The sequence below is a fragment of the Alteromonas sp. OM2203 genome (genome assembly GCF_048517045.1).
In the GTDB taxonomy this organism is placed as follows: Bacteria; Pseudomonadota; Gammaproteobacteria; order Enterobacterales; family Alteromonadaceae; genus Alteromonas; species Alteromonas gracilis.
This window is the reverse complement of the sequence record NZ_CP183209.1, coordinates 3,169,963-3,227,633: the sequence shown is the minus strand read 5'-3', so window position 1 is coordinate 3,227,633 and position 57,671 is coordinate 3,169,963. Positions and strand designations below refer to the sequence as shown.

Annotated in this window: 50 protein-coding genes (2 of these 50 only partly in view); 28 read left to right on the top strand and 22 right to left on the bottom strand. The window is 43.3% G+C overall.

Annotation, left to right across the window (positions count from 1 at the left end):
• Both ACM0P2_RS14345 and ACM0P2_RS14340 read right to left on the bottom strand, forming a co-directional pair.
• Positions 1–1,667, bottom strand: the 5' portion of a protein-coding gene (locus ACM0P2_RS14345) for a class I adenylate cyclase (protein ID WP_419226727.1). 319 nt of this gene lie to the left of the window's left edge; the window shows 1,667 of its 1,986 coding nt (coding positions 1–1,667); its start codon is at positions 1,665–1,667; the stop codon falls past the left edge of the window.
• 213 nt (positions 1,668–1,880) lie between these two features.
• Positions 1,881–2,471, bottom strand: a complete 591-nt coding sequence (locus ACM0P2_RS14340; protein WP_419226726.1) for a DUF4136 domain-containing protein — start codon at positions 2,469–2,471, stop codon at positions 1,881–1,883.
• A gap of 423 nt (positions 2,472–2,894) precedes the next feature.
• On the opposite strand from ACM0P2_RS14340, the gene ACM0P2_RS14335 reads away from it, so the two are divergent.
• Both ACM0P2_RS14335 and ACM0P2_RS14330 read left to right on the top strand, forming a co-directional pair.
• On the top strand, positions 2,895–3,956 hold the full coding sequence (locus ACM0P2_RS14335; protein WP_159120135.1) for an L-dopachrome tautomerase-related protein: 1,062 nt from the start codon (positions 2,895–2,897) through the stop codon (positions 3,954–3,956).
• Positions 3,957–3,984: 28 nt separating this feature from the next.
• Positions 3,985–4,536: a DsrE family protein gene (locus ACM0P2_RS14330; RefSeq protein ID WP_419226725.1), complete on the top strand. Its 552-nt coding sequence runs from the start codon at positions 3,985–3,987 to the stop codon at positions 4,534–4,536.
• A gap of 146 nt (positions 4,537–4,682) precedes the next feature.
• Here ACM0P2_RS14330 and ACM0P2_RS14325 read toward each other — a convergent pair whose 3' ends face one another.
• The 3 genes from ACM0P2_RS14325 to ACM0P2_RS14315 all read right to left on the bottom strand — a co-directional run bounded on the left by ACM0P2_RS14325 (position 4,683) and on the right by ACM0P2_RS14315 (position 7,161).
• Complete coding sequence (locus ACM0P2_RS14325; protein WP_159120133.1) at positions 4,683–4,979, bottom strand: type II toxin-antitoxin system RelE/ParE family toxin; 297 nt, start codon at positions 4,977–4,979, stop codon at positions 4,683–4,685.
• The gene (locus ACM0P2_RS14320) at positions 4,976–5,206 is read right to left on the bottom strand and encodes a type II toxin-antitoxin system ParD family antitoxin (protein WP_159120132.1); all 231 of its coding nucleotides are present in this window, start codon (positions 5,204–5,206) and stop codon (positions 4,976–4,978) included. The genes ACM0P2_RS14325 and ACM0P2_RS14320 overlap by 4 nt, the downstream gene beginning before the upstream one ends.
• A gap of 278 nt (positions 5,207–5,484) precedes the next feature.
• Positions 5,485–7,161, bottom strand: a complete 1,677-nt coding sequence (locus tag ACM0P2_RS14315; RefSeq protein WP_419226724.1) for an acyl-CoA dehydrogenase family protein — start codon at positions 7,159–7,161, stop codon at positions 5,485–5,487.
• A 235-nt stretch (positions 7,162–7,396) separates the two neighbouring features.
• On the opposite strand from ACM0P2_RS14315, the gene ACM0P2_RS14310 reads away from it, so the two are divergent.
• From ACM0P2_RS14310 to ACM0P2_RS14300, 3 genes are all read left to right on the top strand, one after another.
• On the top strand, positions 7,397–8,197 hold the full coding sequence (locus ACM0P2_RS14310; protein ID WP_419226723.1) for a PaaX family transcriptional regulator: 801 nt from the start codon (positions 7,397–7,399) through the stop codon (positions 8,195–8,197).
• Between the two features lie 48 nt (positions 8,198–8,245).
• A complete protein-coding gene (locus ACM0P2_RS14305; RefSeq protein ID WP_159120129.1) occupies positions 8,246–9,358 on the top strand; it encodes a hypothetical protein in 1,113 nt (370 codons plus the stop codon).
• Between the two features lie 319 nt (positions 9,359–9,677).
• Complete coding sequence (locus tag ACM0P2_RS14300; RefSeq protein ID WP_159120128.1) at positions 9,678–10,145, top strand: DUF3718 domain-containing protein; 468 nt, start codon at positions 9,678–9,680, stop codon at positions 10,143–10,145.
• Between the two features lie 204 nt (positions 10,146–10,349).
• Here ACM0P2_RS14300 and ACM0P2_RS14295 read toward each other — a convergent pair whose 3' ends face one another.
• Positions 10,350–11,681 carry a M24 family metallopeptidase gene (locus ACM0P2_RS14295; RefSeq protein WP_419226722.1) on the bottom strand — a complete coding sequence of 444 codons (1,332 nt, stop codon included), beginning with the start codon at positions 11,679–11,681 and terminating at the stop codon, positions 10,350–10,352.
• Between the two features lie 107 nt (positions 11,682–11,788).
• Here ACM0P2_RS14295 and ACM0P2_RS14290 point away from each other — a divergent pair, with 107 nt between their 5' ends.
• The gene (locus ACM0P2_RS14290) at positions 11,789–12,502 is read left to right on the top strand and encodes a substrate-binding periplasmic protein (protein WP_159120126.1); all 714 of its coding nucleotides are present in this window, start codon (positions 11,789–11,791) and stop codon (positions 12,500–12,502) included.
• A gap of 33 nt (positions 12,503–12,535) precedes the next feature.
• Here the strand turns inward: ACM0P2_RS14290 and ACM0P2_RS14285 are convergent, their stop codons facing one another.
• Positions 12,536–12,916 carry a VOC family protein gene (locus ACM0P2_RS14285; protein ID WP_419226721.1) on the bottom strand — a complete coding sequence of 127 codons (381 nt, stop codon included), beginning with the start codon at positions 12,914–12,916 and terminating at the stop codon, positions 12,536–12,538.
• A 117-nt stretch (positions 12,917–13,033) separates the two neighbouring features.
• Here ACM0P2_RS14285 and soxR point away from each other — a divergent pair, with 117 nt between their 5' ends.
• The 3 genes from soxR (at position 13,034) to ACM0P2_RS14270 (ending at position 17,660) form a co-directional block, all read left to right on the top strand.
• Positions 13,034–13,510 (top strand): redox-sensitive transcriptional activator SoxR, encoded by a 477-nt coding sequence (gene soxR / locus ACM0P2_RS14280; protein ID WP_159120124.1) that lies wholly within the window; start codon positions 13,034–13,036, stop codon positions 13,508–13,510.
• Between the two features lie 6 nt (positions 13,511–13,516).
• Positions 13,517–14,482: a 23S rRNA (adenine(1618)-N(6))-methyltransferase RlmF gene (gene rlmF / locus ACM0P2_RS14275; RefSeq protein ID WP_419226720.1), complete on the top strand. Its 966-nt coding sequence runs from the start codon at positions 13,517–13,519 to the stop codon at positions 14,480–14,482.
• A 232-nt stretch (positions 14,483–14,714) separates the two neighbouring features.
• The gene (locus tag ACM0P2_RS14270; RefSeq protein ID WP_419226719.1) at positions 14,715–17,660 is read left to right on the top strand and encodes a diguanylate cyclase; all 2,946 of its coding nucleotides are present in this window, start codon (positions 14,715–14,717) and stop codon (positions 17,658–17,660) included.
• 25 nt (positions 17,661–17,685) lie between these two features.
• Here ACM0P2_RS14270 and ACM0P2_RS14265 read toward each other — a convergent pair whose 3' ends face one another.
• The 5 genes from ACM0P2_RS14265 to ACM0P2_RS14245 all read right to left on the bottom strand — a co-directional run bounded on the left by ACM0P2_RS14265 (position 17,686) and on the right by ACM0P2_RS14245 (position 24,580).
• Positions 17,686–18,408: a TorF family putative porin gene (locus ACM0P2_RS14265; protein ID WP_159120121.1), complete on the bottom strand. Its 723-nt coding sequence runs from the start codon at positions 18,406–18,408 to the stop codon at positions 17,686–17,688.
• Between the two features lie 193 nt (positions 18,409–18,601).
• Positions 18,602–19,819, bottom strand: coding sequence for a choline transporter (locus ACM0P2_RS14260; protein ID WP_105931547.1), 1,218 nt, complete (start codon positions 19,817–19,819; stop codon positions 18,602–18,604).
• A 158-nt stretch (positions 19,820–19,977) separates the two neighbouring features.
• Entirely contained in the window at positions 19,978–21,630 is a 1,653-nt protein-coding gene (gene betA, locus ACM0P2_RS14255; RefSeq protein ID WP_159120120.1) for a choline dehydrogenase, read from the bottom strand.
• 21 nt (positions 21,631–21,651) lie between these two features.
• Positions 21,652–23,118 carry a betaine-aldehyde dehydrogenase gene (gene betB / locus ACM0P2_RS14250; protein ID WP_419226718.1) on the bottom strand — a complete coding sequence of 489 codons (1,467 nt, stop codon included), beginning with the start codon at positions 23,116–23,118 and terminating at the stop codon, positions 21,652–21,654.
• A gap of 640 nt (positions 23,119–23,758) precedes the next feature.
• Positions 23,759–24,580 (bottom strand): META domain-containing protein, encoded by an 822-nt coding sequence (locus ACM0P2_RS14245; protein ID WP_419226717.1) that lies wholly within the window; start codon positions 24,578–24,580, stop codon positions 23,759–23,761.
• 97 nt (positions 24,581–24,677) lie between these two features.
• On the opposite strand from ACM0P2_RS14245, the gene ACM0P2_RS14240 reads away from it, so the two are divergent.
• Entirely contained in the window at positions 24,678–24,842 is a 165-nt protein-coding gene (locus tag ACM0P2_RS14240) for a hypothetical protein (RefSeq protein WP_373996026.1), read from the top strand.
• A gap of 72 nt (positions 24,843–24,914) precedes the next feature.
• Here ACM0P2_RS14240 and ACM0P2_RS14235 read toward each other — a convergent pair whose 3' ends face one another.
• The 3 genes from ACM0P2_RS14235 to ACM0P2_RS14225 form a co-directional block, all read right to left on the bottom strand.
• A complete protein-coding gene (locus ACM0P2_RS14235) occupies positions 24,915–25,571 on the bottom strand; it encodes a crotonase/enoyl-CoA hydratase family protein (protein WP_159120117.1) in 657 nt (218 codons plus the stop codon).
• Positions 25,572–25,677: 106 nt separating this feature from the next.
• Positions 25,678–25,884: a hypothetical protein gene (locus ACM0P2_RS14230; protein ID WP_120961544.1), complete on the bottom strand. Its 207-nt coding sequence runs from the start codon at positions 25,882–25,884 to the stop codon at positions 25,678–25,680.
• A gap of 1 nt (position 25,885) precedes the next feature.
• Positions 25,886–26,227, bottom strand: a complete 342-nt coding sequence (locus ACM0P2_RS14225; RefSeq protein WP_159120116.1) for a hypothetical protein — start codon at positions 26,225–26,227, stop codon at positions 25,886–25,888.
• A 195-nt stretch (positions 26,228–26,422) separates the two neighbouring features.
• Between ACM0P2_RS14225 and ACM0P2_RS14220 the strand changes: the two genes are divergently transcribed.
• The 9 genes from ACM0P2_RS14220 to ACM0P2_RS14180 all read left to right on the top strand — a co-directional run bounded on the left by ACM0P2_RS14220 (position 26,423) and on the right by ACM0P2_RS14180 (position 35,790).
• The gene (locus ACM0P2_RS14220; protein WP_159120115.1) at positions 26,423–28,456 is read left to right on the top strand and encodes an aminotransferase class I/II-fold pyridoxal phosphate-dependent enzyme; all 2,034 of its coding nucleotides are present in this window, start codon (positions 26,423–26,425) and stop codon (positions 28,454–28,456) included.
• Between the two features lie 143 nt (positions 28,457–28,599).
• The gene (locus tag ACM0P2_RS14215) at positions 28,600–28,881 is read left to right on the top strand and encodes a hypothetical protein (protein ID WP_159120114.1); all 282 of its coding nucleotides are present in this window, start codon (positions 28,600–28,602) and stop codon (positions 28,879–28,881) included.
• Positions 28,874–29,191, top strand: coding sequence for a hypothetical protein (locus ACM0P2_RS14210; protein WP_236547207.1), 318 nt, complete (start codon positions 28,874–28,876; stop codon positions 29,189–29,191). The genes ACM0P2_RS14215 and ACM0P2_RS14210 overlap by 8 nt, the downstream gene beginning before the upstream one ends.
• 173 nt (positions 29,192–29,364) lie before the next feature.
• Complete coding sequence (locus ACM0P2_RS14205; protein ID WP_159120113.1) at positions 29,365–30,153, top strand: TrmH family RNA methyltransferase; 789 nt, start codon at positions 29,365–29,367, stop codon at positions 30,151–30,153.
• A 32-nt stretch (positions 30,154–30,185) separates the two neighbouring features.
• Positions 30,186–31,193, top strand: a complete 1,008-nt coding sequence (gene ylqF, locus ACM0P2_RS14200; RefSeq protein WP_159120112.1) for a ribosome biogenesis GTPase YlqF — start codon at positions 30,186–30,188, stop codon at positions 31,191–31,193.
• Between the two features lie 145 nt (positions 31,194–31,338).
• Positions 31,339–33,612, top strand: coding sequence for a galactose oxidase early set domain-containing protein (locus tag ACM0P2_RS14195; RefSeq protein ID WP_159120111.1), 2,274 nt, complete (start codon positions 31,339–31,341; stop codon positions 33,610–33,612).
• A gap of 11 nt (positions 33,613–33,623) precedes the next feature.
• Positions 33,624–34,529, top strand: a complete 906-nt coding sequence (locus ACM0P2_RS14190) for a hypothetical protein (protein ID WP_159120110.1) — start codon at positions 33,624–33,626, stop codon at positions 34,527–34,529.
• A gap of 109 nt (positions 34,530–34,638) precedes the next feature.
• The gene (locus ACM0P2_RS14185; protein ID WP_419226716.1) at positions 34,639–35,184 is read left to right on the top strand and encodes a WbuC family cupin fold metalloprotein; all 546 of its coding nucleotides are present in this window, start codon (positions 34,639–34,641) and stop codon (positions 35,182–35,184) included.
• A 384-nt stretch (positions 35,185–35,568) separates the two neighbouring features.
• Complete coding sequence (locus ACM0P2_RS14180; RefSeq protein WP_159120109.1) at positions 35,569–35,790, top strand: XRE family transcriptional regulator; 222 nt, start codon at positions 35,569–35,571, stop codon at positions 35,788–35,790.
• A gap of 82 nt (positions 35,791–35,872) precedes the next feature.
• Here the strand turns inward: ACM0P2_RS14180 and ACM0P2_RS14175 are convergent, their stop codons facing one another.
• A complete protein-coding gene (locus ACM0P2_RS14175) occupies positions 35,873–37,156 on the bottom strand; it encodes a pectin acetylesterase-family hydrolase (protein WP_159120108.1) in 1,284 nt (427 codons plus the stop codon).
• A gap of 347 nt (positions 37,157–37,503) precedes the next feature.
• On the opposite strand from ACM0P2_RS14175, the gene upp reads away from it, so the two are divergent.
• Together upp and ACM0P2_RS14165 are read left to right on the top strand one after the other, a co-directional pair.
• Positions 37,504–38,133 carry a uracil phosphoribosyltransferase gene (gene upp / locus ACM0P2_RS14170; RefSeq protein ID WP_105931563.1) on the top strand — a complete coding sequence of 210 codons (630 nt, stop codon included), beginning with the start codon at positions 37,504–37,506 and terminating at the stop codon, positions 38,131–38,133.
• Positions 38,134–38,318: 185 nt separating this feature from the next.
• The gene (locus ACM0P2_RS14165; RefSeq protein WP_159120107.1) at positions 38,319–39,344 is read left to right on the top strand and encodes a LacI family DNA-binding transcriptional regulator; all 1,026 of its coding nucleotides are present in this window, start codon (positions 38,319–38,321) and stop codon (positions 39,342–39,344) included.
• Positions 39,345–39,748: 404 nt separating this feature from the next.
• On the opposite strand, the gene ACM0P2_RS14160 is transcribed toward ACM0P2_RS14165, so the two are convergent.
• Positions 39,749–40,336, bottom strand: coding sequence for a thymidine kinase (locus ACM0P2_RS14160; RefSeq protein WP_105931565.1), 588 nt, complete (start codon positions 40,334–40,336; stop codon positions 39,749–39,751).
• 5 nt (positions 40,337–40,341) lie between these two features.
• Positions 40,342–42,360: a putative bifunctional diguanylate cyclase/phosphodiesterase gene (locus ACM0P2_RS14155; protein ID WP_159120106.1), complete on the bottom strand. Its 2,019-nt coding sequence runs from the start codon at positions 42,358–42,360 to the stop codon at positions 40,342–40,344.
• 458 nt (positions 42,361–42,818) lie between these two features.
• On the opposite strand from ACM0P2_RS14155, the gene ACM0P2_RS14150 reads away from it, so the two are divergent.
• Positions 42,819–45,329, top strand: a complete 2,511-nt coding sequence (locus ACM0P2_RS14150; protein WP_419226715.1) for a TonB-dependent receptor — start codon at positions 42,819–42,821, stop codon at positions 45,327–45,329.
• Between the two features lie 78 nt (positions 45,330–45,407).
• Here ACM0P2_RS14150 and ACM0P2_RS14145 read toward each other — a convergent pair whose 3' ends face one another.
• The gene (locus ACM0P2_RS14145; protein ID WP_236547206.1) at positions 45,408–46,136 is read right to left on the bottom strand and encodes a hypothetical protein; all 729 of its coding nucleotides are present in this window, start codon (positions 46,134–46,136) and stop codon (positions 45,408–45,410) included.
• A gap of 137 nt (positions 46,137–46,273) precedes the next feature.
• Entirely contained in the window at positions 46,274–48,523 is a 2,250-nt protein-coding gene (locus ACM0P2_RS14140) for an acyl-CoA dehydrogenase (RefSeq protein WP_159120104.1), read from the bottom strand.
• A gap of 315 nt (positions 48,524–48,838) precedes the next feature.
• On the opposite strand from ACM0P2_RS14140, the gene ACM0P2_RS14135 reads away from it, so the two are divergent.
• From ACM0P2_RS14135 to ACM0P2_RS14120, 4 genes are all read left to right on the top strand, one after another.
• Positions 48,839–49,399 (top strand): outer membrane beta-barrel protein, encoded by a 561-nt coding sequence (locus ACM0P2_RS14135; protein WP_159120103.1) that lies wholly within the window; start codon positions 48,839–48,841, stop codon positions 49,397–49,399.
• A gap of 220 nt (positions 49,400–49,619) precedes the next feature.
• Entirely contained in the window at positions 49,620–49,877 is a 258-nt protein-coding gene (locus ACM0P2_RS14130) for a DUF3081 family protein (RefSeq protein ID WP_105931572.1), read from the top strand.
• Between the two features lie 161 nt (positions 49,878–50,038).
• Positions 50,039–50,974 (top strand): LpxL/LpxP family Kdo(2)-lipid IV(A) lauroyl/palmitoleoyl acyltransferase, encoded by a 936-nt coding sequence (gene lpxL / locus ACM0P2_RS14125; RefSeq protein WP_159120102.1) that lies wholly within the window; start codon positions 50,039–50,041, stop codon positions 50,972–50,974.
• A gap of 183 nt (positions 50,975–51,157) precedes the next feature.
• Entirely contained in the window at positions 51,158–51,775 is a 618-nt protein-coding gene (locus ACM0P2_RS14120; RefSeq protein ID WP_105931574.1) for a TcpQ domain-containing protein, read from the top strand.
• 184 nt (positions 51,776–51,959) lie between these two features.
• Here the strand turns inward: ACM0P2_RS14120 and glnE are convergent, their stop codons facing one another.
• Positions 51,960–54,983 (bottom strand): bifunctional [glutamate--ammonia ligase]-adenylyl-L-tyrosine phosphorylase/[glutamate--ammonia-ligase] adenylyltransferase, encoded by a 3,024-nt coding sequence (gene glnE / locus ACM0P2_RS14115; protein WP_419226714.1) that lies wholly within the window; start codon positions 54,981–54,983, stop codon positions 51,960–51,962.
• A 287-nt stretch (positions 54,984–55,270) separates the two neighbouring features.
• Here glnE and ACM0P2_RS14110 point away from each other — a divergent pair, with 287 nt between their 5' ends.
• The gene (locus tag ACM0P2_RS14110; protein WP_159120100.1) at positions 55,271–56,176 is read left to right on the top strand and encodes a DUF350 domain-containing protein; all 906 of its coding nucleotides are present in this window, start codon (positions 55,271–55,273) and stop codon (positions 56,174–56,176) included.
• An 88-nt stretch (positions 56,177–56,264) separates the two neighbouring features.
• Here the strand turns inward: ACM0P2_RS14110 and ACM0P2_RS14105 are convergent, their stop codons facing one another.
• Positions 56,265–56,612, bottom strand: a complete 348-nt coding sequence (locus ACM0P2_RS14105; protein ID WP_105931577.1) for a GIY-YIG nuclease family protein — start codon at positions 56,610–56,612, stop codon at positions 56,265–56,267.
• Positions 56,613–56,643: 31 nt separating this feature from the next.
• Here ACM0P2_RS14105 and hldE point away from each other — a divergent pair, with 31 nt between their 5' ends.
• A protein-coding gene (hldE, locus tag ACM0P2_RS14100; RefSeq protein WP_159120099.1) for a bifunctional D-glycero-beta-D-manno-heptose-7-phosphate kinase/D-glycero-beta-D-manno-heptose 1-phosphate adenylyltransferase HldE crosses the window boundary here: on the top strand, positions 56,644–57,671 show its 5' portion. It continues 403 nt past the right edge of the window; the window shows 1,028 of its 1,431 coding nt (coding positions 1–1,028); its start codon is at positions 56,644–56,646; the stop codon falls past the right edge of the window.

Here is a 57,671-nt window from a genome sequence, read left to right as displayed (position 1 = left end):
AAGTACTTACACAAATGTTTAAGTAGGTCGTTTAAATCTAGCTCACTGACTTCGCCATAATTATAGTCGAGCAACACCTTCGTATTTGTGTCGATAATCTTACTTGAAACGCACCACACCATTAGCGCGATAGCGCTGGGCGCTTGAGAAATTTTCTGCGACTCGTCGATAATGCCTGATTTGCTAAGAAGGTCTCCTGCATAGGCCGACCACACCTCGTCACCGTTTTTGAGCTGACGCATGGCAATCGTCACGGTATCGCAATACAAACTTTCGTCAAAAGCTCGCCTTAAAAACTCAATTTTGTCGGGCTTTTTAGCGTAGTATGTGCTCAGCCGTCTACCCAAAACCGTCATGTCTTTTTCGTCCATGACCTGCTGATAGTGGCCTAATTCTTTTGAAATACGGCGATAACACTTCAACAAAAACCGATGAATTCGTCGGCTTAGCTGTACCCGTTCACTAAAATTCCACGTTTGCTGATTATCAAAATGTGCAAGATCCTTGCGACTCCAGCCCCACTGCCTGGCGTAAGACGCCATAATTTTGCGCTTAAAATTAGGTTTTTCGTCTTCAAAAAGCGGCTCGCTCAGTGCACAGCCACACTTTAAGTATAAACACTGCTGTAAAACGGCAACGTCTTCGGCTTGCCCATGAGCTTTATAGTGAGCGATGAGCTCGTCAAACATCAATGAGTAGGGATCAATTTCAGAGACATGCCCTGGTGCTTCACTAGCCCTGTGAACGTGCCTTTTTAGGATGTTGCATAAGGGCTGACCTTCGTTAATATTGGCCAGATAAACCTCAAGCTTCGCCATTTTGAGAACGGATTTAAAAGGGGAGTCCATGGCTTTTCCAAGCTGCCAAATCGCAGCACCGAATAGCTCGCTGGCGTCTAACTTTTCTACGTTACCTAAATCCATAAACCAGTCTAGGTCGGGCGAACCCCCTTTTTCTAAACTGCTATAGATCGCTCTATACTGCTTGCCAGACGTTTTATCAGGGGTTAGCCACCAGAAAGGCGCTCGACCAGCTACCACAATGTTTGTGCTGTAAAACTCAGACTTTAATAATAATGCTTGGGCTGAACCGGCACTTTCACCCTCTGCAATTCCAAAATCATTTTCTTTTACTTTATCAATGTCAGACAAAAAGAAGTGTACTTCGATACCGAAGCGTTCATCTGCCCATTCTTCAATTGCGGTAAGTTTTTGCTGTAATAACGAGAGTTCCGTTGCCGTGAATTGCTTACCATCAATGCAGACCCAAAAGTCAAAGTCTGAGTCGTCGGTTTGTGCAATGGTTCCCACACTGCCCATCAATACCAGTGCATCGATAGCGCGTTGCCGTGGCCAAATCTGTTTAACTTCTGTAAACAAGTGGCTTTGTGCGGGAAAACAACGTAATAAAGCTTTTTCTATATCATTTCGGAACGAGTAATTATTTATCCCGAAAGGAACACTCTCACCTGATGGTAGCGGCGCTACATAGCCAGGAAGTGCTTCGTGATTAACGTGCACTAGAAAAGGTAAAACGTGAAAAAGTGGCTTGTGCTTTTCAGGCATAAGGGTAAGTGCACGTTCGATACGCGACTTATTATACCTGAGAACTCGCAACAACCGTATTGTAAGGTTTTGCTTAACTGAGAGCGTCTGTGGCGCTGCCATTATGTCAATCTACACTTCATCATGGTGCCAAGCATAACGCTATTTTGCTCCAACTTCCTCAAATTTTCATCGCAAAGTGAGCATCTTTCCCAACAGCGAGTGAAAAGGGAAATACAGGCAAAAGTAATCGGTTTTGAAGACGTTCGAGAGACATCACCATAACGTTTAAATATTTTACGTGTGGCACTATTTTCAATTGTAAAATAACGCGATTTATTTTTTCGGCGGATACTGCTCAAGTAATCTAATTACAAGCTCATCCAATTTATTTTGAATGCTTAGACTGTCTTTTGATTCAAGTTCTACCGCACCAGATGCGCTGTATATGAATTTGCCGTCTTTAACCATATCAATCTGAAGGCCTTGCTGTAATGTGGTTTGCTCTCCAACGGGAATACTGAAAATACTGCCGAGAGAGATACCACCCGAGCGCCCGAAGCTCCCGGTTCCCAACCCAAGATTTAACGTGGTGCCATCTTCTTTTGTCGAGTTAGATGGTAAGTATACTACCGTAATATCAGCGTTATCCTCTGAGGCAGGTGCCAGCCCTTTCGCTATTAAATGCTGTGTAATGGTAGAGGATAGATGATTGGCCAGCGTTGCATTTATTGGTTTAACCGGGGCGGGAATGTGAAAGGTTTTGATATCAGCAAAATTCTGTGTCTCATCGACACTTACCTGCGGCTTATTGCTACTGCAGGCACTTAAAACAAGCACACACATTGCTACTAATAAAACCGCCTTTATTTTATTCACTGAAAGTGCTGTCTCATTGATAAAACCTGTTAAGGTACCGCTATACATAACCTACTCACTGTAAAGTATTGCTTTTTTAAAGACATCTGCTGTAAAGCAAAGTTCGACTATAAATATCTTAAACGTCGCTATTACTTACTTTGGATCGCATAAAACAGACTGTTTTAGCAAAACTTGGCAAAATCGTTGCTGTCTCTAATGTTCAAGAAAAAGACGTTCTGTCTTTACTCGCTGTATAATCCTACAAGTTTGAGAGCTCGGCATTATCATAGACTTATCGTTTTTTTGGCCATAAACCTTGGTTGACTTTTTCACTTGCTAGCCAGTCAACTTAAGTTCATTGCAGCTAGGTGCTCCACATAGAACGATGAGCCGTATGCAGTAACTTATAACTCGTTTCTATATAATCTTTTACGTCTGTATTTTTACTCAGACTGAAAGATTGCGGCAATCAATCAAGGAAAAGTGAACATGAAACCAACGTTACTAAAACACGGTGCACTAGCAGCGGTAGTGGCCTCATTTTTTTCATTCAGCGCAACTGCACACAGTTCAGAAGAGGCCCAAGTTGAGCTAGTTGGTAAAATTAAAGGGACTCAGATAACTGGTGTTACCGTTAGTAATAACGGGCGAGTATTTGTCAGCGCGCCAAATTGGCGTGATGGCGTGCCTTTCTCGGTTGCGCTAGTTTCCGACAATGGGGATTTCACTGCTTACCCTAATGCAGCGACAAACGCGTGCGTGGCGCAAAGTAAAGTGCGTAAAGATTGTTTTTTAGCCGTGCAGTCGGTAGTTGCACACAAAGACAAACTTTACGTATTGGATACCCGAAATCCAAAGTTTCAGGGTGTGATAGATGCTCCTCGTGTGTTTGTTGTTAATTTGGCGACAAACAAAGTAGAGGGCGCATTAATTCTCAGTGAAGAAGCCTATCACCCTGACTCATATATCAATGACTTGCGCCTAGACGAGAAAATGAATCGTATCTACATGACAGACTCAGCACATGCTGGATTAGTCGTGTATAACCTTGAAGATGATAGCAGCTACCGTATTTTAGATAATCATGAAACTACAAAAGCTGAGGTTGACGCCTTAAGTATTCAGGGTAAACCTTTCAAAATGACGGTTCAGTCAGACGGTTTAGCGCTAGATACGCTTAATGACACCGTATATTTTCATGCATTATCTGGCTATTCGTTATATGCCGTTAATACCGCTGATATCAAGAGGGCTTCAAGTGATGTACTGGCTAAAAAAGTGCGAAAAGTCGCAACAACAGGTGCGCCAGATGGCATGATTTATCATCAAGGTAACGTTTATTTAGCTGATTTAGAAAAGCAAGAAGTGCAATACCTTACGCCAAGTCTAGACCTTCGTACCCTCGTGAAAGGCGATGTGGTTAACTGGGCCGACACTTTTAGCATTTATAACGGTTCGCTTTACTATACGAACAGCAAAATACAAGATGCGGGTAGTGATGTAAGCAATATGACGTTTGAAGTGTACAAAACAGCGCTACCTGCCCGTTAAAGTTCGGGTAATAGTTAAGGAACAGAACATGAGCATGATTAAAAAAAGAGGTAAGGCATCACTCGGTTTGTCGGCTTTACTCTTCTTCGCAGGGCCGGCCTCAGCAAAATCAGATTTTGAATATGGCCCAGTGTTTAGCACTTTTGGGAAACATGCGTCAGTCGAGGGCGTAAGCTTTCCTGAAAATCAAACATTCAAGATTGCATTTGATGTTGCCAAAGCGGCAAACCCCGGTGAGGTTAACCGCAAGTTTGAGTCGCTGGCGCGGTTTATTAACATGCACGTAGCTAACGGCGTAAAACAGGAAAACCTCTCGCTCGCGCTTGTGGTGCACGGCTCTGCTACCGAAGAAATGCTCAAGACGGCAAACTTCAAACAGCGCAAAGGCCAGCCTAATGGCAATGAAACACTGCTTTCAGCACTTATGGAACAAGGTGTTGAAGTAATAGTATGCGGACAGTCTGCTGTTGCCCATGGCGTTGAAAAAAGTGCATTGATAGACGGAGTGAAAATGGACTTGTCAGCCATGACAGCGCATGCGCGCTTAGCGCAAAAAGGGTATTCGGTGAATCCTTTTTAGGTTGGTTGAAATGTACGAGGTTCGTGCTGTGAAGTGTATATGTACTTATGCGGACACCTAAGACAAAAAGCAGACATTTAATGAGTAGTTTGTTTCTCTATTTGACTTGGCACTTTCGCCACATTACTGGATCTTTCCTGTGTGTTTCAATCCGATAGATGCATAGCGTATTTCATTTGTTGATGAAGCACCCTAATGACGAAAATGCCGTCATCGACTTTTTTATAGAAGACCATGTGTCTATGAACTGGGAATTGTAGGTAATTCTTTCTAATGTCCTCCGCTGAAGTACCTACATTAGGGGTTTCCGCCAGAATAACTAGAGCTTCGTGTAGGGCAACAAGATAGGCTTCAGCTTGAGTTACGCCATGAATATTGGCTGAATAATCGTAAATCCCGGAGATATCTTCCTCTGCTTTATTAGAGAGGGTGTATTTATTCATTTTAAGGCTCGAACTTTCTTAGCTTGAATAATATCCAAAACATTCTTTTCACTTTTTCCACTCAATTCACCTTCTATGAGAGCTAAGCTAATTGCCTCTCGCTCACTCTGATTGCGACGTACTAAATCGCGAATATAATCACTAGCATTAGCAAATTTGCCAGTTTTTACTTGTTCATCAATCCACGAACGCATTTCGTCAGGAAGTGATACATTTAAAGTTGCCATTGTCTAATTCCGAATGTCCACCATTCGCAAATTATGGCAAATATTGACAAAGATTGCCAATTGAGTGATGGATGTTTGGTTTAACTGATAGTCCCGGAGCACTGTGTTAAACGTCCAGTTTAGCGTCACTCGAAACACTGCGCTTAATCAAAATTCGACCTTTTGCTTTAAGTAAACAGAAGACCTACGAGTCCATAGGCACCTTAAGGTACATAGCTGCAGCTTTAAGTTAATTCCCCCTAGTGCACAGAGCCTTTGGCGTAATTTCCTAAAATCGACTAGCTAGTTGAAACCTGCCCAAGCGAAACAATCTTCTCAAATGGTGTGGTGTCGGGCAACGTACCTAAGGCAAAACCACTAGCGTTGCCAAGCCTAGATTCACAAAAAGTATGAGCAATATCGATAATGGCATCATTGTTGTCGAGTGCCGTAGCAAGTAAAGTACAAGCCTGAAGCGCTAGCGCCATCTGCTCTGTTAAATAGCGGCTTCGCATTTCCATGTTCTGCGTATTTGATAGCTCTTCAAATAGCTTACTAAGATGAATATCGTAGTGCTTATTTTTGCCAGTTTGGGTCTTAAGCTCGGAAAATAAGGCCTCTTTCACATTGGGCTCTTTGGCAAGTGCGCGCAGCACATCTAAGCATTGCACGTTTCCACTGCCTTCCCAAATAGAGTTAAGTGGGGCCTGACGGTAGTAACGGGGCATGGGGTTTTCTTCAACGTAACCAATGCCGCCTAAACATTCTTGGGCTTCGTTAACAAACATAGGCGTGCGTTTACAAATCCAGTATTTTCCAATTGCCGTGGCAAGCCTTGCTAATGCGGCTTCATGGTTGTTACTCGATGCACTATCAACTGCTTTTGCTACTCGCATAGTTAGTGCGGTGGCGGCTGCGCATTCAATGGTAAGGTCTGCCAGAACGTTTTGCATTAGGGGCTGATTGACTAACGTTTTGCCGAAGGCGTCGCGATGACTCACGTGATGTAATGCGTGAACCAGTGACTGCCGCATAAGAGCAGATGATCCAATCATGCAGTCTAATCGGGTAAGCGAAACCATATCTATGATAACTGGCACGCCGCGGCCTTCTTCGCCAATCAAATATGCGGTGGCTTCCTGGAATTCAACTTCAGATGACGCATTGCTCCAGTCGCCTAACTTGTCTTTCAAACGCTGAATGCGCACGTTATTAAGTTCACCGTTTTCAAGCATTCTTGGTAGTAAAAAACAGCTTAGTCCGCCTTCTGCCTGTGCAAGTATAAGATGAGCGTCGCACATGGGGGCTGAGAAAAAGAATTTATGCCCTACAATATGGTAACTGCCATCAGCCTGTTTCACTGCTGTCGTGGTGTTTCGCCTAACGTCCGACCCGCCTTGTTTCTCGGTCATACCCATGCCTATGGTGAGCCCGTGTTTCTGACTAGCGGGAAGAGAACGAGGGTCGTATACGCCGTTAATGGTTTTATCCAGGTAGTAGGGCGGTAAATTTGCTCCATAACGCATTGCTGGGATTGCAGCGTGGGTCATGGTTAGCGGGCAAGATGTACCAGACTCAGCTTGATAATGCATATACATCAGCGCTGCGCGAACAGTATGGGCTCCTTTAACTCCCTCGTGTGTCCACGAATAGTTGTGAACATTGTGCTGCATCGCACTTTCCATTAGTGCGTGATAGCTCGGGTGAAACTCTACATTATCTGTGCGGCGGCCATAACGATCGAATGTATGAAGCGTTGGCTTGTTCTTATTAGCAAGCTCCCCGTGACCCATAAGTGTATCACCCGCAAGTTGGCCATATTGATCTAATAAACCTTCGTCGTGCTGGTGTGATGAAGGTAAATGGTGGTTTACCAATAGACGTAACAACGCATCATTGCGCCACAAATTGTAGGGGGGGGGTATGGTGGGCTGGTTTTCTACAACGTGCGTTACAAATCGATTTGATAAGGTCATGGCATTTCCACTTATAAATAGAAAGGGTGCATCTTTTTTGTGCTTTTACTTTAGAGCGCAATCTTAAAACACTCCGCCAAAACATTACATTAATATTTACGAAATAACAATTAATGTAATGTTTGTGCCTGACGCATGTTTGTATGATGATGAATGAATATGTATTTGGCCTGATGCCACCTGAGATTTTGCGAAAAAACCTTGTCCCTATCTGAGATAAAGAAGTAATAAGAATTTGATAGTAGAAAATGAGAGAAAGCCCGTAGCACGAAAGCTTTTGCTAAAGCTATTGGGATCCCGTGACAATATTCAGATGAATGCCAGTGCAGCGGTTCGCGTGGGGGCGCTGTTTGGGATTTCTGAAAACAACATTCGCGTTACGCTCACGCGTTTACAGTCTGCGCAGCTCATCACCTTGGTTGAGCGAGGCTATTACAGACTGGGCGACAAAGGCATTCGTTTTGCTAGAGAAATACATCAGTGGCGAGAAGATGAGAACGGCCTGGTACCTTGGCAAAACGATTGGGTTGTTGCTCAAACCAGCCCCCTTCCTAAAAGTGATAAAAAGCAGTACAGAAATAATGAACGTGCACTCAAGCTTTTGGGAATGAAAAAGCTGGCAAACGACGTTTATCTTAGACCGAACAACTTTTCAGGCGGCGTTGGCGAAGTTCGAGAAAGGCTTCACACGCTTGGCTTGTCGGGTAAAGCGCTAGTGTTTAGGGCCAGCGACTTTGACAATAAAACACAAACTAAGGCGATGGGACTATGGCGCCAACTAAACCTAGCGTCGCTGTATAAAGACGGATGCCGTGAAATAGAGGAATCTCTTGCTCGATTACCGTCTTTATCCCTTGAAGATGCAACCAAAGAATCCTATGTGATAGGAGATAGAGCGTTATATCACTTGGTGTTTGACCCTCTATTGCCTGCGCCGCTAGTTGATGTGACGATGCGCGAGCGTTATCGTAATTTGGTAAAGCATTATGATGATATGGGCGCAGAGATATGGCATCGCTTTTTGAACCTAAAATAGGTTAGTAGCCTTGGAATTAAAACGGAAGTAGCCGAAATGGAAGTAAATATGACCGCATCGAGACCTTTGTTTAAGCATATACGCAATCACACCGCGCTTTTCAGTGAGTTGTCTCAATACCGAAACGCCGCGGTGAGCACCTTAGGGTTCGCAGGTTATGAGTTTCACAAAACACCTAAGTTCGTAACCGAAGATGGAAGCAGGCTCACTATAGAGCCAGAGAGAAGTATTGTTCTACCCAGAGTTAATGCGTTATCGGGCTTGAAAAATAAGCTGACACAGGCTATTCCCACGTTACACATGGTTGAGCATAGTGAAATAGGCTATCGCTACCCAACGGCAGCGTTGGCTGGTCTAGACGCGCCATTCATAAAGCGAATGCGTTCTGAATATTTTCACAAAATAGATGAAGACAGAAGTATTTGCCGCCCTGTGAATTTGTCCTACGGCATCAAAAGTCGTGGTAAAGCCGATAACAGACAAGAATACGAAGTGTGGATGCCTGATGAAGCGCCAGATCAAAATCCGTTACCTCTTCTTATCAATGCCTATGGCGAGGATTTGCCTAATGATGTAAGGCACTTTGTTGAACAACCATCTAAAGTTCACGGTTGGATGGGTGTTAAGCGAGCGGCATTTGAAGCCCTTTACACAAACAAACAACATTGTGGTGATTTGATTATTTGCGTTGCTATGAGCGTAGATGCCTACAATATTGGGGCGAAACCCGACTTAGCCTATTCTCCTGAAGCGGAAAGTTCTATTGCTGTTAGCAATGCTGAATTTGAATGGGAGATTGAAGGGTACTATGCACCTAGAGGATGGGCGTTTGATCACGACGAGGTGTGGGCAGCAATAAATCACACGTTAGAAGCTATAAACGAGCCGCTTGATAATTTATACGGCAACGAGATTATTCCTATTGCTGAAAGCAAAACCGAACGAATTCTGTCAACGCTGCAGTCACTGGGCGTTAGGCAAGAAGAAGTAGACGACCTCAATCTTCAGCCATGGGAATTCATGCTTACCGAGAGTGAGCATAGGGTTAAAGCGCACGATCCAAGTCGCTCGGTTAACTTGTTGGGTAGGCTAAATCGACTCTTCTACCAGCCAGAACAGCAGTTGCCATCACTTAACTGGATGCACGATCTCATTTTATAGGTCGAGACTGTAAAGGTTACGCTGGAAACGGCTATTCCCCGTTGTGATTTTTTGAACCAAGCGCGCTGAGAGCAATTTCATGCGCGCTTTTTTATATTCCTTCTGAAGTCATTCTGTAACTAAAAAGACTTATATGTAAAATTTTATATAAAATATGTTGGTTTTTGTAAATAACTTTCATTTTTATCGTGATCTGTCTGTTTATTTTGTTATTTCTGTAATTAAATTACGAAAAATGCTTTATTTTTTGAAAGTATTGTTCATAATGTATTCATCACTCAGGTGATATCTAATTTAGTTACAAAATAGGAATTCAAAAATGAAACTGTCTACTTTCGCTATTGCTCTAACATTATCTGTTGCTGCCACTCAATCTTTCGCAAAAGATGTCGTACTAAAGCCAATTAACGACAACATCGAAACACAAGCATGTTTAACTGCTGCTGAAGATGGTTTTGGTCCTGCATTGCGTCTTATCCGTTCAAAAGGTTTTAATGCAGAAGAGTTCAGTGCATCTGTACGTTGCAACGGCGAATCACTTCGCACTTTTGCTTACATGTACAAAAACAACAAGGCGACTGAGAACGCGAAAACTGTAGCACTTGTTGCTAAGAACCAAGATGTTGCGTCACAGGCTTGTCTAGAAGCGCTTTCAGTAGGTAAAGAAGCGGCACTAGCGAAGTTTGGTTTGGAAGGTGAGAACATTATTTGTAACAACAAAACAATGTCTGATTTTGTTCGCGAATACAGTGTAGAGAACGTAGTTGTTCGCACTGCTGCTGAATAAGACTGCGTTTTAGGATAGCAACCTACTGCTTATATTTAGTACAGTTTCATGGCCTTTCGCTTGAATGGGCGAAAGGCCTGACACTTTACGCTTCGCTTGATTTAATTCTACGTAAGTCTTCTCGCATCGGCCAACCTTTAGCCGCACCGTTCAGTTTTTTCATTAAGTTTAGGCCTTAAAATAGGCGTAGCGCTCCACCTATAGTTATTGGTTTTTGTCTGAATGAATCAAATGAAACTCAGTTTGCCTACCATCTAAATAGGTTACTGTCTGACCGTCAAAAAATGCATCTTCTTCCAGCATAATTCTAATTTCTTTGTTCCACTCTTTAATAAAGCTTGCTGCATTGAGTTCTATCGAATAAGCCGTCTGTGCAAACACTGGATAGTCACCTTGAACTGGTACTCCTTCCTGTGCATCCCACATTCCTATCGTTGGACCAGCCGCGTGCCCATGAAAACCAAGCGGGTGGGTGTAAATAGCGGGCGTAATGCCTTGTTCGATAGCCTGCTGTCGCGACATACTCAAAATAGTGTTACCTGTTCTGCCTACTTTAAAATTACCGGTCAGAATGTCCTGCAACTGGTTTCCAGATTTAAGTGCTTCCTTAAGTGAAGCTGGCGCGTCTTTTTCACCAGGCTTTAACACGTAAGCATGCTGCTGTTGATCAGTATTAAGTCGAAGGTAAGTAATGCCGAAATCGACATGAATGAGATCACCCGGTCGAATTATATTTTCGCCAGGGCGTTTGCTAAATGCGCTGATTTGATCGAACACTTCATTGTCTTGGCGTTGAATTGAGACAGTAGGATGAAACCAGTTGGTCAGCCCTAAAGCGCGCGTTTGATCTCGCAGCCACCACACCACATCGTCTGTAGTTGTCACGTTAGGGGTTATAACTTCATTTGAAAATGCCGTTGCTATCAGTGAATGACCAATTTGAGTAAGTACCGGATAATATTGCATTTCAAGGTCACTGCGCGTTTCCAGCCAACCGATTGAGAGTCTTTCTCCACTTACGACGCGGCTTTTCAGCGCTTCAGGAAGTACGGCCATAAATTTGTCGTGTTCGGTAGAGGTCATGCCATCAGCGAGTGCAAATGAATCAGATGTATTAATTGCAATTTTTGAAGGGTTTCGCGCTTCGATAATGTGCTTCAATTCTTCCCACTGGTCGGGTTGCGCTTCCTTATCCCACGCTTTTTTAAATAGCGATCCTACCGCATACCTTGCAACAGCCAAACGTTCAAGCGGTTGGCCATTTCCGGGATTGTAAATAACTAACATGGTGTGACGTCGTGCGGAAATCCAAGTAGAAGGTAACATGGTTTTTAAAACGGGATCTTCGTTGTACTCGCGAGACATTAACACCCACATATCGATGCCCTCGCGTTCCATAATGTGGGGCAGTACATCACTAAAGCGCTGTTCAAGAATATTATCAATTAAGACACTTCTTTCTTTCATCGACAGCACCGAACTGGCTTGTACACTGAAACCAACAAGGGTGAGTAGAAGAAATAACGTTTTTTTCATATGCATTCCGTTGTTTTGGCAGTTATTTTTGTATTATTGGCTACTCTTTATACCGTTAACATGTAAATTACGGTTTGTACATATATATCAGCTTAAAGGATATCTTGATGAAATTTTCTTTTTGTTCTTGTTTGCTATTTTTTGCGTGCATAAGTTTTCACTCGGTTGCGCAAACGTCGATTAAGTGGGGCACTGACTATTGGCAGGACTATACAAACTATGACGGAAGCGGCTTTTATAACGAGCTAATACACAAAATTTTTTCAGAGCCAGAGTACATAGTAGAGGTTCACTATTATCCCTGGAAGCGTAGTGTAAAGAACGTGTTGCAAGGTAGTATTGATATGACAGGCGCTATGCACAAGACCGAAAGGCTTTACCATTCTGAGCGGCCTGTGCTTATTGACACCGTAGTTATGGTAAGCCGCGTAGACGATGCTTTAACGCTAGATTCTCTTGATAATAAACTCGGCGCTTACCGTTCAGGTTATGAAGATATGGTGTTTTATCCCTATTTAAAAGAAGCGACGATGGGAATGGAAGTTGAAGATTCATATAAGGGGTTAACTTTGTTGGCAATGAACAAAATCGACTTTTACGTTGGAGCTGAGAGTTTGGTGCGGCTCGCTTTAAATGAGCGAGACGATCGCTCAGAATATGAGATCTCGAAATTAGGCAGTTTTAAATTATATTGGTCTTTCGCTCTCAATAAACATGGTTTGGCGCTCAAAACCGCATTTGATGAACGATTGGACACTTTGCGCGAGCAAGGTGTGCTCGCGGCGCTTTATCGAAAATATGGTCTGATCATGCCTTTCTGACTAGCCCACTGAGGGGTAAATTAGCCTCATCAATTAGCTGTATGAAACGACCTCAACTTCTATATTTTGCTGAGCCATGAAATAGAAGCGCCTACCTGGCTCATAATCACCATGGCTGTAGGTTTTAAAATTTAGTGCCAGAACTCGTTGTTCTGTTTCGTCTAAATTCTGCACTACAATACCAATATGATTGATATTGGCCAGCGTTTTATAATCGTTTTCTATCTCATTGATAGTTTTTGGTCTGTACAGCGCTAGATAGTCCTTATCGTTTCCTACGTGCACGGTGTAGCCATCATTTTTCGCGCCGCCGCTCCATCGTACTTTCCAATCAAATAGTGTACAAAGCAAGTTAGCTAATTTATCTGGGTCTTGAACGGTGATATTCGCGTGTTCTAAGTATGCGGTAGTCATGTGTTTTTCCTTGAGTAGATTATCAACGAAAAACAGCTTAATATCTAAAGCTAACTTTAGATCAAGCATTTTTTGATTGGTGCTTTGTAATTAGTTTTTGTCAAAAAAGAGGGCGCTATGGCAACAGAACCCATGGTGAGCATTGGATTTATTGCGAAGCGCACTGGCAATGCCGTTTCATTGATCCGCTACTATGCTAATGAAGAGTTAATTCCTTCTGTTCGCACTAGTGGAGGAAATAGAGTATTCCCTCGTTCTGTCATTCGCAGGGTGTCTTTTATTTTAATTGCGCAAAACCTGGGGTACTCCCTTGCTCAAATAAAGAACCTGTTGTCTACACTTCCTGACAACAGGACGCCGACCCAATCTGATTGGGCGCAATTAAGCAGGGTGTTTAATCAGCATATTGAGGAAAAAATTACAGCACTGAACAGTCTGAAAACGTCATTAGAAGGATGTATTGGATGTGGGTGTTTGTCATTAGAACGCTGTAGGCTTTACAATACCGACGATAAAGTGGCAGCCCAAGGTAGTGGCGCCCAGTTGCTCGATGAAAACGTGCAATCTCAGTTTTTAGTTTCTCATAAAAAGTAGCGCGTCATGCACCCAAAAAACCTTCATAAGAACGGCTATCCTATGGATGCGCTGTGCCATTCATATCCGGCGCTTAAGCCGTTTCTCGTGCGTGCCAAAAGCGGCAATATAAGTATCGATTTTACTAACCCCGAAGCGGTGAAAAAGCTCAATGCTGCCTTGCTTCACCACTATTACAATCTAGAATATTGGGATATCCCCGATGGTTACTTGTGTCCGCCTGTACCTGGCAGAGCAGATTACATCCACGGCATTGCAGACTTACTAAAAACATCAGGCAGAGACCAACAACCGGTTTTTGGATTGGATATTGGCGTTGGAGCTAATGCTATCTATCCAATTATTGGTGCCTCATCTTATAATTGGTCGTTCGTAGGAAGTGACGTGGACGATGCCGCAATCAAAAGTGCGAAAGCCATTGCCGGTAAAAATAGTGTGTTAGCCAGTAAATTCAGCGTTCGCCAACAAACTAACAGTGCGCATATTTTTAAGGGCGTGATCGAAGAATCTGATCGCTTTACCTTTACCATGTGTAACCCGCCGTTTCATAAATCCCCGCAAGAGGCGCTGTCTGGCACCCGTCGAAAAACATCTAATTTGAGCCGAAATAAAGAAAAGCGAAGCGGAGCCAAGTTTGCTGGTAGTCAGGCGCAAAGTGTTGAACGTCGCTTGTCATCAGCAGAACTCAAGAATAATGCTGCCAGAGGACAGGCCGTTAACTTAAATTTTGCGGGTCAGGCCAATGAATTGTGGTGCGAAGGTGGAGAGCTTGCCTTCATTCAGCGAATGGTGCAAGAAAGCGTTTCGGTAAAAGCTAATGTGGAGTGGTTCACTTGTTTAGTGTCTAAAAGTGCACACGTAAAGCCAATTAGAACGAGTATAAATTACTATGGCGCCACTTCGTGTGAGGTTATAGAAATGGAGCAGGGTAGTAAAATTAGTAGGTTTATAGCCTGTTCGTATTCTAACTAAGGTTATACTATTGTATGTTTGACAGATAAGTATGAATGGTCAAAGCTTTATAATATTTTAAATACTTACTTACCGGTGTTCATGAATTCTGTTGTTGTATTCTTAATTCTACGCTTCGTTTTATACCTTCAGAATAAAAGGCACTAGGAAATTGTCTTTTTATTTTATTCGATTCGCTTTTTGCCTCTGTGTTTTTTTTGCATCTACTGTTTCGGCCAGTGAAAGTTATCGGGTGGAGCAATGGTCTGTGTCTGGCGCGCCAACTTATGATATTGGGCAACGTGTTAGCGCCAAAGGTTTGCCGCAAATTTCTGTTAAAACCATCGTCCGTGATAGCCAGAATTTCATATGGATTGGGACCGAAAATGGTCTGGCGCGTTTTGATGGGCGAAATTTTGAATTTTTTAATACGGTTAACACGCCTGAGCTTGGCTCAAATTGGATAGAGGGTCTTTTCCTTGACGATATAGGTGATGTTTGGATCGCTACCCGCATTGGACTTGTCCGTTACTCTAACGGCGAATTTTCCGCTATTGCTAGTGATTTGAATGGCGAGCCTGTTCAGCTAATTGTTTCAAGCAAGAAAGACAGAGCGTGGGCGATAACGACATCTTTGTGGAAAATACAAAAAAACACACTTCAGAAAACTAAAGCTATTGCAGAGCAAATCTATCATCCTGTTTATCATAATCGACATCTTTGGTTTATTGATGAAGCAAATAATTTGTTACAAGCGTCAGTCGGCGCGTCAATAGATATTGATTGCCGATATCAACTCGGGCTGACAACACCCGTTGATGGACTTATCGTAAAACAGAATGCAGCATTTATTTTAAGTAAAACGTCGCTACACCGTTTTGAAGTTTCATCAGCAAACTGCGGTATCGAAAAAATCGAGCGTTTAGATGACTTAGAAATCGCAAGTATTCATAACAGTCACTCGGATGGCATCGTTGCTGTTACCAACAAGGGTGAATTGTTTGACGTAGATACAAGTGGCAGCGGCGTTCGCAAAGCATTGACGGATTATTTAGATAAAGCAGCGCTGATGGATGACGGCGTACTTTTTGATGATAATGGAACGTGGTTTTTAGGAAGCAAAACAAAAGGTCTTCACCTGTATTGGCCTACCAGTGTAAAGCGGGTGGGCCAAAGCCAAGACATATCTCAATCTCGTGTGTGGTCTTTTTTCGCAACTGAAGGCAATTTATATGCGGCTACAGATAGTGGCGTTTTCGTCACTAATGACGGAGAACAGTGGCGTTTATTGATTTCAGCAGATGAGTTAGAGGGAAACAGTGCATATAGTTTCTTTACTGATAGTAATGATTACTGGGTTGGTACTCGAAATGGCCTTTATATAAGGTCAACGGAGGATGCCTTTTCTCGTTCAGATGTTCAGCTGGAAGGGTTGCAGATTAATACGCTCTATGCGGATGAAAACGTAGTTTATGTCGCTACAACGAAGGGGCTTTTTTCTTTTGATGGCATGGATGTAAGTTCGATACCAACGTTTGAAAGTCAATCTGTGCGCAGTATTCTTAAAACTAAAAACGAGGTTTTATGGGTAGGCACAGAAGCGGGGTTATTTAAAAAAGAGAATGGCGTTTGGGCAGAAGTTGATGTTCTAAATAGCGGAAATATCTTCGTGTCGTCACTGCTTGAATATGGCGATGGGCAGCTGTTAGTCGCCACCTATGGCAAAGGATTATTTTTGCTTGATAATAATAGTTGGCAGGCATTTAACGTTAAAAACGGTCTGCCTTTTCAAGACCTCTTTGCTATACAAATACGCGATAACAAACTGTGGCTTAGCGGCGCGAGCGGTATTGCTTCTATACCGCTTAGTGAACTTGGCAACAAGCAATTGACTAGCGATGTAATCTTGCGTGATGACGGGACATTTAGCGCCCGTTCGGATCTCCGGTGCTGCAATGGAGCAGGAAACCACAGAACAATCGTATTTAAAGATAAGTTATATTTACCTACCCTCGAAGGCGTTCTTTCAGTGGGGGATACAATAGCCCCTATGCACAACGGTCAAACGACCATCACTGGTGTTTATGTCGAGGGCGTGAGGCTTAATCAAAAATATGAAAAACTCAATCTAGGAAGAAAGCAAAACGCTGAGGTTGATTTCTCTGTAGCGACATTTTCAAGCGAGACAATCCCAGAATACCGATACAGATTAGATAGCAGCGATTGGGTCTATGCTGGGCATCGAGAAGAGGCTTTTTTAGCAAAACTACCCGCGGGTGAGACGCGCTTCGAAGTGTCATCAAAAATTAGCGGGGCAGAATGGTCAACACCAGACAGCGTTATTTTTTACGTAGAGCCTCATTGGTGGGAATCGTCGTTGGCAAAAGCGCTTGGTTTGCTTGCTACTGTTGCAATGTTGTATGCGTTATATCTTCACAGAATAGCCAGATTTAGGCGCCGAAACGAATTGTTGGAAGCCCGGGTAAAAGAGCGAACCCTTGCTTTCGAGCGAGTCAATAGTGAACTGAAGATAAAAAATAAAGCGCTTGAAGAAGCGGCGTTAACTGATCCACTCACTGGTTTATACAACCGTAGAGCGGTCAATAGCTTCTTGCCAAACCTTTTAAGCATAGTCAATGAAAGGGCCGAACAGCATGCTCACACTAACGAAAATAGTGAAACCTGCGCCATTTTTCTCATCGACCTAGATAATTTTAAACAGCTTAATGATACTTTTGGTCACGATAAAGGAGACGCGGTTCTATACAACGTGTCTAAAGCATTACAACTGGTGTGCCGAAGCAGTGATAAGCTCGTTAGGTGGGGCGGTGAAGAGTTCTTATTGGTAGTCCCATCAATAAATAAAGGTGATATAAGCAAATTCAATAAGCGTTTGCATGAGTCAATTGAAAACCTTCATATTGCGCTCGAATTACCGACTTCAATTACTATGTCGATAGGGGTAACAACGCTTCCTTGGGATGACAGTGCTGTCGATGCAAGATTATGGGAACATGCAGTATTAATTGCTGATTGGGCTTTATACCAAGTCAAGAACAACGGTAGAGATGGAACGTCTTTAGTGACTGCATCTCAAGAAATGGTTTTGTGGCCTGACTGGGGTGTGGAGGGGCTCTCCACAGCAAAAGAAAGAGGGCTATTACAGTTGACCTTGATAGGTGGTAATAGCCGTTTTTAAATGACCTTAGACTGCTTACTTTGTTCTAGAAGCTAAACGTTTTGGTTACGCCGAACACAATTCGTTCGTCAGCGGTATCTATATCAAGGTTCGTATTTTCTGCGGCAATTTCGAAATCTAAACCTTTATAGCTTGTTTGGTACGCTAAACGGTAGTGATAAAACGATGTATTGTCATCACGCCATACCCAAGTGTCGCTATCTAGCGAGTTAGACACATCAAAGCTTGCGCGTAAGTTATGGTTTGGCGCAAGTTCGAACGTATGGGCAACCATGGCAACGGTATGTCTTGAGCCTGTCCCAAAGTAATCCCACGTGTACCAGACATTAAGCTCTGTATTACCGTAGTCGCTTGCATAGCCAAACTTAGTATAAACTTCTGGATAATTACCGTCGCTTGAGTCGTCACCACCGTGGTAAGAATAATAAGCGATACCATAGTCAATGCTGATAGCGTCAGTAAGCATTTGATAGCGCCCCACGTAGGCATCCCACTCAAGGTTGGTGTCGCCACCAAAATCTACGTTAGATGCCCATGTGCCAGCATACATGCCGTTTTCAAAAGCCTTATCGATACCACCTTGAAGTGCAGGATCATTTTGAGTTTGGCTTAAGCCATTAAAGGTGTAATCAGAGACAGCAGAAATATTTGCGCTCCAGTCAGCGAGCGACGCTGATGAGTATAGCACTGCAACAATAGCAGTAGTAACGATGCGGATAGATGCTTGAAAAGCATTGCGTTTTTTCATTATTAAACACCTGTTTTTTTCGTTATTGTGTTGTCCACGATCCCTTATTTCAATTGCGCTTATACCCAAGCTATAGGCGCAACTACGCTCGTTTATCTAGAAGGTAAACTACTCAATATAAGATAAGGAACCGTGCTGTTCTTTCGCGTAACTGACCTTTACCGCATTGCAAAGGTCAGTAGACGCTATTTCACTAATTTAAGTTTTCTATTTTTGTGAAGTCGATTTTGTTCTCTTTTGGCGAGGTTTTGATAGTCGTCACTGATTTAAACTTCTGACTCAAAATAAAACCAAAGCAGCTAAAGAAGACGGCGATAACCAGCGCACCTACCCATTGTATTTGTAAGAAGTCTAGCTTAAATAAAAGAGTAAGCAGCGAAAGTGCGACAATATTTAACGCAATGTAGTTACCTTTACCTATGCGCTCAACGGTCATATTGAGATTATCAGTGTAGAGCCTTATGAGTGAATCGAGAGAGTTGATCACAAAGACAATACCGACAAATACCATCGCCATGTTCGTTATTCCTTCAGTTGGGATACCTGCACTATGGTAGTGGTAAAGGACCGAGAACCACGCTGCGATTGGTATAGATGGAATGACCATCATTGCTAACATGACTTGATAGGTTTTGAGACCACCCACAAAGCGCGACGTAAATTGGCCTATCATAATGCTCCAACTAAACCACCAGAATAAGTAAAACTCGTGGTATTCGTTAATAGGTAATACAAAGTTGTCGATGTTGGCAAAATAACCGCCAATCAAACCTAGATTAGCAAAGTACGCCGACATCTCACTTTCACCAAATACAAAGGCCGCCGCCCACATGCCGACAATTAAGGCGATAAATACCCATGTGGTGGTAAGGCTTAAAATACGAACATATTTAATGCTGGTACTTGAATAAACGGCAAAGGCGATAGCTGCAAATACAATCAAATAAAACGCGGGGACTACTGATTCTCCGTCTCCCATCGATGGTAAATACCACGGTAGATTTGACAGGAGTAAGAACGCTGTGAACGCACAGGTTCCGATGATCACCACATTGTTGACGAATTTAACTAGCGGTAGCTCAAAAAACTTAACTTTTGGCTCGATTACGCAGAAATAAAAACAAGTAAGAAAGTAAAACCCCCAAATTAAGAAACCCCAGAAACCAAACTCGATAGCCAGTGGATTGGTGAATGCGTATTCAGGACTTGCGCTTATGTCAGCATAACCCGCAAATTCAGTAAGCGGGAACATGATAAGGCCCACGTCTAAACCCGAGGTAAAAAGGATAGCGATAAAGGTAAAGGTTCTGACTGGCGTTACGCCAACCACTTTCATATTGCCCCATTTATATAAAATGTAAGCTACAGAAAGCAGAGTGAAAATAATGCCTGCACTAAGCCATACTGTCATTATCACCCTCCCAGTATTGATAAAAATAAAACATGTTTTTTCCTTTTTTTTCGTTATTAAACTGTCCACCCAATTAAACGTTACTGCCTTAAGGCAGCAGCGTAAAAGCACTGTGGAAGGTGTGCAATCAAACACACTGGTGCAAAATTATTTAAATCCTAGCGTTGCTCGGTTTGCCTCTTTGGGTGAATATCAACCGCTACATTCTGTGGTGGCAAAGCAGGTTTGCCTAAAATCATATCCGCGGCCTTTTCCGCTACCATGATGGTTGGCGCATTTAGATTTCCATTAGGGATCGTCGGAAAAATAGATGAATCCACTACGCGCAAACCTTCAATGCCATGCACATTGGTTTTAGAATCTACTACCGCCATGTCATCTTCGCCCATTTTGCATGAACATGATGGATGGTAAGCACTTTCAACGGCTTCACGCACGAAGGAGTCTATTTCTTCATCCGTCTGAATGTGCTCGCCAGGCTGAATTTCGCCGTCTCTGAAGTCGTCGAATGCTGACTGTGCGATGATTTCTCTTGTAAGTCTTACGCATGCTCTAAACCCTTCAATATCATCTTGATGCTGCAAGTAGTTAAACAGGATTTTAGGCGGAACCGTCGGGTCGGCCGACTGGATGGTGACGCTACCTCTACTTTTGGGTTTGTTATGACCTACGTGCACTTGAAAGCCATCACCGTCGAATGCTGATTTCCCGTCATAACGGATAGCCGCGGGTAAAAAGTGGTACTGGATATCAGGCCATTCCACGTCTGCTTTCGAGCGAATAAACGCGCAAGATTCAAAATGATTCGTTGCACCTAAACCAGAACGGTTTAATAGCCAGCGCGCGCCGATAAGCCCTTTTGAGATTAGGCCCAGCTTGCGATTTAACGTAATACGTTGCTTGCACTTGTACTGGAAATAGAATTCCAAGTGATCCTGCAGGTTTTGGCCCACACCCGGCAGATGATGCATAACCTCAATCCCTGCTTTTTCTAGAATATCTTTATCGCCGATACCGGAAAGTTGCAGGATGTGCGGCGAGCCGATAGAGCCTGCGCTCAAGATCACTTCATTCGATGTAGCTGCAGTTTCGGTTTTACCATTAACCACATACTCAACACCTTTCGCGACCTTATCTTCTAGCACTACCTTAGTAACTAGCGCGCCGGTAACTATCGTTAAATTCTTGCGCGATTTAACCGGGTCAAGATACTCACGGCTTGCTGAACTGCGCACGCCGTCTTTCACGGTCATATGCATCGGCCCAAAGCCTTCTTGCTGCTTGCCGTTATAATCGCTAGTGATGTCGTATCCGGCCTGTTCGCCAGCTTTAATGAAGGCCGTGTAAAGCGGATTCTTCATTTCGTTGCCGTTGTTAACGCCGAGTTCACCATTGCCACCACGATAAGCGTCGTTGCCCTTATACCAGGTTTCCGCTTTTTGAAAATAAGGTAGGCAGGCCTGATAATTCCAGCCCTCTGCGCCGTGAGCTTCCCATTCATCAAAGTCTTTCGCGTGGCCGCGAACGTATACCATTCCATTAATTGATGATGAACCGCCCAGCACTTTTCCACGTGGACAGTGCATTTCACGATTGTTTAAATACGGCTCTTTTTCAGTGTTAAATTGCCACGCGTACTTGTCGGTATTCATAGGAATAGACAGCGCTGTTGGCATCTTAATGAAAATGCTTTTATCTGAGCCACCGGTTTCCAGTAGCAACACCTTGTGTTTCGGATTTTCTGACAGGCGATTAGCCAGCACACAGCCAGCTGAACCTGCACCTACGATAATGTAATCAAATGTCTGCATATATACTCCTACAGTGGCTTCTTAAAACGGGCTTTCGATTTGGCTCATACCCACGTAAACCGACTTGGTTTGTGTGTAGCTATTAAGCGTTTCGACGCCATTTTCCCGCCCAATACCAGACTGTTTATAACCGCCTACGGGCATTTCAGCAGGAGAGTTACCATATGCATTAATCCAGCAAATACCAGCTTGTAGCTGGTGGATTACGCGGTGCGCGCGCTGAATGTCTTTGCTAAACACACCGGCGGCTAAACCTAGCTCGGTGCCGTTGGCGCGTTCTATCACCTCATCTTCATCATCGAAAACCAACACACTCATTACCGGGCCAAAGATCTCTTCTTTAACAATGGTCATATCGTCAGTGCAGTCTGTGAAAATGGTGGGCTCTACAAAGAAACCATTGGGTGCGGATTCAGGAGACGCCGCGTTACCACCGGTTAGCAGTGTTGCACCTTCTTCTTTACCTTTAGCTATATAGCCAAGCACTAACTCTTGATGTTTCTTAGAGATAAGAGCGCCAAGGTTTACATTAGGATCTAATGGATCGCCCATGATGATGTTGTTTTCAGTACGTGTCTTAAGCTCATCAATGAAGGCTTGATACACAGAACGCTGAACAAAAACACGGGTGCAATTTGTACAAATCTCACCCTGTGTATAGAAGTTTCCTAACATAGCTGCACTTACAGCCTGGCTTATATCAGCGTCTTCAAACACTAGTAGCGGTGATTTACCACCAAGCTCCATCGTAACGTCTTTCAAATTAGATGCAGCTGCGCTTTGCATTACCTTTTTGCCTGTGCCTACTTCGCCGGTGAACGACACTTTTTCAATGTCCGGGCCTGTTGTCAGCCACTGACCAACCTCTGCGGCGCCTTGTACTACATTGAATACGCCAGCAGGTACGCCTGCATCAATAAAGACTTCCGCCAACTTAAGAGCACCCATTGGGGTTTCTTCAGACGGCTTAAAAATAAAGGCATTACCAGCAGCAAGTGCTGGACCTGACTTCCAACAGGCGATTTGAATAGGGTAGTTCCATGCGCCAATGCCAGCGCAAATACCTAAGGCTTCTTTACGGGTATAGAAAAAGTCGCCGCCCACAGGCTGCTGAGTTCCTAACTGAGTAGGGGCAAGTCCTGCATAATACTCAATAACATCAGCGCCAGTTTCAATGTCAACACAGTCCGCTTCTTGAATGGGTTTCCCTGTATCGAGGACTTCAAGTTCAGCTAACTCGTCATTACGCTCACGAAGCAGAGCAACCGCTTTATTCAGAATGCGGGTTCTCTCTATCGGCATCATTGCCGACCACACCGCAAATCCCTCTTTAGCGCTCTTGATTGCTTCTTGTTGAATGAACTCATCAGCCACTTCTACGTGGTAAATTACTTCACCGGTTGCGGGGTTGGTTACTGCAAAGGTTTCTTTGCTTTTGTTTGCCATCGGCTTGCCGTGAATGAAATTCTGATAAGTCGGTAATGACATGCATAAACTCCTACTTTAAAAAAGGTGCTGAATATACTCACCAATAGATTGCGAGAAAAAACTGACACACGAACTTCGTTTCAAAACAATGAATAGTGTTGAAACTATTTCTTTATACGAAAGACGCTTAACTAGTATCAAACGGTTCACGCAATATTAAAATCACCATTACTTTTAACGTCTTTTCGAGCCCTTGACGGCCATTTCCGACGTTAAGATTAACGCTTGTCGACAGTGAATTTATTTTAATTGGTTGTTCAATAAAAATAAATTGTATAGTGCTCTAACTATTATTTCAACTTGGGTTCAGGTAAATATCGTGTTTTAGAGCATGTTTGGTAGTGGGGTTTGGTTTATAAGTTGCAGATTTATATGCATAAAATTGTAAACATTAAAAAATATAGAATATTAACGATTATATGAGGAGTGGTAAGGCAGTAGTCGATACCTTGATAGAAATGTTTAGCTGAAACTAAATAAAGAGAAAGCTGATAGTAACGAAGTAGTATAATGAAATGTGTTAATACAAAAGATTGTACTGAGTATATGAACGCGAATTGCAACGCAAAAATAAACGAAGGCGCGTTTTAAAAAGCACCTTCATACGTAATCGATATTGCTTATTACAGGATGGGTTTGATTACTTAAGAAGATTACAGTGATAGCGTCCAGAGTTTATTGAAAGGATCGCGTCATCACCTTTGTTCCAAAACACAACATTCTTGTTATTTGTGTATTTCGCCCCAGAAGCAGAACGGGATAATTGAACAATGTGAAGATTATTGTTTAGCGATAGCCCTAACGTATCGGGGCCAAGTGAACTTACTTCAAGGGGGGTTATGTTCGCGCTAGGGGTCTCGCATGTATAGCGTTTCGTATTGTTTGTCTGCTTTGAATCGATAACGTCTTGCTTTTGGCTAACAGGTGCCGTTGGTTGCTTTTCACTATGTGAAGCTCGAGGAGCAGTAGTTGTTGTGCTGTTAGACGTTGAAATTGCTTTGATGGTTTCTGATTTATCGCCGTTGAGAAGAACTAGCCACGTACCGCTGTCTATGGAATACAATTGTGTTTCGTTAAGTGCTTCAACGAATTTTTGCTCTTGCTTCATAAGGGCTGGTGCACACATCTTTCTGGTCAACGCAATATTGTCGACGGTAAATGCTGAGAGCCCTTCGTTTACTGTATCTAAGGTAACCGCCCCCGTATAACGGTTACAACCCGTGCTTCCGCTTATCTGACCATCGTTAATGCTCATGGTTACATGGCTATAGTCTATTATTCCGCCTTGTTGAATGCTCTCAACCTGCCAATAGCTGTCGTTCATTGCAATAACAGAGGCGGCGTGTGAGGGCTTTTGGGAACTTGAAGGAGATACCGAGTCAGAAAAAGAGCTTGAGCTACACCCAGTCAGCGATAGTAAGCCTGTGCAAAACAGTGCCCCAAAGTACATCTTATTAGTCATCAAGACTCCATTTAGTTGTTCTACTAGCGCTATGAGTCTCGTTATGCCTCTTAGTTCCTTAGTATCCATTTATATCTTTAAGGGACTAAAGAAGACCATGAACGTCGGCCATCATTTTGAGGGCAAAAAACCGGCCTTTGTCGACGACATTATGGGGTTAGCGATAGGGCCGTTGTTTGTTCTTGCGGAACTGAGCTTTGATTTAGGTTTGAGAAAGGCACTCAAAGAAGAAATAGAGCGCCGCTCTGGCCCAGTAAATTAGTGGCGTATTTCGGAAAAAGCGCGTTAACCCTTTAAACGTTAACGCGTTGCTTCGAACACCCAATCATTAGCCCTAGGCCTTCATTCTTTCTATAGTCTCGTTGCGCAGCTGTAGCTTTGACTCAGCGAACGACTGCCTGGGCAACATTTTAAGCTTTTCCGCATAACCCATTGCCGTTGCCAAAACCTTATCCTGTGGTACGGCTGCATCGAGAAACCCTGCTTTAACAGCTTCAGCACCTTGATAAATTCGAGAGAAAAGCAACGCTTCTGTTTGGCTCGTATTCGCTAGCCTTGCTTTTGCCAACTCCATGCCAAACGGCGGAAGTACCATGCCAATTGCAGTTTCGTTTAGTCCATATTTAGTATCTGCATCTTTACCGATACGTAAATCGGCCGCCATCAGCATAATTGCACCCATTGCAATGCTATGACCTTCAGCCGCAACGATAACCGGCAGAGGAAAACTGTAGAGTCTGACAATAAGTTCAGCCCCTTTTGAGACTAACTCATGCTGCTTTTCTTTGTCGTCGGCTTTCATAACCGATAAATCGAATCCACCGCAAAATTTACCTTCACCCCCATGAAGCACAACTGCCTTTGCATTTTTCTCGGCTTCATCAAGCGCGTCGTTGAACTGTTGAATAAGTGTAAAGTCCACGGCGTTAACTTTTCCGTCGTCAAAGGTGATCACTGCAATATCGTTATTAATAGCTAAATTAAACGCCATGGTATGTCCTGTAACTTTCAAGGTAGGGATAAATGTACGTTACACTTTTTTAAGCGCAACTTTCTAACAGTGATTGTAGGTAATTGATATCTATTATGATAGTGCTTTATGTATCATCTTCGAGGTACGTGCCCTGATTATCGGAGATTATTCGGGGAAGTTCTGCAATAAGCTTCTTTTTATATCGGCGCTGCCTGCGACGTGCCTTTGCATTATTAGCTCGCCAGGAAGCGCGCTTATCTTGCACAACGTCTTCTAAGTCTTGCGCATCTTCAATTCTACTTGCATCAAAAAGAGACGTTCTTCTTGGCATATCAAAAATCCAAACGGTATTGCTTTTTCCGCCAAAGTTTAGAGCGTTCGTTTAGCGTGTGAAGTGATACACTTTCACAAGCTATGCGCTTAGCAAGCTGCGCCGCAGCAATTGCATGTTCCTCTGATAGGTTTTGATAAGCGGGGGAGGGAATAACGTCGTACCACGCGCATCCGCAAACATTGTCCAAAATGATCCGCATGAAGCAGTGGTCATTGTGTATTGGCCAGGTATTTTTCTTCGTAGCCGCAATAGAAGGCAACACATTTTTTGCGTAATGCAAAAACTGATTGAGGCTTACCTCATGTTCTTTAGATTCAAAAGGCCTGGGGGTTGTTTTCATAGCGTTTGAAAGTAGGTTCTGTAAAACACCGTTTAATTAAAAAGTGTGTCGTTTGCGGCTCTAATTAAAAGAGTCGGTAAAATATACCGTTAGCTTTATTAAGAGTTTACACGACAACGGGGAATTTCAGCGTTACACTAATTTTAGTTTTTTGGTTTCAGAGCTATTTGCTCTTTTTTACTACATGGTTGTTTAATGCGCCCTCATTTGAAAATACTCGTTATAGAAGATGCTGTTGACCTGCTCGAACAAATTACCTCAAGCATAGGTAATACTATCAACTACTTTGATAGGAGCGATGTTGAAATAAGTTTGTTAGAGGCAAGCTCAGTAGCAAAGGCGCTGCAGCTTGTTCGTGAAGACGGTGATATTCAGGCGGTAGTTTTTAGTTGGGATGTAGTCGCAAGAGTCAGTGAACTTTCAGAAACTAGCCAACTCAACCTTGCAACGCAAGGAAGTCAGCAATCTGAAGGTAGTAAGGCAAACGATACGGTTGATGGTCAGAAACCAGGTGAAGATCTGCAATCAAGCACTGGCGCTACCGTTGAAAATAACGCCAAAGTCATTGATGCTATCAAACGTATTAGACCAGAACTGCCCGTTTATGTGTTAGGCGATGCGGTTAAGGGCTTGGATATCGTAAACCAAGCTAACGGTATTGAGTCGTTTTTCTATCGCAACGATATAATTTCAGATCCGGAATCAATCCTCGGTTACATCATTAACGATTTTGATGACAGAAACGAGACACCATTTTGGACGGAATACAAAGATTACGTTGTAGAAGCGAATGATTCGTGGCACACACCAGGGCATAGCGGCGGTGCAAGCTTCAGAAATTCACCTTATATCAGCGACTTTTACCGCTTCTTCGGACGCAATGTATTCGTAAGCGATTTATCGGTAAGCGTTGATTCTTTGGGGTCGTTATCTGATGGCACTCACGCTATCGGCAAGGCGCAAGCTGCTGTCGCGAATACATTTGAAGTACGGCATTCTTATTTCGTAACGAACGGTTCGTCGACCTCTAACAAGATTATTCTGCAAACGCTGTTACGTGAGGGCGACAAAGTCATTGCCGATAGAAATTGCCATAAATCAGTGCACTACGGCATTATTCAAGCGCGCGCCATGCCAGTTTATTTAGATAGTGTGTTCAACCCAGAATATGGGATTTTTTCACCGCCTAAAATGTCACAAATTAAGGCGTTAATTGAAGAGAATACCGACGCTAAGCTAATCGTGCTGACCGGTTGTACCTATGACGGCTTGCTAACCGATTTGAAGCAAGTGGTTAAACTTGCCCATGAACATGATATCAAAGTCTTCATTGACGAAGCCTGGTTTGCCTACTCGCTATTTCATCCTGCGCTACGAAACTACTCAGCAATTGCCGCTGGCGCAGACTATATTACGCATTCCGCTCACAAGGTGGTGTCGGCGTTTTCTCAAGCATCGTTTATCCACGTTAACGATCCTGATTTTGATAAGGACTTCTTTAAAGAAGTGTTTGCCATTCACACCAGTACGTCACCTAAATATCAGTTAATTGCGTCTCTTGATGTGTGCCGTCAGCAGCTGGAAATGGAAGGCTACAAAATACTGAATGAGTTATTAAGTAATGTAGCCGAACTTAAATCCCAAATGGCTAAGTTCAAGCGCCTGAAAGTATTGTCACCTGACGACTTCGCAAAAATGTTTTCTCATTTTGAAAGTGACAACATAGGACACGACCCGCTTAAAATACTTATCGATGTGTCTGCGCTTGAGTATTCAAATCAAGAAATACATCGATTTCTGATGGATGAGGTCGGGTTAGAAATAGAGAAGTTTACTCATAGCACGATACTAGTTTTACTCACACTCGGCGGAATGCGTTCTAAAATCGTTAGACTATATAACGCTTTAAAGCGTCTGGACGATGGTGCGGTTAATTTAAGCAAGCGCAAAAATAAAAGCCCGCTGCCAGCAGATATTCCACCCATTCAGTTAGATGATCTACCATCAAAAGCGTTTTTTAGTAAGCGAGAGGCTATCGCATGGCAGAACAGTATCGGTCGCACGGCAGCTGGCTTAATTACACCTTACCCGCCGGGCATTCCACTTATTGTTCCAGGGCAGAAAGTAGAGCAGGCGCACATTGATTATCTTCAGGCATTGGCAAGTCAGAAGCTTACCGTGCAAGGAATTTATGACGGTGAAATTTATGTTGTTGATGACCAAGAATAGAAAAGGGCTAGCCAAAATAGTCTGAACGATGCTAAAGCTCTCAAGTGTTACAAAACTCGTCCGTTGAACAGTTTCTATCTAAACGTTTATTTCTTATTTTGTTAGGGCTTCGAATGGAAGCTAATCGAAACAAGGATATGAAAATGAAAGAATTAGATACGAAAGAAATCGAAATGGTGTCCGGCGGCTTTGATGGTTGGGAGCAACTAGGCATTGGGATTGCCATGATTGGTTTGGGAATTGCAATTGTCGGGACGGCAGGGCTAGCAACTGTGCCTATAGCACTCGCGGGCGCTGCAACACTTGGTGAAATTGGCATTGGTGCTGTTGGTGTTGGTTTGGCTGGCGCAGGTGGTTTTGCTGCTGGCTCGTCGCTAACGTCAACGAGTGATGACAAGAAAGAATCAACAACATTAGATGAATAGACCAATGTACGGGGTACAAATCCGCGGTGGTGACATCACCTCAATCGCATCTCTACGGGTCTTGCGTACTCTATGGCCGCTTTCATTAAAAGCGGTAGAGAAATTGGCAGCAGCATTGGAAAAGCAAAACGAGTATGTACTTGTAGAAGGTGTTACATATGAATTTGCAGCAGAGCTTGCACAAGAGTTTGAAAGTGCAAATGTTGTGTGTCAGATCTCACCAAGTGATAAAAAAGAGGCCTGCTTTTGTATTCCAATTGGAGAGAAGCGCAAGCGTTGGAATGCTGCAGGTCTATTGGTACCTCGGTAATTAAAAGGCGTTTACAAGTTATTTGAAACGCCTTTTCAATAATCTCCTTTGTCTAGTATCTGACCACTACAATCTTTTACTGTCATTATTTGTTTCACTATTAAGACTTGCAGCTTTGCGTTTTTGGTTTCATACCTTACACTTGCGCCGAAAGTTATAAAAAGGCGATGCAAATGAAACTAAGTGACGTGAAAAAGCTTCATCAAAAGAAATTTAGAACGCAGTTTGGATTTTATTTAGTTGAAGGGGAGCACTTAGTTCTAGAGTTAATTAACGTTGCTCGAAACAAGGCGCAAAGTACAGGCAATATCACGCTTTATATTACGGCTGAGTATGAGCCGTGGGTGAAAGAATACGTAATTCCATCTAATGTTCAGATGAACGTTGAAACGGTATCGTCGCAACAAATGCAGCAACTAAGCGATACGAAGTCACCACAAGGTATTATTGCTCGTGTTCCGCTTCCCAACGCTACGTTAATTACAGAGCAGTCAACAACTAGCAATAATGCGCACAGTTTCAGCACCGAAAAGTACATCTACCTTTATGAGGTTCAAGACCCGGGCAATTTAGGCACCATACTAAGAACCCTAGCTTGGTTTGGTAATTTCACGTTACTGCTTAGCCCAAACAGCGTAGACCCATACAATTCAAAAGTCGTGCGCTCTAGCATGGGGGCTATTTTCCACGTCAAAATGGAATTAAATGTACCGCTTGAAAGTTTGGCAGAACGGTTTGAACGCTTCGCTTTTTTAGACATGGATGGTAGAAGTATCACCTCAGAGACCTTCGGCAATTATCAGTGCTATCTTTTTGGCAACGAAGCGCGTGGAGTGCCGTCGAATGCGCTTTCAGCGCTTAACGCAACGGCATATACCATTGCCGGAAGTGGCAAAATAGACTCATTAAATTTAGCTAGCGCTGTCAATGTCTGCGCATATGAACTAACCCGTTCAGCTTAGCGTTTACAACTCGATCACGATAGGAATTAACCATGGCATTACAATGGTTCCCTGGGCACATGCACAAGGCCCTGAAAGAAATTAAAGAGTCGCTTAGTCAAGTGGACATTCTTATTGAAGTACTTGATGCACGTATTCCGTATTCTAGTGAAAACCCAGAAATTGCAAAAATACGCGGTGATAAACCCTGTATTAAAATTCTGAATAAATATGACTTAGCCGACCCTGAGATAACTGCCCGCTGGCAGGAAAGCTTGGAAAAAGAGCGCGGCGTAAAAACGATTACCACATCAAGTGACAACCCTGGTAACAGTAAGCAGATAATGCAGCTTGTTAAGAGTATTTGTGCTTATAAAGAGGGCCAACCCAAAGCGATAAAAGCAATGATTACCGGTATTCCTAATGTGGGTAAGTCAACGCTCATCAATATATTGGCAGAGCGTATCATCGCAAAAACCGGCAATGAGCCTGCTGTTACTAAAAGTCAGCAGCGTATCAATTTGGGCAGTGGCATTATCTTATTTGATACGCCAGGGGTGCTATGGCCGAAATTAGAAAATCCGCATTCTATTTACCGCTTGGCTTCATCGGGAGCCGTAAAAAATACAGCAATGGAATACGATGATGTTGGTTTTTTTGCTGCTGATTATCTCATTAAAGCGTATCCCGACGTTATGAAAGAGCGTTATAAGCTTGAAGAGCTGCCGGATACAGAGATTGAGTTTTTAGAGGCCGCCGCGAGAAACCGCGGAGCAATACAGGCAGGCGGCCGTGTAAACCTACATAAAATTTGTGAAATTCTGCTTAAAGAACTGCAGTCAGGCAAGCTAGGGCGAATTACTTTAGAAACCCCTGAAATGCTTGAAGTTGAGAAAAAAGAAATGGAGTTGGAAGCGATTAAGAAGGCTGAAGCAAAAGCTAAACGTAAAGCAAAATTTAAAACAGGCTCGCTGACGCCAGATAAAAAGGACCGAAAAGAGAAGCGAGAAGAGAAGCGCCAAGAACAGAGCCGTAGAATGCGCGCGGGTAACAAAAAATAAAAAATTAAAAACTAATTTTAAAAAAACTGCATCCAAGCATTCGTCTTAGTCGTTTGGTTTACATGTTGTTTACATTTGAGCGTTTCCTGAACAGGGTGCGTTCAAATTAAACGGCATGTGAACTCAACGATAATAGGATGCCACAATGCACAAACGTCCACTGTTAGTACCCACACTTACACTACTTACTCTTAGTATCACTCCTCACTTTGCTCTTGCTGATCGCAACAAAGGTAAAGTGCCAATAGTCACTCCAGAATGCTCAAATATTGCTGTGTGTAAACAGCAGGGTATCTTCACTGACCCATTCGAAGAGCCGCTGGTTACGGGTGAGTTTCCCGATCAAGACAACACCAACATAACTAATCCTCTCAACAATTACCCAGATAACGGTAAGTGCGAAGAGAATGAAGATGGTGTGCTTAAATGCAAACCTGCAGCAGGCAGCTTGGCACTATTGAACGATGGCCGTATTCTTTATTTTAATGCATTGGAAGGCACTGAGAACGTTGAGTACAACGCGTTACTAGAAATAGGCTCTGCCATTATAAACGATCAAACTCGCGTATTGACCATGAAAAATGACAGTGCGAGCTGGATTGCACCTTCTCCCGTAGACGCTGGCGCCAACCCTGACGGAAATGATTCTGAAACCATCATTGGCGACATCACCGGTTTTTTAGGTACATCCCTGCCACTTGATTTAAACACAGATGATGAGAGAACCAATAACGACGGCGCACTTTTCTGTGCTGATTTAGTGGGCTTGCCCAACGGGGAACTTATGGCGGTAGGCGGCACTGATTACTATCATGAACCAGGAGTCAGTACGAGCTTGCTTGGCGAGCCCATTAATTTTGGACTGTCTGAATTAGAAGGGTTGAAAAACAGTCGTATTTTTAACCCTGAAGATAATAGCTGGCGAAAAACAGGAGATATGAACTTTGGGCGCTGGTATCCAAGCGCTTTATCGTTGGCTAACGGTAACGTCTTAGTTGCTAGCGGTGTCACTAAGCTCGTGAAGCCAGTTTATTTAACCCGACCAGAAACCTCAGGTCGAAATGTTACGGTTACCGAAACCTACGACACATCTTGCGGCGAGTGGAAGGACAACGGACCTTTAGCAGAACGTTCATTACCCTTGTATCCAAGATTACACTTGCTACCTAATGGCCACGTCTTCTACAACGGGGGCGGGCAGGCGTTTAATCCATTTGGGCAGAGTTACGACCAAGCGCTTTGGAATATAGTAGCGGCTTACGATCCTCAATCTAAAACGTGGGCTGACCTTGGGTTTGCGGGGCTACCGCTTCACCTAAGCGAAGCTGGGATAGGAGATCTTACAAGTTTTCTTAGTATAACCAATACCGAATCAAGCACATCGTTAAATGGGTTGCTTACCGGTTTAACGGAAGAATTTATTGCTAATCCATTTGACGCGCTAGCCCCTATCATTGACGACCCTTACAGACTTGCTGATGTGCAGGCTCTGTTAGGGGCCGGTTTTAGAGGTTCCACATTCTCTATGATGATGCCACTAACGCCAGACGATAATGGGGTTTACAGTAAAGCTGAGTTTCTCACAGCCGGTGGTGTATTAACAGGTGTTGCTGCAACAAGCCCTGGTTTGTATGTTGGTACAAACTTGGCCCGTATTGATTCGGTGACCATTGATGGGGAAAAAATGCTTTATGACTCACGTTCAACGGGAAGCCTTCAACAAGGTCGTTGGTACGGTACAGGTGTATTGCTCCCCACCGGAGAAGTTTTAGTCGTATCAGGGGCTGACAGGGATGAGGTGGTGCTACCTGGCGCTGGGAAACCTATTCTGAAAGCCGAAATTTTCGACCCTGAAACAGAAACATTTAGGCAGGTTGCCGAGCAAAATCGACCGCGTACATATCACAACTCTGCTGCATTGTTGCCAGATGGTAGTGTCTTAATAGGTGGACATGCCCCCATTAACACCGCTTATGCATACAGCGTTACGTTACCGGGCTTTTCACCAAACGATGGCAGAGATCCTTCTTTTGAAATCTATAAACCTGCCTATATGTTTGGCGATAGACCCGCTATAGGAAGACAAAACAAGGCTGTTGGTGTGGGCGAACGTCTTAGAATTGGCTTGAAAAACACAGATGCAGCAACCGCCAAAATGAATGCCAATATCGAGTCAGTGGTGCTGATACGAAGAACAAACATTACCCATCTTATTGATGGTGACCAGCGCAGTGTAGTGCTTCCCATAGTGCGTCACAATACAGATAGGATTGTCGTGCAAATGCCATCGCAGCAAGCAGTAGTGCCACCTGGCGATTACATGCTTTTTGTTAACGCTCGCGATGAAAATGGTGAATTAGTTCCATCGGCGTCAAAGACCATCACGGTGACGGGCGAACTTTCTGCAATGTGTAACTAGGGGAAGTGATCATGATTAAGACATTAACTACCGTGTTAGCATTTTTTCTAGCATCTTGTGTTATATCCTCAAACGTTTACGCGCATGGAGCATCAGTTGTCGCCGGAGAGTGGCTCCCTGTTATTGATGAGCGGGGTAAAAGCGAAGCCGCTATTTTGTCTCAAATACAAAGTTCGCCTTTGGGAAACGAAATACTTGTGCAATATGAGGGCGAGGGAAAATTAGAAGTGCTTGGCGATGACAATGAGCCTTTCATTCGCATCACAAAAAGCGGAGTTTATGCCAACTGGGATCACCCTATGTGGTTTAAAGTGCAAACCGCAGGGCCCAGACCTTTGCCAGAGTGGGTAACAGATCAAAAGCTCGAATCAAAATGGACCCAAGTTAGTGAGCGAAATTACTATGGTTGGTATGACAAACGGTTGGAAAAAACTGATGAACACGCAGAACGCTGGAGTATCGCGCTAGCGGTAAACGGCCAGCGCCAAGACCTTTCTGGGTATTTCAAATCACTGACGCCACCGAGTAAGCGCACATTAGTTACGGTAGACAATAACGCGGCGCCTATTGCAGACCTGACAGCTATGGTAATTCCTGGTCCTGAACGAGCGATAAGGGTAAGTTATCAGGGCGACCATCACATGGTAGTGCTTGATGAATACGACGAGCCCATGTTGAGATTTAGTCCAAAGGGCGTAGAGGCAAACACGCAAAGTAAAGGCTGGAAACAACTTGGTCGCTCGCCAGTGGATTCTAACGCTAAATGGGTGAAGCTTTCTACACAAGCAGCTTATACATGGCCAGATAGTCGTTTAGACAACGATGAACAAGAAAAATGGAAAATTCCTGTGTTCTGTCACCAAGATAAAAAAGTGAAGTTTATTCAGGGAGGGTGGGTAGAGATAGCTCGCCTTTAAGCTTGCAACTTTCTTTTTGCAAAAGTAACTTAGGCGATAGTTTTTGGTGTTTGCGCAGTGGTTTTGCGCAAACACTTTTCGCTTTTTTAAGCAGTCAAAGGGGAAGATATTGTCAGACATAATCATGAGTAATAAAAATCAGAGCAATGCTCACCATGCAAATGCAACCCGCTTTGATAAAACACTGTTTGAAACGCTAAAATTCCAAGCTGAGACTAACGAACGCCGCCGTGCCCACTTTAATGTTCACAAAACATATCAAGATGTCGTCCAGCGTCTTTTTATTGCCATGATGCCTGACTCTTATGTACGTCCTCACCGGCACATACAACCACACAAATGGGAGTTTTTCATGGTGCTTGAAGGTGAGCTGGATATTCTCTTTTTTGATGACGAGAGTGAAGGACAGTTGGTTGAAAGAATTACCTTAAAAGCAGGCGGAGAAACTAGCGGTGTGGAAATACCTCCAAATGTTTGGCATGCAACAGTCTGCCATAGCCCGGTCGTTTTTATGGAAGTAAAACAAGGCCCCTATAAGGCTACAGACGATAAGGGGTTTGCACCCTGGTCGCCCGAGGAAGGAAGTCATTTAGTTCCACAGTTTTTGAATGCGCTAAAGCGTGCCGAGGAAGGGGACTTTGTCGGTGTTCTTTAGATGTTTTTTAAGATTAATATGAAAGGCGTGAACGACGCACACAAATACTTTCCTTTTTGGAAAGTCGTTGCTATTGCTTAACGACATGGTATGGTTAAGGATAAGTCACAAGGGGCGGCTACTGTTTTTGTTAAAAACACCTACGCCTCAGTTTTCGTATAGTTGCGGCAAAAGACCGCAGTTATAAGCACATTGTACAAGAGAATTATTATGCAAAACGTTTCAACTGGTTATTTTTATAATTTTAATTACTGATTGCACCTGACCGTCGGTGTTCAGGGGCAAGTATTGGCTTCTGGGCACTGCAGGTAGAACGTTTTGCAAAAGCCCAGAAGGTATCACCATCTGGGCTTTTTTAATGCCCGTAATTCTCGGTAAAAAACAATGAAAGAAATCACATTAGGTGACATTAGAAAGCAACATAGAGTTAAACAAGAGGTGGTAGCTATGGCGTTATCAGTGACCGCTTCGGGCGTAAGCAAATTAGAATCGAAGAGAATTCAAGACGTGTCATTGCAGAGGGCTGCGGCTTATTTAGCAGCGGTTGGCGGTACTATGAAGATTGAAGTGACTATGCCAGATGGCGCTACCCTACATGTAGGGTAGCGATAGTTCATTAGTGACGCTGTTTACCTGTGTTTGGTTGAAGCCGCCATTTTTATTTAAGTGCAAATTTTCAGTTAAAAAGCTACTGGTAATAGGCTACGCTGTTTTCTCTAAAGCGGCGTGACATGGCGAACGTGTGGAGCCATTCCTTAAATGAAATACCTCGCGCACTTTGTTCATTGTAAAATGGGCTTGGTGAGGACACTGGGAAAGCATTGTCTTCACAGAAATCGTTAAGCACCATATGACACGTACCTTCTCCTAGGTAAAACTGATAGTTCCAAGTAAGTGCCGACAGCGCGTGTATCGAAGCGTTTGCTTGAATCTGCCACCCAAGAATATAACCTAAATCCGATTCTGTTACGCCCCAAGTAGTTGGATCTAAGTTGCCTCGTGATACTTGATCGGAGATCTTAGAAAACTGAATTTGAACAATATCAGTTCCTGTAGAGTACTGTGCGAAACGATTCCACGGATATTGATACGCTAAACGCAACATCACCTGCTTATTAAGGGTTAGGTGGTTGAAGTTTCCGATTAACGACTGAAAGTTTCTTGGCAGCGTATCTTCAATTCCCCAAGGACCCTGATAATTTAATACGGTTTGCGTAAAGCCCTTTGAAATGACTCCAAGAGATGCATCCGCAAAGAGTGCAACTTTGGTGCGGCCAAACAATGATTGGAAGTAAGGAAAATTGAAGATTGCACCATAGCCACCGGCGCTGCTACCGCTGAGCAATACCTTGTTCGGTTTAAGGTCAGCACTACGTATTTTATCTTTGATCCACTGCATAACAACTAAAGCGTTGTCGTGACCACGGTGTTTTAAAGTGACTTCAGCGCCAGGTACACCAGTAACAATACCAAGCTCGTCAACATATTGCGTATCTTTAGAACCTAGGTGTAAGTCGCCGGTGCAGTATGGAATGAAAACTTTTGACCACGATTGAAATGGATTTTCTTCGGTATCTTCAAATATACCGCCGGAAATAAACGGTGTATTTTCAATTACAGCAGACGGATTGTATGCCGCTCGCGACATGGGATTATCGTCAAATTCTAGCTGCATGGAAGCAAGACAGGTCGCATCATCCCAACAGGCACCCCCGCCATTAAAGTAAATAAGTATATTTTCGCTCTCACCTTGCTCAAAGTAAAAGGAAAATGGGTTTGGCGCTAATCCTTCAGGCCCAGGTAAAGCGGGAAGGGAGCATGATGGGTAGGCAATTTTTTCACCTCCACCGGGTATTGATACAGCTACCTCGTTATCAGGCGTAATTTTTTCCCATTGAGCAAGCGCATTATGCGCAAAGAAACATAGTGCAAGTGCGGCAAAGTAACGAATACGTTTAGCGTAAAAATGCATAAACAATTCCTTTTGTGATTAAAATATATGAGTGAAAGTAAAGAACTTACCCAAGGCCATGATAAGAGTTATGAACTTCCTTAAACTCTTCCACTAGTTCTTGTTGGGGCAATTCGCACCGTGATAAACAAAATAAATCGGCGCAAGTTATACAAGAATACCATTTGCACAGTGCTGGGTGTCGCACAATGGCCTTTGGGGAAGTCTAAGATTAAAGCATTTGCAGTCGCTGTCCAGCTTTCATAAGGCGTTTTAACGTATAGAATCACTATATTTTTATGACCAATCGCTTTAACTAAAATACGCATGGGGTAAAATATAGTTAAATCGATTACAAGGAGTCTTACATGGCCGTTCACGAAATTACTCACCCGCTTATCGCACATAAAATCGGGCTTATGCGATACGCTAAAATAAGCAGCAAAGATTTTCGCGAATTAGCTTCAGAAGTAGGCAACTTGCTGACCTATGAAGCGACACGAACCTTACCTACTGAAAGAGCAACGATAAAGAGTTGGTCCGGTGACGATGTTGAAGTAAGACAGATTAAAGGCAAGAAAATAACGGTTGTGCCAATTCTTCGCGCAGGTCTGGGAATGCTTGAAGGTGTACTCAAACTTATTCCGAACGCCAAGATTAGTGTAGTAGGGCTTTATCGTGATGAAGAAACGCTGCAACCGGTGGCTTATTTTGACAAGGTAGTAAAAAACATTGATGAGCGCACTGCACTTATTGTTGATCCCATGCTTGCCACCGGCGGAACCCTCATTGCCACTATTGACCTGCTGAAGGAAAAAGGCTGCACTAAAATTATGGGGCTTTTTCTTGTTGCAGCTCCTGAGGGCATAAAGGCTGTTGTTGAAGCACACCCTGACGTTGATATTTTTACCGCTGCTATCGATGAGCGATTAAATGAAAAGGGCTATATATTGCCGGGACTAGGCGACGCGGGTGATAAAATCTTCGGAACTCGATAACATTATTAAGAACTTAACATTAAGTTGTTCAAAGGTTTGTTAAATCAGGTATCTTTTAAACGTTAAAATTATTGAGTTAAACGTTTAAGAAGGTGTTACAATCGAAGGGTAGTCAAAGTGCGCGCTGACTGCCCTTCATTGTTTTAGCGTAGGGCACTCAGCTTCGTTAAATGAGTTAAAAATTAATGAACAAAACAAAACTAACCCTTAAAGACGTTGCTGAGCAAATAGGTGTCTCGACAGCGACAATTTCAAATGCTTTCAATCGTCCCGATCAATTATCTAAGTCAAAGCGCGAAGAAATCCTGGCGCAATGCAAAAAAATTGGATACAGCGGACCAAACAAAGCCGCCCAAATTCTTAGAAAAGGTACTTCAAATATTGTGGCTTTAGTACTGGCAGACAGCATTTCCTATATGGTTAGTGATCCTGTAGCAAGTACCTTTATAAAGGGTGCCTCCTCTGCGTTACAGGAAAGTGGTAAACACTTGCTTCTCTATGCAGGCGACTCGAATAGTATTGCTGACGTTGTAGACTTTGTTGATGGATTTATCTGCTATGGTCAACCTCGTAATGTAAATCTTATTAGAGAACTGGCTGCCTCACCTAAGCCTGTAGTTACGGTCGATTTTGATATTGATAATAAGCCCTCAATCAATATTGATAATGAGGAAGCAGCTTATCAGGTGGCGAGTCATGCTTTAAGTAAAGGCGACGCAGTCGCAATTCTAGGGTTACGACTTATTGACTCTCCTGCAACCTGCCGTATTTATGATAGCCCTCTTATTGATGTTGAAACCTCTATTGCTCACCGACGTTTAGATGGCTATTTAAGGGCTGCTGAAGATAAAAATGTGGTCGTAACGAACGAAGCCATTTGGCATCTACCAGAAAGTGATAGACACTTCGCGCGGCAAGCTGCAAAAGAAGTGCTTACTAGCTCTCCTAGACCTAACGTTGTCCTTTGCATGAGTGACATCATAGCGTTAGAGCTGTTGCATATGGCACTTGAAATGGACATCAAGGTTCCACAAGAATTAAAAATTACCGGTTTCGACGGCATTGAAGAAGCCGAGAGGGCGCGTCCAAGCTTAACAACGGTATGTCAATCTAGCTCTCAAAAGGGCGTAGAAGCTGCAAAATCGCTTTTAGACCATGTTAAATCTAAAAATACGCTGCCGTTTGAAGTACGTTTGGGTGAAACGGTCTAGAAAAACGCTTTGCCTGTGAAAAAATGTGCTTTGAAAGGGCCTGCATTTTCAAATGTGTTGAGTAAACGAAGGACCAGACAGCGATTACAATTTAAATAAGTATTTGTGTCGACTAGGCTCCCTGCCTTTTATCGCTAAAGGTTTTCTGTTTACAACTATGCAACATTGATGCGGGTGAATTCAGAAGTAAAAGCATCTTAATTATTTAAGATGCTTCTTTTTTAGCTGTGTTTAGAAACATCAAGATATAGAGTTTCAAAAAAAATGTTAACAGTATCGCAAGAAACCTAGTGGTAAGCTGCTATTACCAAAACGGTTTAGATTGAGAGTGTAAAGGCTATTAAATGAGCTAATGGACGGATCCTGAATTGCAGTGAATTTACTTTAAGAACCCATTAGGCCAATTAAGCCTGTTCATCCCAAACAAGCGCTTTGAAGTGTTTTCGGCACATTGATTCATAACGGTCATTTCCGCCAATCTGTACCTGGTCTCCATTTTTAACCGCGTTTCCATTTTCATCGAGCCTAACTACGAAGTTAGCTTTCCTGCCGCAGTGGCACACTGTTTTAAGCTCGAAAAGCTTGTCGGCCCATGCGAGCAGATAGTGACTGCCTTCAAAGGTTTCTCCCAGAAAGTCCGTTCGTAAGCCATAGGCAAGCACCGGAACGTCCAATTCGTCTACCACTTCAACCAGCTGCCGAGCCTGCGTTTTAGTAAGAAATTGGGCTTCGTCGATGAATACACAGTCAGGCTTTCGTTCTTCGCAGTCTTGGCGTATTGATAAGAATAAATCATCTTCTTTGTTGTAGAGCTTAGCGTCTGCTTGCAATCCAATTCTTGAGGTAACTTTACCCACACCATAGCGGTCATCAAGGGCCGCAGTGTAAATAATAGAGTGCATGCCTCGCTCGCGATAATTATAGGCTGATTGAAGAAGAGAGGTTGATTTTCCTGCATTCATCGCAGAATAGTAAAAATAAAGTTGAGCCATGGTGATTAATAATTTTCGTTGTACCAAGAAATAAGGTTATTAGCATCCATAGGTTTCGCATAATAAAAACCTTGCAAGTAGTCTGCACCGAGCGCTGAAACATGTGCTTTTTGTTCTGCAGTTTCAATGCCTTCTGCAATAGTTTTACAGCCAAACTCTTTTGCCATTAATATGGTTGCCCTTATTATGGTATCACTCTCCTCAGTTCTATTCTGTATAAAAGAGCGGTCAATCTTGATAAAGTCGAACGGGATCGACTGGAGTCTGCTTAGTGAGGAGTAGCCGGTTCCGAAGTCATCAATAGATATTTTCACGTTTCTATCAACCAGTTCACTTACTCTTTCGCCTATAAGTTTTTTATCTATCGCAAATACACTTTCAGTAATTTCTAGGTGCAGTTGCGTTGGGGCTATTTGTGTCGATTTAAGCGCACTGTCTAAAATTTTGGAGAAACCGTCGTCTAACATTTGCGCTACTGACACGTTTACTGACATGGATATTTCGTTACCAAACGACCAGTGAGACAGGTCAATTAGGGCTCTGTTTAATACCCATGCTCCGATTTCAGGCATTAAGCCACTTCTTTCTGCAAGTGGAATAAACACGGCGGGGGAAATATAGTCGTCTTCACACTTCCACCTTAACAGCGCTTCAACAGTGAACACGGTATTCGTATTCACATCAATAATTGGCTGATAGAAAACGCTCAATTCACCGTTTTCGATGGCTGTGCGAAGCCTTTCACATTGTTTTTGCTCAATCTTTATTTCAGCATGGAGGGCTTCATTGAAGACGCTGACTGACCCACGCTGTTTACGCTTCTGGTCGTACATGGTTAGATCGGCGTGTTGAATTAGGTCAAGAGCAGCATCACCGTGCGAAGGAAACATTGCAATACCTATGGTGGCATCTAGGGTAATTTGGTTGTCATCCGCAAGGATAGGAATAGTGACCCCACTTCGCATGGCGTGCGCGACGGCTTTGGCCGTATCAATATTCGCGTAGGGTATGACAGCGACGAACTCATCTCCCCCCCAGCGGCCCAAGTGATTATCTTCTGTGTAGTTACGAAGTCTTTTAGCAATTTCGGCCAGTACAATATCGCCAATCTTATGTCCAAGGCTGTCATTCACTTGTTTGAAGCCGTCCAAGTCGATAAACAGAACCGCAAGGGAGTTATCAAGGGCGCGCGTTGTATCTAAAAGATTGTTTAAATGCTTTAAGAAGCCATTTCTGTTGGGCAGATCTGTAAGAGGATCTCTGTTCGAAAGACGATATAATTCAGCGGTTCTTCGCTCGACCTCTGCTTCCAGATTTAAATTAGAAGCATCTAGCTTTTGGTTTGAAGCGATAAGCAGTTGGTTTACTTTCTCTGTTTCATTTCTCTCTATTTTCATTTGCTCCACTAGCTTATTATTTTTAGCCTTGATGTATAAGGTGTTGATAAAAAACTTGTGGTAGCGAAATGCACTAGTAAACATACCAAACCAAAATACAACCCCGAGCACACCTAAAACAAAAAACTCGCCACTTTCATCTAAGATAGCGCATAAAGACATAGGAATAAGAAGCGCAGTCGTGTAAAAGCCAACAAGGTATTTATTGGGTGATAGAACGGTTCCAGCTCCTCCAGACATGGCTGAAAGCACCACCATGGTTGCTGCAAGCTCAACGGTTGCCATGGTTGGATAGAACAAAATAGAGTAAAGCCCCCAAATACTCCCTGTTGTAAACAAGCCAATTGAGAACCTTATCAAAACTGGTCTAGGGTTGTAGTTAGTGCTTACAAGTTTAATACGCCAGTAAATGGCATCCAAAAGACGTGCTATCAACACGCCCATCATTACCATCCAAACCTGAAATTTCTGAGCAAATATTGAAGGAGAGTCATTTTCGAAGAAAAACAATAAACCAGAAAAAGCAAACATAGTCATCAGAAAACCAATGAAACTGTTGCCAATGAGCATATCAGTTGTATCTCGCTCTATCTCAATTTGCGATATTGACTCTTGATCTATATTCAACGAGAAAAACCTTCTAATAATTTGATGCCGTTAAGCGCGTCCGATGAAACCCAAACTAACAAACTATATTGTTTCTTCCTGGGTGTTTTTCGAATTTTTACACTACATTTTAATTTAGCAAAGAACAATAATCATGCTATCGGTTTGGTAGATTTTGAATGAAATCATTAATCAATTTGCTTTTCTTGCTGTTCAAATTGCTTTGCCTTTCTTAATCGATATTTAGTTTTTTACAGTCGTATTTGTCCTTTGTGTTTAACGACAAGGAACCTAAGTATTAACACTTTTGAAAGGTCAGGTAATACTTTCGAAGTAATTTTTTTCACAGGTTGTTTACAATGTTGATTTTTTGTTATACATTCTTAATCGATTAAGTATGTTTGTGTTGCCACCAACCCTAGTAGTTAGGGTAGCGGCTACTTAGGATTTAACAACTCCAACACATTACCGGAGAAAATATGAAAAAACATCACACACTCAACGCACTAACACTAGCCGTTTGTACAGCACTTTCTGGCACGGCTTTCGCTCAAGAATCTGCGACACCAGAGACTGAAGCAAAATCTAAAGAGAAGTTTGAGCAAATCGTTGTTACTGCAGCGCCAGGTGGCGCAACAATGCAGGAAGCGAGTGTTTCAGTTAGCGCTTTTGATGAAGAAGATATTCTTAAGCTAGCGCCTCGCTCAACAGCTGAAGTATTCCGAGCTTTGCCGGGTATTCGTGCTGAATCATCAGGTGGTGGCGGTAACGCAAACATTACAATTCGTGGTATTCCGCTAGCGACAGGCGGCTCTAAGTTTCTTCAGCTTCATGAAGACGGTTTACCAGTACTAGAATATGGTGACATTAACTTTGGTAACGCAGATAACTTCCTACGTTACGATTGGTCAGTGGCGAATGTAGAAGCAGTACGTGGTGGTTCAGCATCAACGTTTGCAAGTAACTCGCCTGGCGGTGTTATCAACATGATCAGCAACACGGGTGAAGTGGGTGGTGGTGCTATCGGTACATCATTCGGTGTTGACTATGAAGAGTTCCGTTTAGATTTCCGCTACGGTGGCGAAATCACTGATGACCTTTTTTATCACATTGCAGGTTTCGCTCGTGGCGGTGAAGGTCCTCGTGAAACTGGTTACAATGGCGATCAAGGCGGTCAGGTTAAATTTAACATTACTAAAATGCTAGATAACGGCCACATCCGTTTCCACTACAAAAATTTGGATGACAAGGTATCAACATATCTTCCTTCACCAGTGCTTGTAAAAGGTGATGGTGAGTACGGCCCGGTACCTGGCTATGATGCAAGTTCACAAGCGCTGAATTCTGCGTATAACACAAACATTTCTACTTTTGACAGCTTCGGAAACCCTGAAAACCGCGACGTACGTGACGGTATCGAGTCTAAAGTTAGCTCTTTCGGTGTAGAAGTTGATTTAGAAGTAGCAGAAAACCTGTTTTTACTTAACAAGTTCCGGATCTCAGACATTTCTGGCGGTTTTATCGCACCATTCACGGATGGTTTCCCAGCAGGCCCAGGTGATGTTTCAAACTTTGCTTCAGCACTTTGCGCTGGCGCAACAGACGGTGATGGCAATGCACTAAACTGTGACAGTACAACGGTTACTTTAGCCAATGGTCCAGGTGCTGGTGAAGTTTATACAGGTCAAGCGTTCACTAACTTACAATTTGATACGCGAATCAATGACCTTGGCAACATGATCAACGATTTCAGCTTGCGTAAAGAGTTTGATAACGGTATCGACCTAACAGTAGGTTACTACTACTCAAACCAAGACATCGCAACAAGCTGGTCTAGCTGGCAGACATTTATTCAAACGCTTGATGGCGACAACTCTCAGCTATTAACTATCACAGATGGTGACGGTGTTGAGCTAGTGTCGAATGGCTTGCTTTCTCCAAGCTTCCTTTCTTGGGAATGGGATCTTAACTACGTTACTAAAGCGCCATACATGAACATCGGTTTTGAACTGTCTGACAACATTCTTATTGATGCGTCTGTACGTCATGACACTACTGAAGCGTCTGGTGAACTAATCAGCTCTTGCTGTGGCGGTAATACTGATTTTGACTTAAACGGTAACGGCGTTATCGAGCAAATCGAAGATGCGTCTGCTACAAACAGTGGTTTCATCAGAGGTGGTGTGATTAATCTAAACCGTGCCGGTGCAGCGTCTCAAATCGTAGATTACAGCGCTAACAACACGTCTTACTCTATCGGTGGTTCATACCTGCTTACTGATAGCCAAACGTTTTTTGCCCGCTACTCAAAAGGTGGCCGTGCCATTGCTGACCGTCTACTTCAGATCGGTGGTACGTTGAATGCTGACGGTAGCTTAACAAGCACTACCTCAGGTTATGACACTACTAAGCAGTTTGAAATCGGTTATAAGTACGGTACAAAAGACCTAATGGTTAACGCAACTTTGTTCGACACCGTTACTGAAGATACACAAGCAGAGGTAACTAGCGGTCTTACGTTTATGCGTGAGTACGAAGCGACAGGTCTTGAACTTGAAGGTCGCTGGAATGCAACGGATAACTTCGTCATATCTGGTAACTTAACGTGGACAGATGCCGAAATTAGCGATGACGTTAACAACGCTGCATTGGTTGGTAACACGCCTCGCCGTCAAGCGGATTGGATCTGGACTATTACCCCAGAGTACGTTACCGACACATGGTCTGTTGGTGCTTCACTACAAGGCTCTACTGAGTACTTCGTACAAGACAATAATGACCTGAAGCAAGATGGCTACACGCTTGTAAACTTATTTGCTACCTATTGGGTAAACGACCAGTTCTCAGTGTCACTTAACATGAACAATGCGACTGATGAGTTTATCATTACTGAATCAGAAGAAGGTTCTGCTGCAGTAGGTAGCTATGTACGTGCACGTCCTCTGAACGGTCGTACAACAGTACTTTCTCTAAAGTATATGTTTGACTAATAACGAGTGTTTTAACGTGGAAGCACGTTAGAGTATACACAGTATTGAAACGCCCACTTTTCGAAGTGGGCGTTTTTTTTAGTTTTGTTGCTGGTCTAAAAGTGCGAGCTGCTTTGCAATAGCTTCTGATAAATCGTCAACTAAGTGACTATGCTTTTTGTGTATTACATGCACGACATCATGTTCGACGAGGGGAATAAACTCTATTCCTGAACGTCTGAAAAAGTCTTCCTCAGTATGATCGCTTGGCATAATCGCGTAATCAAAGCGTCCGCCGAGCAGCAGATCAATAACATGATGAAAGTCGTCAAATTCAAAGATATTGGCTTTTAACGCACGGGATTGCTTACCCATATTAAAGAAAAAACGTGTAGTAGCTGCTATGGCGTTGTCAGGATCTTCAATAACATCCTTACTACATTTCGCTCCCCTGATGCACAGCAGAAAAGATGCGCCATGAGAAAGCGCGGGAGGAACAATCACGATATTGTTATCAGGCTGAGCAACAACGTCAAAACGAACGACGTCTGCATCCGTCATACCTTGATTTAAAAGCCGCAGGCCGCGCTCCCCTCCAACCTTTTCGAAGGTCACTTCAATTCCAATACTGCGATATGCGCGCTCAATAAGAGGTTTATAAAAATTGTTTACGCGCGGATGATTTAATTCACCAATTACAAAATGCGAATCATCGTGTTCCGCAACGACTTTTAATGGTGAGACTAGAAGCGTAATAACTAGAAGTGTAATAAAAATAGGAAAGATCTTCTTAGCGCTTGAAGCGAGAAACTTACACGTTCTTTTCACTGCGCGATCCTTTCAGCGATTACCCTAATCCCTTAATGGTAGAGCACAAAATGAACAATGAAAAGAAATGGCAAATAACACAAAAAAGCCCCATCGACTGACAGGGCTTTAATTTAGTAAGCTAAAAAACTCAATACTTATGCGGCGTTTTGACCACCGTCAATCGCTTTTAGCGTTTGTGAAGCTGGTAGCAATTCTAAATCGAATGTGTATTCGTCTACACGAACTGCTAACTTGCGCTTCTCATTGTAATCATGAAGCTTCGCTGCTTCGTCAGCTGTTACTACGCCTTTTTCTTGTAGCTTGTTAAGTGCATGCTCAAAAGAAATAAACGGCACTACAGGCTCCTTGCGCAGTGCTTTTTGCACTTTGCCTAACAGGTGTGCAACAGCGTGCTTAGCTTTAAATGCTTGCTCGTTGATGTCGTTGCCATCACCAGGGATAACACGTACAAGATGGGTAAGCTGCTCTTTAACGCTATTATCCTGCATTGACGCAATTGAAAGCTCGCGCACCAAGTCGTCACTAATACCTGCGACACTGTTTGTGTAGGTATTAGTAAGCAGGCGCATCAGACCGCGTGTAGCAGTGTTCGGGAAATTGTTAATAAAGTTGACAATTGCCTGATCCGCTTGCTGTAAAGACCACTGCATCGCGTACTCGAAATACGGTAGAGCTAGTTTTCTGTCTTCAATGCGCTGCTCGTAGAAACGAATTGCTGCCATTGCGCCATATAGGTAGCTCATTACGTCGCCAAGGCGCGCTGAAAGAAGTTCGGCCTTCTTCAGGTCTCCACCCAGAACCGCAAGTGAAAGGTCGGCAAGCGGCGCTAGTTTTGCAGAGATGCTGTTAACACGCTTCTCATATTTACGTACTTCAGGTAGTGCAGACTCACTTTCACGTAGGAAAGGAAGGTAGCCTTTACCCAAGCTGCGGAATGCATTTTTAACGCTGAAGCCCACAGTCTTACGAAGAACTTTGTTGAATTCTGCATCCGCTGAACTTTCGTTGCTGTGAATTAAGTCAACCATATCTTTAAGGTAAGGGTGGCAACGCATTGCACCTTGACCGAAAATCATCAGGTTACGAGTAAGGATGTTTGCACCTTCTACCGTAATTGCAATAGGAAGTGCAGCATAACCACCCGCAAGTGTATTCTGAGGTCCGCGCTGAATTGCTTTACCCGCTTGGATATCCATAGCAGAGTTCATTACATCACGGCCTAGCTCGGTCATGTGATACTTAGCAATAGCTGTTACTACTGATGGCTTAACACCTAAACCTAAACCTTCGGTAGTTAATACGCGCATCGCTTCTAGTAAGAACGTCTTTCCAGCGATGTCTGCCATTTTCTCTTGAATACCTTCGAAGCGACCAATTGGAAGACCAAATTGCTCCCGAACAAATGAATACTCAACCGTACCTTTAAACGCAGATTGTGCTGTCGCAACACCCATAGCTGGAAGTGAGATACCACGTCCCGCACCTAGACAGCTAACAAGCATCTGCCAGCCGCGACCGATGTTCTTTTGGCCACCAATGATGAAGTCCATTGGGATAAATACGTCTTGGCCACGGGTAGTACCGTTATAGAAACGCACGCCCATTGGGTCGTGACGATTTCCAAGCTCAACGCCAGGGTGTGACTTAGGTAACAAGGCACAAGTAATACCTAGTTCTAACTTGTCGCCAAGTAGTTGGTCTGGATCGAATACTTTAAATGCAAGACCAAGTACTGTCGCAATTGGTGCAAGTGTAATGTAACGCTTGTCCCAGCTTACGCGTAGACCAAGCACTTCTTCACCGTTGTACTCGCCTTTGGTAACGATCGCTGCGTCAGGGATTGCACCTGCATCTGAACCTGCCTCTGGGCTAGTAAGCGCGAAACAAGGGATATCGCGGCCGTCAGCCAAGCGAGGTAGCCAATAATCTTGTTGCTCGCTAGTACCGTAATGCATGAGTAACTCGCCAGGGCCTAACGAGTTAGGAACCATAACAGTTACAGCAATCGCACCACTTTTCGCTGCAATTGTTGCAACAATAGTCGAGTTTGCATATGGGCTAAATTCAAGACCACCAAATTTCTTTGGAATGATCATAGAGAAGAAACGGTTTTTGCCCAAGAAATCTAACATTTCCTGAGGGATGTGCTTACCGTTGCCTAAGTCGAAGTCGTCAATCATAGCCAATAGCTCTGCTACTGGCCCATCCATAAACGCTTGCTCTTCAGCACTCAGTTTAGCCTGAGGAATGTCGCGCAATGCCTGCATGTCAGGCTTGCCTTGATAGATAGACGATTCAATCCAAACATCACCCGCATCTAGGGCTTCTTGTTCTGTAACTGAAATTGGGGGTAAAACTTTTTTTAAGCTAGTTCTGATACTCATAGTAACTCATCCGCTCATCTGACCAGTTGTATGGTTTTATACTACACCTTATTTGAAAAAGATCAAATATTGTTAAAAACATCTAAATTTCAATGTTTTGGCGTAATTTTGAGACGTCTTTTTTACGAATGAGATGTAAAATCTATTAACATTGCGTGTTTTTAATGTTTAAAAAATGAGCGCATGGCAATGTTGGCATCTGTGTTTTCACTAACGTCGGTAGCCTTGCACGCCTATTTTAGTTGCTGTTGCGCATTTTATTTCAGTGCATTGTCTTTTATAGTTAGCCCACTTTAACAAGGAGATGTCATAAAAATGCGCAGATTTTCACAACCATTCGTTAAACTCTTTTTTGGAAGCGCAGCAATTGCAGCCTTAATGTATTCGAATTTAGCGAGTGCAGACGTTACGGGTTACGCTGTGGCGAACATTGGGTACGGAAACGTTGATACAGAAATAGACAATGAAGCAGACATTAGCTATTCAGCTGCTATAGGCTATCGCTTCCACCGTCAATGGTATATAGAAGGTGGGTATATCTCTTTAATTGATGCTGATAACGACGAGCAATCGATATCTAGCAGAGGCCCTTACGTTGCTTTGTTAGGCAAAGCTAGTAGCCAAAAGGGTGAACTTTATTACAAGTTAGGTGTGGCAAACATAGATATAGAACATGTTTCGATAAATGGTTCGGCCTGTGGTGCAGACGACGTTATTTGTGGGTACGACGACAGTATTGTTGCTGGTCTGGCTGGGTTAGGGTTTGATTATTATGTTGGACTTCAATCTATGGTTCGCGTCGAGTATACCTATTTTGGCGGAAAAGATGATTTCTCAGCGCACATAGTAAACCTAGGATTTAGATATAATTTTTAAATACTGTCACATCTACTATTCTAGAATACATGCTTAATAAGAACTTGCTGTCGTCTGTGTTTCAACACGACCTCTAAGGTAAATTGAGGGATAAATAACCGTTAAATTAACGTTTACTCTCCCAGAGAGTGATTGCTGTTTCGGTGACTGTAATAATCAGACAAATCCAAAAACCGCTAGCTCGTGTAAAAACAAGTAAATTCACCACTATGGATTTACAATGAAAAACGAATTAGACAGCAAGTTCTTACTTCAGGTTTTCGATAAAATTCGTCAACACGGCGCTAAAGAAAATGAGCAGTATAAGCTCAACGGTATTACTGCTTTTACAGACCACGATGGCTACACGCTTTATATCGAAGACGTGCATGTTAAGTTGCAGTTTGGTTTTCATAACCAGTATCACTTCGACTATGACTCAAAAGACCAATATGAGTCATTTGAGAAAAAGCTGAAAGAAATCGATAAAGAGTATTAAGTGCATACAGCCGAACAGTAAATAAAGGCGATGACCAGTGCATCGCCATTATATTCTCAGACTGCCCTTTCATATTGCCTTCACTGGCTGTATACCGTTATTAGCCCCGGAAAAAACCTTCTGCTACAATGCCGACCAATTCATTTCAAGGAAAATAAACATTGGCGGCGGCAATCAAAGCACCTAAGTTCAAACTGGCATTTTTAGGTCCAAAGTTTTGGCCTGTGTGGCTAGGCGTATTCATTTTATATGCGATAACGTGGTTACCGCTTCCTGTCATCCGCGTTATTGGCGGTGTTACGGGTAGGCTTATTGCGTTAATCGTGCCTAAACGCGCCAAAGTTGCGAAACGAAATCTTGCCCTTTGGAACCCGTCATTGTCTGAACGTGAAGTTGAAAAGCTATACAGAGAAAATATTCGTCGTACCGGTATGGCTTTATTCGAAACGGCCATGGGATGGTGGTGGCCGAGCTGGCGCGTAAAGCGCGCAATCGAAATAGAAGGAACCGAACACGTAGAAGCTGCCTTTGCCAATGGGAAAGGGGTTTTTGGCATGGCGCTTCACAACATGAACTTGGAGTTTGCTTGTCGGGGCATTGGTTTTTTTCACCCGAGTATCGCGTTTTATCGTAAACACAATAATCCTCTGGTTGATTATCTTCAGTATCACGGGCGCAACCGTTCGAACAAATACATGATTGATAAACGCAATGCGAAAGCTCTGCTTGCAGCACTGGACGATAAAGAACTGTGTTTATACCTGCCGGACCAAGATTACGGCCCAAAACAAAGTATTTTTGTGCCTTTTGGTGGGGTAAAAGACACGGCAACCACCACGGCAACGCTTATGTTTATTAGGCGCAGTCATTCAGAGCCTATGATCATAACGTCTCAATACACCAAGCGCGGCTATAAAATAAAAATTTATCCACCGCTATCTCAACTGGGTGAGATGAATGATACAGAAGCATTAACCTTGCTTAACCAGCACGTTGACGCCGCAGTAAAAGAGCAGCCAGAGAGTTATCTTTGGATGCATAAGCGTTTTAAAACTAGGCCCGAAAATAATCCTGAATCTCTGTATAAATCACTGTAGATTGTTTGAAAGCGAACGTTGACGCGCCCCGAGCGGTCAAAGGTTATCAAAAGCTGGTAAAAATAGATAAATAGGATAATGGAATTACCCGTTGTTGGTAGACTAAACTAATAATCAGAAGGTGTGAGTTTATGCACATGTTCTAATGCGCTAGAGGACTTTGCGGGAACAGATTGGTAGGTTATGGGACAAACAAGTTATTCAAGCTCGTCATTTTGGGCTAAACAAATCGGTATTGCGGTGGTCCTCGTTATTGCTGCAGGTGTTCTTATATATATTTTACAAACGAATGAACAAGCGCCGGCGCCCGCTTCGCAGAAAGAAGAGAAATCAGTGTCAAAAGGGCTGAGCGAGTTCTATCGGGATTTTCGTATGTCTGCCACCGATCCGAAAGAAGAAGAGCAGGGTGATTTCGTTATTGATATCGCCGGTGTGGATGCGAATTTAGATAGCAAGTTAGCCAAAATGTCTAGTCAAACCCGTCCGGTGGAGAAAAACTGGACAGGCGAATACAAAAATCGTGCGTTTAGAGAAGGCAATACTCTACGCGAAGCTATTTCCCAATATGCCCAGGCTGAAGGCATGCAGGTAATTTGGAATTTAGAGCAAGATTTTGTTATTAAATATCAGTTTCAGCTCGATAATACGGTTTCCGGCTCGTTAGCAAAAATCGCTAGTGCTATCGACAGTAGCTTTGAAGGCGAAGTGAAAGCTTACTTATGTGCTGAACAGCGCTCTCTGGTTGTTACTGCAGAAGAAACGGATTTTCTTTCTAAGAATTGTCGACTGCTGAGGGCCTAAGGTCTAAAAGACCAAAAGACCTAAGGTAAAAGGTTAATACGACGGATAGTTATTCTAACCTTAACCGCTCTTGATCAAGAACCCGTAGAAGTCTCCAAGTGTGAAACGACTTGGCGTTTATAACGTAGCTTAATAAACGCCGCTCTTAAAATACCGATTAGTCGCAAACCTTTTATTCACTGACTTACTCACTGCATTTGCCGAAAAGGCTGTCCCAATGGCGTGTGACTTCCTCGCGTATTGCGTCTAACTCTTCGCTTTGGTCTGCATATTTTGTATCTGCAAGCGTGAGGTGATGATATTGCTCCCGCAGTTTTAAGTACGCCCGTTGCAGCTTCGTAGCAGTCTCAGCAGAAATAATATTGCCTTGGACTGCGCTATCAAAAATACGCAGATTATCTGGATACGTTGTCATACTTTCCACCGACTGCGCATTCGCAAGTACGAAGTATTGCGCCATAAATTCGATGTCAGTAATTCCGCCTACGCACTGTTTTAAGTCAACTTTTTCGTTGTTTTTAGCAAGTAAATGTTCACGCATTTTTAGGCGCATCTTACACACATCTGTCGCCAGCGCTTGTTTGTCTCTTTTTTGGGTTAATATCGTGCTTCTTACGCGATTGAAATCTTCTAATAGTTCAACGTCACCGCAAATAGCGCGAGCGCGAACCAATGCTTGGTGCTCCCAAGTCCATGCTTCTTCTGTCTGATATTTTTCAAATCCGTCAACATGACAGCAAAGCAGCCCTGCATTTCCAGATGGTCGCAAGCGTAAATCGGTTTCATAAAGCTGCCCAAATAATGTCTTTGTGTTGAGCAGGTGCATAATGCGTTGAGCTAGCTTTATATAAAACTGCTGAGCTTCCAGAGATTTTTTACCGTCGGTACTGATACCACGAGGTGCGTTATGCAAAAACACCAAGTCTAAGTCAGAACCATAGCCCAATTCATAACCGCCGAGCTTGCCATATCCTATAACAGCAAAGCCTTTCTCGTTACCTTCCAAATGTGAAGGAACGCCGTAGCGCTCACGCATCTGCATCCAAGCTGCATTTACGGCGTGCTCAAGGATAACTTCGGCTAAAACGGTAAGCTTATCACTTACATTATTTATAGGGAGCGAGTCGCTAATGTCGCTGGCTGCAATGCGAAGCTGTTGACAGAGCTTAAACTGGCGAAGACCGTCCATTAGCATTTCCACATCGTCTTGCTCTATGCGGAGCATGGTCTCTCGAAGCTCAAGCTGATATTCCTTCTTACTGGTATGAATGTCGGTATTCTGTTGCCCTAAATATAGAGGGGTAAGTAATTCATCTAGCAGCAGCGGAAAACGTTTAATTTCTTGCGCAATCCAGTCACTGCGCTCACATAGTTTAACCAGTTGTTTAAGCACATCAGGATTTTCGAGAAGAAGGTCGAGGTAGGTTGTGCGCCCAGTGATAGCTTCAATAACGCCCAGTAACCGGTTGAGAACTTGCGCTGCATGATTCGGGTGTTGATTAATAAGTACGTATAGAATCTCAGGAAGCAATTTGTTTAACGTATCTTCCCCTTTTTGACCTATACGATAGTTTCGCTGCTTGTCTTTAAAGGTCTTAAGCGCGATGTAAATACCGCTGCTGTCCGCCGCCGATAAATAATCGCTAAACGTCTCTGCAAACTCGTCTTCTTGTAGAGGAAGGCGCCAGGCGTCTTGGCAGGCGGTAAATAACTGGTCTTCATCTGAGTGGGTTTCGTGAGATTCTTCCACCAGCTCATTAAAGTGGCCATGTATACGTGCCATAGTAGCGTCGAGCTGCTTAAGAAATTCAGCGTATGTATTATATCCCATTACCTCGGTAAGGGCGCTCTGCTGCCATGGTGCTTCTGGTAAGGTTTGAGTTTGACGGTCCTGGCTTTGCTGAAGTGTATGCTCCACTTTTCTCAAAAAAAGATAATCGTGTTTCAACTGTTCGGTAACGTTACTTTCTACAATGCCGAGTTCACTTAACGCAGTTAAAGTGCGAAGCAGTGATTTACTCTGTAAGGCGGGCTCTCTTCCACCGTGAATAAGCTGAAAGCTTTGCGCGAAAAACTCAACTTCTCTGATACCACCTGCACCTAGCTTAATGTTGTTATTTAAACGGCGGCGACGAATTTCGGTGGCAATCAACTTCTTCATGTTGCGAAGCGCGTCAAGCGTAGTGAAATCAAGGTATCGTCTGAAAGTGAAAGGGTGAAGAATACTTTGCAGCCACACTGCGTTTTGTGAATTATCATCGTTAATAATTCGTGCCTTCACCATGGCAAAACGTTCCCAGTGACGGCCTTGATCTTGATAGTAATCTTCAAGTGCAGCAAAGTGCATAACCAGCGGGCCGGAATCACCAAAGGGGCGAAGGCGCATGTCCACACGGTATACTTGACCGTCGTTGGTTACCTTATTGAGCGCCTGGATAAGTTTTTGCGCAACCTTGGTAAAAAATTGCTGGTTCTCTAAGCTCTTACGGCCGCCTTGCGTTTCACCTTTCTCAGGATAAGCAAAAATTAGGTCGATATCAGAAGAAAAGTTCAGCTCCTTCCCGCCTAATTTACCCATGCCCAAGATATACATGTGCATATCTTGGTTACCGCTTTGTGGCTTTCCATAGCGAATGGCTAAATGATAATAAATCCATTGGTATGCTTGGGTAATCAACACATCAGCCAATGCTGAGACTTGTATTAGCGAACTTTCAATAGTCTGTTTATTTAATGTATCGAGAAACGTAATACGCGCCATTTCTTGGTTGCGATACTCGCGAAGCACTTTGAGCAAATCGTCTTCGTTTGAAACATTGGAGAGTTTGCCTTTCAACACCGATTTATATTCAGATGAGATATGTTGTGCATCGCTATCTACATAAGGTTGTGGCGGAGCGTTTTGCTGCACTTCATTAAGGTCTACTGGCAGCGCGTCATCTTGTTCACTTGTATTTTGTGTTTGGTTTTTTTGAGGTGTTTTGGGTTTTAGGGATTGGACACCAATGACATGTGATAAGAAGCTTGGTTTCTGGATAAGCGTTTCTGCCAAAAATGCAGAGCGAGAAAACGCGAGTTTTAATAATTCACTGTGTTGTACTGCAAGGTTTTTATCATCTGCCGTCAACGATGGTGCTGTTAACAATTGCTGCCAGAATTTCTCTGCTTGTTCTACGTTTGTCATGCTATTTTCGTTATCTGTTGGCATAATGCTCGCATCTTTTTGATAATATTCCGGTCTTTAGGAAAAAGCTCGCGTTTTGGTGTTGAAACTCATTCGATAGCGCAAGTATTAAAGGCTTGGGCGTAATTGAAGTTGCTAGCGTCAACACCTGATTCAACCAAGTCCCAATTAAAATAAATCGGAACAAGTTCTTTCCCATCATTGTACAAGTTTGTAATAGATGGAAGTGGTTCATTTAGATGTTATTGTTTTTACAACACTAATTGAATACATAAATATAGAACCTTCTATGTACAAGGAGCAAAGATAACGTGGAAGCCTTAGTAAAACTAGTACCCCTGACACAAGAGCTACTCATTTATTTGGCCATGGATGTGGCGATAGCGTTAGTACTTCTGATGATCATGAAGTGGTTAACTGGTGCATTTAGAAAATATTCAGTTACAGAAGAGTTAGGCGTTAAAGATAACTTTGCTTTCGGTATCAGTATCGCGGGTGGCATGCTGTCTTTATGTATTGTGTTAAGTTCAGTGGTTGGGCGTCATATTGGTATGGGATACCAAGAAGCGGCGATAGGTATGGTGACGTTCGGTATAGTTGGGATCATACTCGTAAAATTCGGGCGCTTTGCTCACGACAAGCTGGTGCTTAATAAGGTAGACACGCATGCAATGATTGCCGAACGAAGTGTAAGTGTAGCACTCGTTGATGCGGCGAGCTTGGTAGCAAGTGCCATTGTGTTGCGCAATATTATGATTTGGGTTGATGGCAGTGACATGAATGCACTGATTGCGATTGTTACTGGTTTTACCGTGGTGCTTACCATGCTGCTGGTGATGACGCGAATTTTAGAATTCAGGTATGCCCGCGATAACCAAAATGACTCGTTTCAAGGCGCGCTTGAAAAAGGGCAGTTAGCACTCGCTATCGAGCATAGCGGCAACCTTCTTGGTACTGCTATGATAGTGTCGGCAGCAAAGAACCTGCTTATTTACAATCCATCGGGTTATGTGAGCAATGTAACAGGCTGGTTAATTGTAAGTGTAGGGCTAGCGATAGCACTTCATTTGCTGGTACTGGCGAGTAAGAAAATAATTCTTTTTGGCATGAATATCCGGCAAGAGGTGGATCATCAGCACAATGTGGGTGTGGCTGCCCTTGGTTTTACGCTAAGTATTGGTAACGCCATGATCATAAACGGTGTTTTAGGCGGTTAGAAAGCTTTTAAGTTCTTATCGGCTAGAGTTGTGCGCGTATCGTTTTTAAACAACTAAGAACGTGTAGGGCTCAACTTGACGGCACATTTCAATCTTCGAACTTTGCCTTTACGCACGCTAAATCGTTGAGCTGCCCTTTTTTGATAATGCCGTCTTTTTGTGGGCGGCTCATTTGCTTCACGGCATATTCAAGCTGGGCTGCATGTATTTTATCTGCTACTTCAAATACCGCTTTAAAGCTCAGCGGCGACTTACCTTTAAGCGCCTTGGCGCCACCTTTAAGTTCGCCCCTGTGTTGTGCGATGCGTCGCTTAGGGTCGGTCGTGATCCCCGTATAAATTTGCCCTAGCTTGTTCTCTATAAGGTAAAGATACCACGGGTTATTTGTACATCCTTGGTGGGTATTGCCGTTCTTGGCTGTTATACTCTGTGCCAATGTTTTTAAAATCTACAAAGTTATTCTCAGCATGATATTACCAGATTTTAGCAAAGCGAAAGTGCTTATTGTTGGCGACCTAATGTTAGACCGCTATTGGAGCGGTGGTACAGGGCGTATATCTCCCGAAGCACCAGTGCCAGTGGTGAACGTTAATAGTTCTGAAGACCGAGCTGGTGGTGCTGCAAACGTTGCAGTAAACGTGGCAACTCTTGGGGCTGAAGTAACTTTGCTGGGCATGTGCGGTAAAGACGAAAATGCGAATATTCTCAGAGAGCGTTTAGAAACTCACAACATACAGTGTCAGTTTTTTGAGGTAGAGGGTTTCGATACCATCACCAAGCTTCGCGTTATGAGCAGAAATCAACAGCTTCTGCGTTTGGATTTTGAAAAAAGCTTTGAACACGCTGATAAATCAGAATTGGAATTGGCTTTTGATAAAGCGCTAGACGAAGCTGATATCGTCATTTTGAGCGATTATGCTAAAGGGTGTTTGAGCAACCCCGCCAAGCTTATTGAAAAGGCACGCAGCAAAAATAAACGTGTGGTAGTCGACCCTAAAGGCAGTGACTTTGGAAAATACGCTGGTGCTGCGCTAGTTACCCCAAATATGGACGAGCTTCGCGGCATTGTCGGCGAGATAGGCAGTGAACAGGTGCTAGTGGAAAAAGCACAATCATTAAAAGAAACATTGAATTTAAGCGCGCTTTTGGTAACTCGCTCCGAAGATGGTATGACGTTGTTTGACGGCGACAACACCGAGTTTCATTTACCGGCAAAAGCGAAAGAGGTGTACGACGTAACTGGGGCAGGGGATACAGTTGTCTCAACGCTCGCTGTTGCCTTGGCTTGTAACTTGCCACTTCAAGCTGCTTGTGTGCTTGCTAACTTAGCCGCAAGTGTCGTGGTTGGAAAGTTAGGTACCTCTACCGTCACTAACACCGAGCTAGCATTAGCGTTAGGCGAACAGTCAGTTCATCTGGACGGCGGTGTAATGACAGAAGACCAGCTGGAGATTGCGCTAAAAGCAGCGAAATCACGAGGCGAGAAAGTGGTAAT

Coding starts and splice junctions, on each gene's coding strand:
- ACM0P2_RS14205 (WP_159120113.1), top strand. CDS start 29,365: ATGAAACTAAGTGACGTGAAAAAGCTTCATCAAAAGAAATTTAGAACG.
- ACM0P2_RS14305 (WP_159120129.1), top strand. CDS start 8,246: ATGACCGCATCGAGACCTTTGTTTAAGCATATACGCAATCACACCGCG.
- ACM0P2_RS14265 (WP_159120121.1), bottom strand. CDS start 18,408: ATGAAAAAACGCAATGCTTTTCAAGCATCTATCCGCATCGTTACTACT.
- ACM0P2_RS14245 (WP_419226717.1), bottom strand. CDS start 24,580: ATGACTAATAAGATGTACTTTGGGGCACTGTTTTGCACAGGCTTACTA.
- ACM0P2_RS14335 (WP_159120135.1), top strand. CDS start 2,895: ATGAAACCAACGTTACTAAAACACGGTGCACTAGCAGCGGTAGTGGCC.
- ACM0P2_RS14130 (WP_105931572.1), top strand. CDS start 49,620: ATGAAAAACGAATTAGACAGCAAGTTCTTACTTCAGGTTTTCGATAAA.
- soxR (WP_159120124.1), top strand. CDS start 13,034: ATGGCAACAGAACCCATGGTGAGCATTGGATTTATTGCGAAGCGCACT.
- ACM0P2_RS14190 (WP_159120110.1), top strand. CDS start 33,624: ATGATTAAGACATTAACTACCGTGTTAGCATTTTTTCTAGCATCTTGT.
- ACM0P2_RS14120 (WP_105931574.1), top strand. CDS start 51,158: ATGGGACAAACAAGTTATTCAAGCTCGTCATTTTGGGCTAAACAAATC.
- ACM0P2_RS14180 (WP_159120109.1), top strand. CDS start 35,569: ATGAAAGAAATCACATTAGGTGACATTAGAAAGCAACATAGAGTTAAA.
- ylqF (WP_159120112.1), top strand. CDS start 30,186: ATGGCATTACAATGGTTCCCTGGGCACATGCACAAGGCCCTGAAAGAA.
- ACM0P2_RS14230 (WP_120961544.1), bottom strand. CDS start 25,884: ATGCCAAGAAGAACGTCTCTTTTTGATGCAAGTAGAATTGAAGATGCG.
- ACM0P2_RS14340 (WP_419226726.1), bottom strand. CDS start 2,471: ATGTATAGCGGTACCTTAACAGGTTTTATCAATGAGACAGCACTTTCA.
- ACM0P2_RS14290 (WP_159120126.1), top strand. CDS start 11,789: ATGAAATTTTCTTTTTGTTCTTGTTTGCTATTTTTTGCGTGCATAAGT.
- ACM0P2_RS14260 (WP_105931547.1), bottom strand. CDS start 19,819: ATGACAGTATGGCTTAGTGCAGGCATTATTTTCACTCTGCTTTCTGTA.
- ACM0P2_RS14295 (WP_419226722.1), bottom strand. CDS start 11,681: ATGAAAAAAACGTTATTTCTTCTACTCACCCTTGTTGGTTTCAGTGTA.
- ACM0P2_RS14175 (WP_159120108.1), bottom strand. CDS start 37,156: ATGCATTTTTACGCTAAACGTATTCGTTACTTTGCCGCACTTGCACTA.
- ACM0P2_RS14220 (WP_159120115.1), top strand. CDS start 26,423: ATGCGCCCTCATTTGAAAATACTCGTTATAGAAGATGCTGTTGACCTG.
- ACM0P2_RS14235 (WP_159120117.1), bottom strand. CDS start 25,571: ATGGCGTTTAATTTAGCTATTAATAACGATATTGCAGTGATCACCTTT.
- ACM0P2_RS14215 (WP_159120114.1), top strand. CDS start 28,600: ATGAAAGAATTAGATACGAAAGAAATCGAAATGGTGTCCGGCGGCTTT.
- ACM0P2_RS14300 (WP_159120128.1), top strand. CDS start 9,678: ATGAAACTGTCTACTTTCGCTATTGCTCTAACATTATCTGTTGCTGCC.
- ACM0P2_RS14160 (WP_105931565.1), bottom strand. CDS start 40,336: ATGGCTCAACTTTATTTTTACTATTCTGCGATGAATGCAGGAAAATCA.
- betA (WP_159120120.1), bottom strand. CDS start 21,630: ATGCAGACATTTGATTACATTATCGTAGGTGCAGGTTCAGCTGGCTGT.
- ACM0P2_RS14225 (WP_159120116.1), bottom strand. CDS start 26,227: ATGAAAACAACCCCCAGGCCTTTTGAATCTAAAGAACATGAGGTAAGC.
- glnE (WP_419226714.1), bottom strand. CDS start 54,983: ATGCCAACAGATAACGAAAATAGCATGACAAACGTAGAACAAGCAGAG.
- ACM0P2_RS14135 (WP_159120103.1), top strand. CDS start 48,839: ATGCGCAGATTTTCACAACCATTCGTTAAACTCTTTTTTGGAAGCGCA.
- ACM0P2_RS14325 (WP_159120133.1), bottom strand. CDS start 4,979: ATGAATAAATACACCCTCTCTAATAAAGCAGAGGAAGATATCTCCGGG.
- ACM0P2_RS14315 (WP_419226724.1), bottom strand. CDS start 7,161: ATGACCTTATCAAATCGATTTGTAACGCACGTTGTAGAAAACCAGCCC.
- ACM0P2_RS14320 (WP_159120132.1), bottom strand. CDS start 5,206: ATGGCAACTTTAAATGTATCACTTCCTGACGAAATGCGTTCGTGGATT.
- ACM0P2_RS14210 (WP_236547207.1), top strand. CDS start 28,874: ATGAATAGACCAATGTACGGGGTACAAATCCGCGGTGGTGACATCACC.
- ACM0P2_RS14195 (WP_159120111.1), top strand. CDS start 31,339: ATGCACAAACGTCCACTGTTAGTACCCACACTTACACTACTTACTCTT.
- ACM0P2_RS14285 (WP_419226721.1), bottom strand. CDS start 12,916: ATGACTACCGCATACTTAGAACACGCGAATATCACCGTTCAAGACCCA.
- rlmF (WP_419226720.1), top strand. CDS start 13,517: ATGCACCCAAAAAACCTTCATAAGAACGGCTATCCTATGGATGCGCTG.
- ACM0P2_RS14150 (WP_419226715.1), top strand. CDS start 42,819: ATGAAAAAACATCACACACTCAACGCACTAACACTAGCCGTTTGTACA.
- upp (WP_105931563.1), top strand. CDS start 37,504: ATGGCCGTTCACGAAATTACTCACCCGCTTATCGCACATAAAATCGGG.
- ACM0P2_RS14140 (WP_159120104.1), bottom strand. CDS start 48,523: ATGAGTATCAGAACTAGCTTAAAAAAAGTTTTACCCCCAATTTCAGTT.
- betB (WP_419226718.1), bottom strand. CDS start 23,118: ATGTCATTACCGACTTATCAGAATTTCATTCACGGCAAGCCGATGGCA.
- ACM0P2_RS14240 (WP_373996026.1), top strand. CDS start 24,678: ATGAACGTCGGCCATCATTTTGAGGGCAAAAAACCGGCCTTTGTCGAC.
- ACM0P2_RS14330 (WP_419226725.1), top strand. CDS start 3,985: ATGAGCATGATTAAAAAAAGAGGTAAGGCATCACTCGGTTTGTCGGCT.
- ACM0P2_RS14165 (WP_159120107.1), top strand. CDS start 38,319: ATGAACAAAACAAAACTAACCCTTAAAGACGTTGCTGAGCAAATAGGT.